The following is a 57,671-nucleotide window of genomic DNA, read 5'->3' as shown; positions in this document are numbered from 1 at the left end:
TGGGCGTCGCCGCCGCCGCGGCCGAGCGCCGCCCGACGATCACCGGCAACGCGGGCCTGTCCACGACCCGCGCGCCCGAGGCGACGCGCAACGTGATCGGCCTGCCCGACGGCGGGTCGCGCCAGGGCACGACCAGCACGCTCAGCGCCGGGGTCGAACTGAACCAGACGCTGTATTCCGGCGGCCGCCTGCCCTCGATCCACCGGCAGGCGATGGCGCGGCGCGACAGCGCCCGCGCGGCGCTGCTGGATGCGGCGCGGCAGGTCGATCTGTCGGTCGGCACGGCCTGGGCCAACATCGACGTGGCGCGGGCGCAGATTTCCGCGACGGACGAGCAGATCTCGGCCGCGCAGCAGGCCTACGAGGGCGTGCGCGAGGAAGCGACGCTGGGCGCGCGCACGACGCTGGACGTGCTGGACGCGGAACAGGACCTGCTGCAGGCGCGGGCCGACCGCATCACCGCAGAGACCAATCTGCAGTTAGCACATTATCAACTTTTGGCCGGTATGGGTTTGTTGACGGTAGAAGACCTCAACCTGGGAATCCCGACCTATGACCCATCGGCCTATTACGGCGCGGTCCGCGACGCGCCCTACACCAGCACCCAGGGCGACAACCTGGACCGGGTGCTGCGCGCGATCGGCAAGTGATGCGCCCACCCCTGCGAAGCCGGCCGCTGCGACGCTGACCGCTGCGGCGGGGGTGCGGCGATGACCGACCTGTCCCCGCGCGCGCCCCAACCTGCCGATGGCTCCAGCGACGTGCTGGCCTCGATCCGCCGTCTGATCGCCCAGGATGGCGGCGGCGCCCGCGTCCGGCACGAGCCGCCCGCACCGCGCCGCGCGGCCGAACTGGTCGCGGCGATGGAACACATGGCGGCGGACGGTGGTGCGGAAATCCCGGCGCGTCCTGCGGCCGACGAGGTGACGCCGCTGCGGCTGCAACACGCTTCGCTGGTGCCACCCGCTTCGCCGCTGTCGCGCGACGCTGCTGCGCCGGAACCTGCCCGGCCCCGGCTGCGCCTTGCTACTTTGGCGGGTGCGTTCCCGGAACCGCCCGACACCGCGTTTGCCGCCGTGGACGCGCCTGTTCTGCCGGTTGCGGCTGATGGGGCGGGCAAGCCTGCGCTGCGCGATGAACCCGCACACGCGCCCGCCTGGCCCGCGCGCCCCGCCGCGAACGTGGCCGACGCCACGCGGCGCGAGACGGCCGCGAAGGCGGAGCCCGTCGGGACCGTCGATTTGGGCAACCCCGCTGCGGACTCCGTTCCCGCGAACCCCGCCCCTGCCCCTGCCCCTGCCCCTGCCCCGACCCGAGCCGAGGACAGCACCGCGCTGCACCTGTTCGCACCCGCGGACGAGGACATCCCGAACGGCAGCCTTCTGCGCAATCTTCTGCGCGAGGCGATCCGGCAAGAGCTTCAGGGCGAGATGGGCGGCCGCTTCAGCCGCAACCTGCGCCGGGTGATCCGCCAGGAGGTCGCCTATGCGGTGGCCGAGGCGATGCAGCCGGCCAAGGGCTGACGGCAACGCGCGGCCTTGACGCGGCGCGCAACCCGCGTGCCGCGCGCGGCCGATGTGCTGCAATCGGTGGATGCCATGCGACGGGCGGTCGTTTTGCGTCTGGGCGACGTACTGCGGCCAGCCAACGCGCTGAGGACTGGCCGAGGTGCCGCGCGCGGTGGTCGGACCCGGGCCAGCGGCGACATCCTGCGCGGCGCTCACCGGCTGACCACTGCGGCGCTGGCACCCTCCGCGCACCGCACTCACGCGCGGCTCGTGCGCCAAACCGAAAGGGCGGCGCCACGACGCCGCCCTCTCCAAATCGCCGGGCCAAACGCCCGCGACTGCGATCCCGTCAGAGATACCCTTCCGGGTCCACGCTCTCGAACCCGCGCCGGACCTCGAAATGGACCCGGCCCGAGGCGCGGGCCTTGCCGATCGCGTCACCCTTCGCGACCTTGTCGCCCTTCGCAACCGCAAGGTCGTCGATCCCGGCATAGACCGTCAGCAGGTCGCCGTCGTGGCGCACCACGACAATCGGCACCCCGTCGGTGTCGCGGGTGATCGCGGCGACCGTGCCGCTGCCCGCGGCCCTCACGGTCGTTCCGGCGGCGGCGGCGATGTCGATGCCTTCGTTCTTGCCCTTGCTGTAGGCCCGCACGATCGAGCCGTTGACCGGCATCGACAGCTTGCCGCTGCCCGACGCGGCGGTGCGGGTCGCGCCCAGGTCCGGCGCGTCGGCGCGCGGCGCGGGGCGGGACGCGGGCGCGGTGCTTTCTTTCGGCAGCGGGCTCGACGCGGATGGCGGGGTGGGCGTGGGGCTGCCCGCGCCGGGCGCGGTGACGGCGACCTGGCGCGTGGCGCCTGCGGCCGGGACCGCCAGCTTCTGGCCCAGCCGCACGGTCATCGTCTCGGGCAGGCCATTCGCGGCGGCCAGCGCCTGGATCGAGACGCCGTACTTGCGCGCGATCGACCACGCGGTCTCGCCCGCGACGACGGTGTGGCTGGCGGCGGCCGCCTGCGCCGTCGGTGCCGTGACGGGCTGCGCGACGGTTGCCACGGGGACGGTCGCGGCCACCCCGGTCGTGGCCGGCGCGACGGTGCCCGACGGCGGCTGGATCGCGGGCTGCCGCACGCCCTGGCCCGCATAGGGGTCGGTCACCTGCGGTTGCGCCCCGGCGGGCGCGCCGGCGGGCGCACCGCCGCCGAGACGGCCGAAGCCCGGCATCCGCAGCTGCGGCATCCGCGCCGCCGAGGGCATCTGCACCCGCGCGGCAGGGCTCGACGAGGCCGGACCAACCCCGATCCCGGCACCCGTGGGCGCGGGCAGCACGGGGCGCTGCACGGTCGCGCGCGGCAGGGTCAGACGGCCGAAGATCGGCGCCCGCGCGCCCGTCTGGCCGCCCACTGTCTGGCCCGGCGCGGCATACGGGCTGCCTACGCCCGCGCCCGGTCCGATCGGCGCGCAGCCCGAAGCCGCCAGCGCCAGCACCGCCGCCGTCAGCGCGCTACGGAATGAATTGCCCATGTTCTGCCCGTCCTCATTCGTTTTCGGGGGTCATGTCTGTCCCAACCCCTCGACCAGCGGCACGAACCGCACCTGCCGTAGCTCGTCATAGCGGAAACCGTTCGCCGTGCGGGTCACCCGGATCAGCGTCTGGACCGCGTCGGACTGCCCGACCGGCACCACCATGATACCGCCGATCTTGAGCTGCGACAACAACGGCCCGGGCGGGTCCTCGGCCGCCGCCGTCACCATGATGCGATCGAAGGGCGCCTGTTCGGGCAGCCCGCGCGACCCGTCGGCGACCCGCGCGGTGATGTTGGACAGGCCGAGCTGGCGGAACAGCGCCTCGGCCTCGACCACCAGCCGGCGGTGGCGGTCCACGGTCAGGACCCGGCGGCAGAGCAGCGACAGGATCGCCGCCTGGTAGCCCGAGCCGGTCCCCACCTCCAGCACGGTGTCGCGGGGGCCGATGTCCAGCGCCTGCGTCATCAACCCCACCACCGAAGGCTGGCTGATCGTCTGGCCGCAGACGATGGGCAGCGGCGTGTCCTCGTAGGCGCGATCCTCGAAATGGCCGCGCACGAAGGCGCCGCGGTCGATCCGTTCCATCGCGTCCAGCACGCGCGGGTCGGTCATCCCGCGCGAGCGCAGCGCGAACAGGAAGCGCATCTTCTGCTCGCCCGCGCCGCCCTGGCCCGCGCCGCGCTCGCCTGCGCCGCCTTGGCCCGCGCCTCCCTCGCCCGCGCCGGGAATGTCGTCGTCGCTGTCGTCGCCGGTGCCCGCGCTCATCCCTCGTCCAGCGCCTCCTGCAAGGTCCTCAGCGTCGCGTGGCAGGTCAGGTCGGCGCGCATCGGGGTGACGGCGACGTAGCCGTCCATCAGCAGCTCGACGTCGCTGCCCGCGTCGGCGCACGCCTGCTGCGAGCCGCCGGTGATCCACAGGAACCGCTTGCCGCCGGGCGAGATGTGGGGCGCCACGCCGAAGCGCACGCCCGCCCGCCGGCCCTGGTGCCCGACGCGGATGCCGCGCACCCGGTCGGCCGGGGCGGCGGGGAAGTTGATGTTGTAAAACAGCCGAAACCCCGGCCCGTCGGACCAGTCGCCAAGATCCAGCAGCCGGCGGATCGCGCGGGGGCCGTGGACGCGGGCGGCCTCGAACGGATCGGCGAGCCCCTGGGTGCCCGGCCCGAGGTATTGCGACAGCGCGATCGCGGGCAGGCCCTGAAGCGCCGCTTCCATCGCGCCGCCGACGGTGCCCGAATACATGACGTTCTCGCCCGCGTTGTTGCCGCGGTTCACGCCCGACAGGACGAGGTCGGGGGGCGCATCCTTCAGGATGTCGGCCACCCCCGCCATCACGCAGTCGGCCGGGCTGCCCTCGGCCGCCCAGCGGCGGGGCCCGAGTTCCGCGATCATCGTGGGGTGGGTGTAGCTGATGCAGTGGGCGACGCCCGACTGCTCGAACGCGGGCGCGACCACCCAGACCTCACCGCCGGGGCCCGCGACCTCGGCCGCGATCGCCTCCATCGCGGCAAGGCCGGGGGCGTTGATGCCGTCGTCGTTGGTGATGAGTATCCGCATCCGCCCGCCCGTTCTCGCCGCCCGTTTCAGCAGCCCGTTTCTGCCGCCCGTTCCCGCAACCCGTTCCGCCCGACCCGGCGCCCGTCCCGGCATCCGACCCGGGACCCGGCCGCCGCCCGTGTGCCGATTTGTCGCGGCGCAGGGAAGGGCCGCTTTCCGCCCGCCCTGCTTAGCCGCAGCGGGCCCGGCGGCGCAACCTGCGCGCGCACGCAAACGAGACCGCCGAAGTGCCCGAAAACCGGCCGATCGAGGTTTGACGCCGCCGCCCCCACCTTGCAAGATGCGCCGGCGCAGCGGATCGATCATGCAGATTTTTCTTCCCATTGCCGAAGTGTCGGTCAACGCCTTCGTCCTGATCGGGCTGGGCGGGATCGTCGGCCTGATGAGCGGGCTGTTCGGCGTGGGCGGCGGGTTCCTGATCACGCCGCTTCTGTTCTTCATCGGGATACCGCCGCCCATCGCGGTGGCGACCGGCGCCAACCAGGTGGTCGCGTCGTCCATGTCGGGGCTGTTCGCGCATCTCAAGCGCGACGCGGTCGATTTGCGGATGGGGTGGGTGCTGCTGGGCGGGGGCGTCGTCGGGTCGTTCCTGGGCGTCGGCGTCTTCAACCTGCTGCAACGGCTGGGCCAGGTCGATCTGGTCGTGCAACTGAGCTACGTCGTGTTCCTTGGCTTCATCGGCCTGACCATGCTGCGCGAAAGCGTGGCGAGCCTGCGCGCGTCGCGGCGCGGAACCGCCAAGCCCCGCAGGCGCGGGCGCAGCTGGATCGACGGGCTGCCCTGGCGGGTCAAGTTCCGCAAGTCGGGGCTGTACATCAGCGTGATCCCGCCGTTCCTCGTGGGCCTTGCCGTGGGGGTTCTTGCCGCCATCATGGGGGTCGGCGGCGGCTTCATCATGGTGCCCGCCATGATCTACCTGCTGGGGATGCCCACCCGCGTGGTCATCGGCACGTCGCTGTTCCAGATCGCGGCGGTCAGCGCGTTCACCACGCTCATGCACGCGATCAGTTCGAACACCGTGGACATCATGCTGGCGGTGCTGCTGATCGTAGGCGGGGTCGTGGGCGCGCAGATCGGAACCCAGATGGGCGCGCGGCTGCGGGCCGAGCAGTTGCGGATCCTGCTTGCGCTTCTGGTGCTGGCGGTGTGCTTCCGGCTCGCGCTTGAGCTGCTGCTGCGGCCCGACGACCTGTATTCGCTGCAATGAGGGCGCGGATGGTTTTCGCCCGGGTCGCCTGCGCCCGCGTCCCCGCCCGTGCCCGCGTCCCCGCGATCGCGGCCGTGGTCGCGCTGCTGCTGGCGGCGCTGCCGCTGGGGCTGCAATCGCAGACCGCATCGCCCGAACCCGTCCGCACCCAGGCCGAGGGATCGACCGAGCAGGTCGTGGCCGGCCTGTCGCAGGACGCCGTGTCGATCACCACCGACTTCACCGGGTCCGAGATCCTGATCTACGGCGCCGTCAAGCGCGAGACGGCGCCCCCGGACGGCGGCCCGCTTGGCGTCATCGTGACGATGCAGGGGCCGTCGCAGGCCGTGAAGGTCCGCAAGAAGGAACGCCGGTTCGGGATCTGGATGAACACCTCGTCCCTGGTCATTGGCGCGGCGCCCGATTTCTACGCCGTGGCGACCAGCGCGCCCCTGGGGGAAATGCTGCTTCCGGCCGAGGACGTGCAGCACCGGATCTCGATCCCGCTTGCGGTGCGCGCGCTGGGGCAGCCGGTGGGGGTGTCGGACGCGACCGATTTCACTTCGGCCTTCCTGCGCCTGCGCGAGGCGAACGGCCGCTACCGGCTGGACGAGGGCAGCGTGCGCCTGATCGAGGATACACTGTTCCGGGCCGACATCGCCCTGCCCGCGGCGCTGGTCGAGGGGCAGTACAAGGCCAGCATCTTCCTGACCCGCAACGGCCACGTCATCAGCGAATACAGCGCCCCGGTCGGCGTGGCCAAGGTGGGGCTGGAACGCTGGCTCTACCGCCTCGCGATGGAACGGCCGTTCTGGTACGGGCTGATGTCGCTGGGCTTCGCCGTGGGGGCGGGCTGGGCCGCATCGGCGGCGTTCCGGCTGGTCCAGCGGAAGTGATCGCCGGCGCGGGCGGCTGCGGGACCCGCGCGCGGGACCGCCGCGTTGCCGTGGCATGGACCGAACCGGAGGCACCGCCATGCCCACACCCCGCACCGCCCGTCTCGCCTGCATCGCGCTGATGCTCGCCACCGCCGCGCAGGCGCAGCAGCCCGCCGCGCACGACCACGCCGGGATGGCCCGCGCGGCGGCAGGGACCCCGACCGGGCCGGCCGCGCAGGACACCCCCGCGACCGCAGCCTACCGCGCGGCGATGGACCGGATGCACGCGGACATGGCGATCGACTATACCGGCGATGCGGATGCCGACTTCGTGCGCGGCATGATCCCCCACCACGAGGGCGCGGTGGCCATGGCGCGGGTCGAACTGGCGCACGGCACCGACCCCGAGCTGCGCAAGCTGGCCCAGGACGTGATCGCCGCGCAGGAAAGCGAGATCGCGTTCATGAAGGCGTGGCTGGCGCGCAAGGACGGCGCAGCGGCGGACCCTGCCCCGAAGCCCTGACGCGGCGGGCCCCGGCCGTTCTTCCGCACCCGCCGCACTCTGGCCCGCGCGCCTCAACCCTTTGTCCGCGCGCCCCTCACGTCAGTCCGCCGCAATCCGGCCCAATCCGCAGCGCCTCAGCCGTTCGTCCGCGCCAGCCGCGCGATCGTCGCGGCGGCGGCGTCCAGCGCGCCCGGCCCGTGCGGGATCGACAGCGCCGTCATCCCCGCCTGCATGACCCCCAGCACGCCCAGCAGCATATGCGCGCTCGCGTGCCCCATATGCGCGATCCGCAGCGCGTTCGCGGGATCCGCCGCCCCCAGGCCAATCCCCAGCGTGACGCCCGCCTGGGTCACGCACCAGTCCCGCAGCCGGTCGGCGCCGGGCAGGTTCACCGTGGTGACGGACCGCGCCCGGTGATCCGGGTCGGCGACGTTGCAGGCGATGCCGGTGGCCGCCCCGTCCGCGCCCCGGCCCCATGCGTCCACGGCCGCCCAGACCGCGCGGGCCAGCCCCTCGTGCCGGGCCCATGCGGCGTCCAGCCCCTCCTCGTCCAGCAGCATCGCCAGCGCCTCGGCAAGTCCAAAGACATGCTGGACCGGGGGCGTGCCGCCCCAGAACCGCCACACCTCCTCGGGCAGCGCGGCCGCGCGCGGGGTCCAGTCCCAATAGGGCGAGGCGGCGGCGCGGCTGGGCCCGACCCGGTCCGAGAACCAGACGAAGGCAAGGCCCGGCGGCACCATCAGCCCCTTCTGGCTGGCCGAGACCAGCACGTCCACGCCCCAGTCGTCCATCCTGAGCTCGTCGCAGCCGAGGCTCGCGATCGCGTCCACCGCCAGCAGCGCCGGATGATCCCCGATCGCGGCCCGCAGCGCCGCGATGTCGGCGCGGACGCCCGACGCGGTATCGACGTGGCAGACCAGCACGGCGCGGAACGGCTGGCCCCCGTCCCGCAGGTCGGCGGCGAGCCGCTCGGCCAGGCGCGCGGGGTCGGGGGCCACGGCGGTGTCGAAATCCATCGTCTCGACGTCGATCCCGCGCGCCCCGGCCGCCGCCGCCCAGCCGCGGCCGAAATGGCCGGTGGTCAGCACCAGCGCCCGGTCACCGGGGGCGAACAGGTTGGCGTTCGCGGCCTCCCACCCGGCATGGCCGTTGCCGATATAGGGCGCGAGGTGGTGCCGGGTGCCCGCAAGCCGCTTAAGGCCCGCAATCGCCGCCGCGTTCATCCCCACCAGCTCGCCCGCATAGATGTCCGGCGCCGGCCGATGCATCGCCCGGAGCACCCGGTCGGGCACCGGCGAGGGGCCGGGAATGGCAATGACGGGACGGCCGGCGGCGAAGCTCATCGAGGACCTCGAAGGGAGAAGGGGGACAAGACGGGCCATCGGTAGGCGGGCGGTGACGCGGCGTCAATCGGGGGTGATTGGGGTGGGATGGGGGCGAGGCAGGCGGCTCGGTAGGGGCCGGATCGTCGCACACCCCGGCGGCGGTCGTCCGGGTTGCCGCAACAGCCCTGTAACGCCTCGGCCCGTCGCTGGAGCGAACTGCCGACGGCCACCCCGCCTGGTGCCGATGTGCACGCCCGCGCTGTCCCGAGGTCTCACACGCCTGTGCCGGCCGGCGCCGGCACCCGCATCCCTGCTTGCCGCCCTTCCGCTCTCGCGCGCCGCCCGCTCGCCCGTCGCTCGGGTCCCCTCCCGCTCGTCCGACTGTACCCCGCCTGCACCGCCCCGCTGGCTCGTCGCCCCTCGCACACTCTGCCATCGCCGCCGGGCATCCAACCTCCGCGCGCATGGGCCCGCCCCCACTGCCGCCAAGCTTCAAGCGCGTCCCCGCCGATGCCTGCACCTGCTTCTGCACCTTTATCCCTGCCTGCCGCCCGGCCACCCGCGCCCTCGCCGCCCACTCGCCCCACTCGCCCGTCCGCTCGTCGGGTTGTGCCCCGCCTGCACCGCCCAGCCGGCCCATCGCCCTCGCACACCCCTCCCTTCCCTCTCAGGGGCACCCCGCCCCCGTACCGATTGCCACGCCCCCGCTGCCTCTGCGCTTCGCGCGTTCCGGCCGACGCCTGCACCTGCATTCCGCCGGGCCGTCCGCGCCTGCGCCGCCCGCTCGCCCGGCGCGCTCGCCTCGTCCCGCTCGCCTCGTCCCGCTCGCTCGGTTGTGCCCCCTCCACCGCTCCGCAGCTTGCCCCCCATACCCCGCCTTTTCCGCGCCCGAGCTCCCTACCCGCGCTCATCGACGCGCCTGCGCCGTCTTTGGGATGCCACGCGCGCACCACCGCCGATGCCTGCATCAGCCTTCGCACCTGCACCCCTGCTTGCCGCCCGGCCCACCCCCTCGCCGCGCGCTCCCGCGCTCGCACCGTCGCGTTTGTCCGGCTGTGCCCATCCGGCACCGCCACTCTGGCCCAACGCCCCCTCACGCACCTTGACTTTGCCGCCCCCCGGACACCCTATCCCGTGCCGATAGACGCGCCCGCTCTGCCTCTCGTCTTTACGCGCACGTTCCGGCCGACGCCTGCCTCTGCATCTTTATCCCCGCCTCCCGCACGGCCGCTCGCGCCCTCGCCGCCCACGCGCCGCGCTCACCCGTCGCGCTTGCCCCTCCCGCTCGCCCGGTTGCGCCTTGCCTGCGCCGCCCCGCTGCCCACAGCCTCATCGCACACGCCGCCCTTGCCGTGTCTGGCCAACCCCCGCGCTCATGGACGCGCCCGCGCTGTCTCTGGGCTTCACGCGCGCGTCCCGGGCGACGCCTGCATCTGAATCCTGCCTGCCGCCCGGCCGCTTGCGTCCTCGCCGACCGCCCGCCCCACTCGCCCGGCGCGCTCGTCCCCTCCCGCTTGCCCGATAGCGCCCCTCCTGCACGCCCCTGCTGGCCCGCAGCCCGCTCTTACACTCCGCCCATGCCCCCCGGGGGATCCCACCTCCGCGCCCACGGACGCGCCCGCTGTCTTTGGCTTCACGCGCCCGTTCTGGCCGGCGCCGGCACCTGCCTCTGCTCCTGCGTCCCTGCCTGCCCCCGGCCGCTCGCTCCGTCGCCGCCCGCTCGCCGCGCTCGCCCCGTACCGTTCGCCCGGTTGTGCACCGCCCAGCCGGCCAATCGCATCGCACACCCCGCCCTGCCGCTCTGGGGCGACCCGCCCTCGCGCCCGTGGACGCGACCCGCTGTCGCCGGGCTTCACGCCCGCGTCGAGGCCGAGGCGTGCACCTGCCTCTGCACCTGCGTCCCTGCCGCCCACCCGTCGCGCTCCCAGCCCCCCCCGCCTGCACCGCGCCGCCGCGCGCAACCCCCTCGCGCACCCCGCCCTTGCCGCCCCCGGGCGCGCCGGGCTATCCCCGGAAGCGAGCGTCACGAAAGGCCGCGAATGACGTCACGCGCCGACCCAGACCGCAGCCTGCCGCGCCGCCTGTGGCGCGACTACCTGCGCTCCTATGCCCCGCGCATGGGCGTGGCGATGGCGCTGATGATCGTCGAGGGATCGACCCTCGCCGTGCTGTCGTGGATGCTGCGGCCGCTGTTCGACCGGGTGTTCGTGGGCGGCGACGGCGGCGCGATCTGGTGGGTCGGCGGGATCATCTTCGGCCTGTTCCTGATCCGCGCGACGACCCTCGTCATCACCCGCGCGCTGCTGACGTCGGTCCAGCAGGGCGTCGCGGTGTCGATGCAGACCGACCTTTTGCGCCACATCCTGACGCTCGACGGCAGCTTCTACCAGAAGAACCCCCCCGGCGCGCTGATCGAGCGGATCCAGGGCGACACCCAGGCGATCCAGGGGATCTGGACCACCTTCATCAGCGGCGCGGGGCGGGACGTGATCTCGCTTGTCAGCCTCTTCGGGGTCGCGATCGCGATCGACCCGCTGTGGACGCTGGCCGCCGCCGTGGGCGCGCCGCTGCTGATCGTGCCGACCTACTTCGTCCAGCGCTACATCCGCCGCCGCACCCGCGAGACGCGGATCGAGGCGTCGCGCCGCGCAACCCGCCTGGACGAGGTGCTGCACGGCATCGCCGCGATCCGCGTGAACGGCATGGAAAGCTACCAGTCCGGCCGCTTCCGCGCGATCGTCGAGGGGCTGCGCCAGCGCGAGACCAAGATGAGCGCGATGAAGGCGCTGATCCCCGCGCTGATCGACATCGTGACCGGGCTGGGGTTCGTAGGCGTCCTCGCGCTCGGCGGCGCGCAGGTCACGCGGGGCGAGCGCAGCGTGGGCGACTTCATGTCGTTCTTCACCGCGCTGTCGCTGGCGTTCCAGCCGCTGCGGCGGCTGGGCGGGCTTGCGGGGGGCTGGCAGGCGGCCATGACCTCGCTCGAACGCATCTACGAGGTGTTCGACACAAGGCCCACCATCGCCTCGGGCCCACGCACCGCGCCGCCCGAGGGCACGACGATCCGGTTTCAGGACGTGCATCTGTCCTATGGCGAGCAGCCGGTCCTGCGCGGGCTCACGTTCACCGCCGAAGCGGGCCGGACCACCGCGCTGGTCGGGCCGTCGGGGGCGGGGAAATCGACGGTGTTCAACCTGCTGTCGCGGATGGTCGATCCCGACGCGGGCCAGGTCACGCTGGGGGGCTTCCCGGTCGCCGATTTCACGCTGCCGGTGCTGCGCGACCAGTTTTCGGTCGTGACGCAGGACAGCGCGCTGTTCGACGAGACGCTGCGTGAAAACATCGACCCCGGCCACCGCGCCGACCCGGCCGCGCTGCGCCGCGCGGTCGTGGCGGCGCATGTGGCGGATTTCACCGATACGCTGCCCGGCGGGCTGGAAACGCCGGCCGGTCCCCGCGGCTCGGCCCTGTCGGGCGGGCAACGCCAGCGGATCGGCATCGCCCGCGCGATCCTGCGCGACCGGCCCGTGCTGCTGCTGGACGAGGCGACGAGCGCGCTGGACGCCGCATCCGAACGGCTGGTGCAGGCCGCGCTGGAGGAGCTGTCGGCGGGGCGCACCACGCTCATCATCGCGCACCGGCTGTCCACGATCCGCGCCGCCGACCTGATCGTGGTGATGGAGGCGGGGCGGGTTGTCGAACAGGGCACGCATGACCAGTTGATGGAACAGGGCGGCGCCTATGCGGCGCTGGTCCGGCTGCAATTTGGGGGCGAGTGATGCGGAGTATCCTGCGCGTGACCGGCGACGACCGGGTGGAGTTCCTGCAGGGGCTGGTGACCAACGACGTGAGCCGCGCGCCGGTCTGGGCGGCGCTGCTGACGGCGCAGGGAAAATACCTCGCGGATTTCTTCGTGGTGCCGCAGGGGGACGCGCTGCTGGTGGACGTTGACGCGCGGCTGGCGGAAGACCTGATGCGGCGGCTGTCGATGTACAGGCTGCGGGCCAAGGTGGGGGTCGAGGATGCCGGCCTGCACATGTCGCGCGGGGTCGGAACGGCGCCCGAGGGCGCGGTCGCCGACCCGCGCCATCCCGACATGGGCTGGCGGCTTTACGGCGACGCCGCGGGCGACGACGGGACCGACTGGGACGCCGTGCGGGTGGCGCACACCATTCCGGAGACGCTGGTCGAGCTGGTCCCGAATGAAACCTTCATTCTGGAAGCCGGGTTCGAGCGGCTCCACGGCGTCGATTTCCGCAAGGGCTGCTATGTCGGGCAGGAAGTGACCGCCCGGATGAAGCACAAGACCGAGCTGCGGAAGGGCCTGATTGCGGTGGCGGTGGACGGCGCGGCGCCTCCGGGCACTCCGATCCTGATGGAGGACGGGCGCGAGGCGGGGACGCTTTACACGCAGTCGGGCGGCCGGGCGATCGCCCACATGCGCTTCGACCGCATGGACGGGCCGCTGACCGCGGGCGACGCGCGGATCAGCGCGGCGGGGTGAGGATGCGCGGCGGGATGGGCGATGCGTATGCGCTCCGGCCCGTTTGCTGCGGTCTTGCTGAAGGAAACGGGTCACGAACCCGTTTCCGTGCGGTCCAGCGAAGCCAGCGCTTCGGAGGGACCCGCACGCCCGGGTGGGTGCGAACGCACCCGCCTGAGGGCGGGCGGGCGCGTCCCGGTCTGCTTTGGGCAAACCGGGGAGTGGGTCGAATGACCCGGGCAAGCCGTTTGCGCCTACCCGGCAAAAGCGGTCCCGCTAAAGGAAACGTGCCACAAGCCCGTTTCCGTGCGGCCCCTCGACGCCAGCACTTCGGAGGGACGCGCACGCCTGGTGGGTGCGAACGCACCCGCCTGGGGCGGGCGGGTGCGTCCCGGTCCGCTTTGGGCGGACCGGCGGGTGGATCGAAGGACCGGGGCAAGACCGAATATTGGCGTCACGCGGCTTATCGACGATACCGTGCCGCTAAAGGAAACGGGCCACGAGCCCGTTTCCGTGCGCCGCGCCGACGCCAGCACGCCGGAGGGACGCGGCCGCCCGGGTGGGTGCGAACGCGCCCGCCAAGGGGCGGGCGGGCGCGTCCCGGTTTGCTTTGCGCAAACCGGGGGGTTCATCGCATGACCGCCCCTGCCCGCCGGCCCGCTCGATGACCGACCCCGCCACCCCCGACCCCGCCCGCATCCGCCGCATCGTCCACGTCGACATGGACGCCTTCTACGCCAGCGTCGAACAACGCGACGACCCGGCCCTTCGCGGCCGCCCCGTCGCCGTCGGGGGGTCGTCGCTGCGCGGGGTCGTCGCCGCCGCCAGCTACGAGGCGCGGCCCTTCGGCGTCCGCTCGGCCATGCCGTCGGTGCGGGCCGCGCGGCTTTGCCCCGACCTCGTCTTCGTCAAGCCCCGGTTCGAGGTCTACAAGGCCGTCAGCCGCCAGATCCGCGACATCTTCGCCCGCTTCACCCCGCAGATCGAACCCCTGTCGCTGGACGAGGCTTACCTGGACCTGACCGACCACCTGCACGGCCGCACCGCGACCCGCATCGCGCAGGAAATCCGGGCGCTGATCCGGGCCGAAACCGGGCTCACCGCCTCGGCCGGGGTCAGTTACAACAAGTTCCTGGCCAAGCTCGCGTCCGACCAGCGCAAGCCCGACGGCCTGTTCGTGATCCCGCCCGAGGCCGGACCCGCCTTTGTCCTGACCCTGCCGATCGGGCGCTTTCACGGGATCGGGCCCGCCACCTCGGCCCGGATGGAACGGCACGGGATCCGCACCGGCGCCGACCTACACCGCCAGAGCCTCGAGTTCCTCAGCGCCACCTTCGGCAAGTCCGGCAGCTATTATTTCAACATCGCCCGCGGCATCGACCACCGCGAGGTGCGCCCCGACCGCGAGCGCAAGTCGGTCGGGGCCGAGAACACCTTCTTCACCGACATCCACGACCTGACCGCCGCCGCCGAGGCGCTTGCCCCCCTTGCCAACAAGGTCTGGCGGCATGCCGAGCCGAACGGGATCAGCGGCCGCACCGTCACGCTCAAGGCGAAATACGCCGACTTCCGGATCGTCACCCGCGCCCGGTCGCTGCCCCGCCCCGTCGCGTCACGCGACGAACTGCTCGCGCTCGCCACCGCGATGCTGCCGCAGGTGCTGCCCGACCCGCGTCCGCATCAGGTGCCGCAGGGGGTGCGGCTGCTGGGGATCACCCTGTCCGCCCTGTGCCCGCCCGAACCGCCCGCCGCGGACGACCAGCTGCCGCTTTTCGGCTGACCTTGCGGGCGCCGGGCGGCCCGTGCAGGGTGCGCGCGCCGCAACGAAAGACCGCGCGCCGCAACGAAAGACTGTGCCCGATGCAACCACGCGACCGCCTGCTGGCCCTGGCCGTTCCGGTGCTGTGGGGGCTGAACTTTCCGGCGACGGCCTATGCTTTGCAGCACTATCCACCGTTTCTTGCCGCCGCGCTCAGGTTCACGCTGCTGGCGATTCCCACGATCCTGCTGGTGCCGCGCCCGCAGGTCCGCACGATCTGGCTGATCGGCACCGGCTTCGGCCTTGGCGTGCTGCAATTCGGCTTTCTGTACGTCGCGATGGAGGCGGGGATGCCGCCCGGCCTCGCCTCGCTGGTGCTGCAGGCGCAGGCGCCCTTCACGATGCTGCTGGCGACGCTGCTGCTGGGCGAGCGGCTGACCGCGCGGCGGGCGGCGGGGGTGGGGATCGCGGTGCTGGGCCTGGCCTTCATCGGCGCCCACCGGGCGCAGGCGGCAAGCTGGGTGCCGGTCGCGCTGACGCTGCTGGCGGCGCTGGGGTGGGCCACGGGCAACATCTGCTCGCGGCTGGCGCGGGCGCCGAAGCCGCTGCAGCTGACGATGTGGATGTCGCTGGTGCCGCCGATCCCGACGTTCCTGATGTCCCTGTGGTTCGAGGGGCCGCGGATCGCGCCCGCGCTTTCGACCGCCCTTACCCGCGAGGCGCTGCCCGCGAACCTGGGCCTGCTTTACATCGTCGTCTGCGCCTCGATCCTTGGTTACGGCATCTGGAACACGCTGATCGCGCGCTATTCGGCCAGCGCGGTTGCGCCGTGGTCGATGCTGGTGCCGGTCGTGGGGGTGCTGTCGTCCTGGGTCGCGTTCGGCGAGGCACCAGCGCTGGTCGAGCTTGCGGCGGGCGTGCTGGTGGTGGGCGGCGTCCTGATCGCCACGTTCGAGCGGCGCCGCAGGCTTTCGCCCGCCGAGCTTCGCTGATCCCCTGACGCTGCCGGGGCCGCCCCGGCGCGGGTCGCCGTCAGGCCCCGCGCATCAGGCCGGGCACCTCGGCCGCAAGCTCGCGCGCAAGAAAGCCTACCGGGCCCATGCGCTCGGCCATTCGGCGGCCCGCCTCGCCGTGCAGCCAGACGCCCCAGCAAGCCGCTTCCCACCCGGGCAGGCCGCGCGCGACCAGCCCCGCGATCAAGCCCGCCAGCACGTCGCCCGACCCGCCGGTGGCAAGGCCCACGCCGCCGCCCGCATAGACCGCGACCTCGCCGTCGGGGCTGGCGATCAGCGTGGTGGACCCCTTGATGGCGATGACGGCGCGCAGGCGCGCGGCCCATTCGACGCCCACCTCGGCGCGCCGCGCCTCGATCTCGTCGGCGTCAAGGCCGGTCAGCCGCGCCATCTCGCCCGCGTGCGGCGTCAGCACCGCGCCGCCCGACAGGGCCGCGACCGCGTCCAGACGCGAGGCCACAGCCTCGATGCAGGCGGCGTCCATCACCACGGGGCCGGAGCCTGCGGCGGGCAGCAGCGCGTCCATCACCCGGCCCCCCGCATCGGCCGACGCCATCGCCGGGCCAAGCACGAGGCAGCCGCAATCGCCGATCTTCGACGCAAGCGGCGCGGCGTCCGCGATCTCGCCCCCCTCGTCGGCCGGCAGGGCCAGCACCCCGGCTTCGGGAACGGCGATGCCGGTGGGGATCGCCAGCGGCTCGGGCAGGGCGACCTGCACCTTGCCCGCGCCCGCCCGAAACGCCGCCGTCGCGGTCAGGATCAGCCCGCCCGGCACCAGGGTCGATCCGCCGACCAGCATCACCCGGCCGCGGCTGTTCTTGTCCGTCCCCTCGGGATGGTCGGGCAGCGGGTGGCATCGCAGCCACGCGGGGTCCAGCGGACGCGCGTCCGTCCCGCCGCTCAACCCCGTGCCCCCATGATCGGGTCGGGCTTGGTGGTGACGGGGGTCTGCTGCGCCTCCATCGGGGCGGTCACGTTGTAGCGGACCAGCCGCATCCGCCCGTCGGTGCCTTCGGCCCCCGGCGCGTGGCGGTATTCGGTGATCGAACAGTTGGCCACGTCGCCGTCGGCGTCGATTTCCAGGATCTCCTGCTCGGTCAGGCCCTCGACGACATAGCGCAGGCACAGCACCACCACCTGATGCGCCACGATCATCACCCGGCAGCCGCTGTGATGCAGGCTGATCGTGTCCATCATCGCCCGCAGGCGGAAGATGACGTCGCACCAGCTCTCCCCCCCCGGGGGTCGGTGGTAGAACTTGCCAAGGCTCGCGCGCAGCTCGGCCTGCTGCGGAAACTCGGCCCGGACGCCGCGCCCGGTCAGCCCGTCGAGGATCCCGAACTCCTTTTCGCGCAGCCGCTCGTCCAGGTGGATGCGGGTATCGGCGGGGCAGCCGCCTGCGTCGCGAAACAGCCGCGCGGTTTCCTGCGCCCGGAGGTAGGGGGAGGCCAAGACGACGTTCGGCCGCCCGTCTTCGCGCCCCTGCGCGAACCACCGCCCCAGCGCCGCCGCCTGCTCGCGCCCAAGGTCGGACAGCGGCACGTCCACGTCGCGCCCGGTTAGGTCGATGCGGGCAAGCCCCTGCTGATAGGCAAAGTCGCGCGCCACGTTCCCGGCGCTTTCGCCATGCCGCACGATCCACAGCGTGTCCGGCCAACCCTTCAGCATCGCGTTCCCCGTCTTCACCCTGGCGCTTGGGCGCGGCAGCGCGCCCGCGGGCAGGCTATCCACAAGCCGGTCCCGCTGTCCATCCGACCCGGCGCCCGTTGCATGGCTGCGAATCCGCCCCGCGCAAGCGCAGGTTGCGCGGGCCGCCATTGACCGCTCGGCGCCGCACCCCATATTGGTGACAAGACCCTGGAACCGGCGTTCGATTATCGGCGTTGTCAAGCGATCAAACCTGCTTGACCCTCGCTGCGCCCGTCATCCTGCCACGACATTCGCCTTTGTTTTCCGCTTTGCGTCTGGTGCATGGCGGCTCTGTGCGGGGGCACATAACGAATCGAGGCCGGACCGGTTATTCCCGGAATGGCAATCCCGAAAAACGATCGACCCGGATCAGCGCGACGCCTGGGTCGGCGCAAACAAAAGAAAAGGAATAATATGCGCGATTTTGTGGATGGATCGGCCTTCAACTTCGAGCAGGGCCAGCGGGCGCGCAAGCTGTTTGCGGCCGTCGTGCTTGCGGCATTGGACGACGCGATTTCCGACGACAAGAAATACGGCAACGGGGCCGAGCAGATCGCCCGCTGGGCACGGTCGCGCGACGGCCGCGAAGTGCTGAGCTGCGCGGGCATCGACCCCAACGAGCGGGTGGTGAAGGGCCTGGTCGAATTCGTGAGCAAGGGCGTGCGGACCTCGGTCGCCCTGTCGCGCGAGGAAAGCGAACGCCGCATGGCTGCGGAAGAGGCGGAAGCCGCCTGATCCCGTCAGGCTGGTCGTTTCGGCAAAAGGGCCGCCCATCGGGCGGCTTTTGCTTTTGGACAAAGCCCGGCGGCCCGATGCCTCATCTGGTACCCGGCCCGACCAACCCCACCAAATGTTGACACACGCACAGCGCCCCGCGATACTCGCGTCACCATTCACACGATCTAGGGGCAGCTCGTGCGTTTCGACCGGCTTCGCCTCAACGGCTTCAAAAGCTTCGTGGACCCGACCGAACTGGTCATCCGCGAAGGGCTGACCGGCGTCGTCGGGCCGAACGGCTGCGGCAAGTCGAACCTTCTGGAAGCGTTGCGCTGGGTCATGGGCGAAAACCGCCCCACCGCCATGCGCGGCGACGGGATGGAGGACGTGATCTTCGCCGGCACCACGCGCCGGCCCGCGCGCGGTCACGCCGAGGTCGTGCTGACGGTGGACAACCGCGCCCGCCTCGCGCCCGCCGGTTTCAACGACGCCGACAGCCTGGACATCTCGCGCCGGATCACCCGCGACGCGGGCAGCGCCTATCGCATCAACGGACGCGAGGTGCGCGCCCGCGACGTGCAGATGCTGTTCGCCGACGCCTCGACCGGGGCGCAAAGCCCCGCGCTGGTGCGGCAGGGGCAGATCAGCGAACTCATCAACGCGCGGCCGAAGGCGCGCCGCCGCATCCTCGAGGAAGCGGCGGGGATCAGCGGCCTTTACCAGCGCCGACACGAGGCCGAGCTGAAGCTGAACGGGGCCGAGGCGAACCTCGCGCGCGTGGACGACACGCTGGAACAGCTGGCGGCGCAGGCGGCGACCCTGACCCGGCAGGCCCGTGCCGCCGCCCGCTACCGCGAGATCGGGGCCGAGCTGCGGTCCGCCGAAGGGGCGCTGCTGCTGTCGCGCTGGTCAGCGGCCGACCTTGCCCGCCGCGCCGCGGCCGACGCGCGCGAACAGGCCCGCGCGCTGGCGTCCCGCGCCGAAACCGCCGCCAGCCGCGCCGCCCGGGACCGGGCCCGGGCCGAAGCCGCGCTGCCGCCGCTGCGCGACGAGGAAACCGTGGCCGCCGCGATCCTGTCGCGGGCGCAGGTAGAACGCGAGGCGCTGGACGAGGCCGAGGCGCGGGCGGCAAAGGCGATCGACACGCTGGCCGCGCGCGTGGCCCAGCTTGACCGCGACATCGAGCGCGAGGCGGTGCTGAACCGCGACGCCACGGACATGATCGAGCGGCTGGAGTGGGAGCGCGCACAGCTTTTGAAGGCGGGCGAGGGCCACGACGACCGCACCCGCGACGCGGCGGCGGCGGCCGACGAGGCGGCGGCCGCCCTGCGCGCCATCGAGGCGCGGCTGGCGGAACTGACCGACGAGGCCGCGCGGCTGGCCGCCCGGCACCAGTCGGCCGAGCGGCTGGTCCACGACCTGCGCGCGATGCTGACGCGGGCCGAGCGCGCGGCGGCCGACGCCGACGCCGCCGCCACGCGCGCGGGCGCGGCGGGCGAGACCGCGCAGTCCGCGCTGGCGCAGGCCGAGGCCGCGCAGACCACCGCCCGCGACCGCGCCGAGGCGGCCGAAGCGGCGCTGACCGCCGCCGAGGGCCGCAGGGCCCGGGCCGAGGCCGCCGAAACGACCGCCCGCACCGCCCGCGCCACGGCCGAGGGCGAGGCCGGGGCGCTTGCCTCTGAAACGGCGGCGCTGGCGCGGCTGGTGGACCGCGCGCGGGCGGGCGGGCGGACGATGCTGGATCTGGTCCAGGTCGCCGCCGGGGCAGAGGCGGCGTTCGGCGCGGCGATGGGCGACGATTTGCGCGCAAGCCCTGCGGCGGCCACGGGGACTGACTCGAAAGGCGCCGTCTGGCGCGACCTGCCCGGCTATGACGACGCGGCTCCCCTGCCCCAAGGGGCCGCGCCGCTGTCCGCCCGCGTGACCGGCCCCGCCGCGCTGGACCGGCGGCTGTCGCAGACCGGGATCGTCCCCGACGCGGCCACCGGCGCCGCGCTGCAGGCGCTTTTGCGTCCGGGGCAGCGGCTGGTGACGGCGGCGGGCGACCTGTTCCGCTGGGACGGGATCGTGGTTCCGGCGGGACAGGCGGCGTCGGCGGCGGCGCTGCATCTGCAGCAGGTGAACCGGCTGGCCGACGTCTCGGCCCGGTCCGATGCGGCATCGGCCGTCGCGCGCGATGCGGCCGCCCTGCACGAGGCGGCGCGCGCGGCGCTGGCCACCGCCGCCCGGGACGAGACCGCCGCCCGCGACGAGCGCCGCACGGCCGAGCGCGCCCTGTCCGATCACGCCCGCGCCGCCACCCGCGCCGAATCCGACCTGTCGCTGGCCGCCGGACGGATCGAATCGGCCCGCGCGGAACTCGCCCGGCACCGCGCCGACGCCGCCGACGCGGGCACCCGGCTGGCCGATGCGGAACGCGCGCGCGCGGCGCTGCCCGACCCCGCCCGCGCCTCGGACGCGCTGGACCACGCGCGCACGGGGGTCGAGGCCGCGCGCATCGCCACCATGGCGCGGCGGGCGGCCGCCGACGAGCTCAGGCGCGACGGGACCGCGCGGGTGAAGCGGTTGCAGGACATCGCGACCGAGGAGTCCGGCTGGCGGCTGCGGCTGGAACAGGCGGGCGGCCGGGCCGCCGAACTGGCCGCGCGGCGCGCGCAGGCGGGGGCGGAACTGGACCACGCGCAGGGCGAACCGGCGCGGCTGGCCGTCATCCGCGACGAACTGGCCGGGCGCGAAGCGGCCGCCCGGGCGCGGGCGGGCCGGGCGCGCGATGCGCTCGCCGCGGCCGACGCGGCGCTGATTGCGGCGGCCGCCGCCGAACGCGACGCCGAGCGCGCCGCCTCGAACGCGCGCGAGGGTCGCGCCGCGCAGGAAGCCCGCGCCGACGCCGCCGCCGCGACCGAGGCCGCCGCCCGCGCCCGCATCGCCGAGGACGCGGGCTGCACCCCCGCCGACCTTTCCGACCGCTTGGCGCTGGACCCGGCCGCCATCCCCGACGCCGCCGCGCTGGACGACCGGATCGCCCGCCTGCGCGTGCAGCGCGACGCGATCGGCCCGGTGAACCTGCGCGCCGACGAGGACAAGCGCGCGCTGGAGGAAGAGCGCGACACCCTCGCCGCCCAGCGTGACGAACTGACCGCCGCGATCGGCAAGCTGCGCGGCGGCATCGCGGGGCTGAACCGCGAGGGGCGCGAGCGGCTGCTGGCCGCCTTCGATACCGTGAACGCGAACTTCGGCACGCTGTTCACCCACCTGTTCGGCGGCGGCGAGGCGAGGCTGGTGATGGTCGAATCCGACGACCCGCTGGACGCTGGCCTGGAAATCATGTGCCAGCCCCCGGGCAAGAAGCTGGCGACCCTGTCGCTGCTGTCGGGGGGCGAGCAGACGCTGACCGCGATGGCGCTGATCTTCGCCGTGTTCCTTGCCAACCCCGCCCCGATCTGCGTGCTGGACGAGGTGGACGCGCCCCTGGACGACGCCAACGTGGGCCGGTTCTGCGACCTTCTGGACGAGATGACGCGGCGCACCGCCACCCGGTTCCTCGTCATCACCCACCACGCCGTGACGATGGGGCGGATGGACCGCCTGTTCGGGGTGACGATGGTCGAGCAGGGGGTGAGCCAGCTGGTCAGCGTGGACCTGAGCCGGGCCGAGGCGCTGGTGGCCTGAGGCGCGGGTGGCCTGAGAATCCGCGCAACGGCCGGGGGCGCTGCCCCCCGCGGTCTGCGACCGCGTCCCCCGGGATATTTGGTCCCGCCCGAAATCCGCCGCATCCCCTCGGGTGACACGCGGCGGTCGCCGGGCTAGGGTCCGCGCGACACAAATCGAAGGAGCCGCCGATGTCGATCGATGCCCGCCTGTCCGAGCTCAACATCACCCTGCCCGACGCGCCCGCGCCGGCCGCCAACTATGTGCCCTACGTGCGGACGGGCAATCTTCTGTTCGTGTCGGGGCAGATCGCTGCGGGGGCCGACGGGCTCATCAAGGGGCGGCTCGGCCACGACATGGACACGGCGGCGGGGGCCGCGGCGGCGCGGGCCTGCGGGCTGTCGCTGTTGGCGCAGGCGCGGGCGGCGCTGGGGTCGCTGGACCGGGTGGCGCGGGTCGTGAAGCTGACGGGCTTCGTCGCCTCGACCCCCGATTTCACCGACCAGCCCGAGGTCATCAACGGCTGTTCGGACCTGATGGTCGAGGTGTTCGGCGATCGCGGCCGCCACGCCCGCGCGGCCGTCAGCGCGCCGTCCCTGCCACGCGGCGTCGCGGTCGAGATTGAGGCGGTGTTCGAGATCGAGGGCTGAGGCGGGTGCCCCTGCGCGACCTGCTTGCCCGCCCGATCGCCCATCGGGGGCTGCACGGGGCCGGGGTGCCGGAAAACTCGATGGCCGCGTTCCGCGCGGCGGTCGCGGCGGGCTATGCCATCGAAATGGACATCCAGCCGGCCGCCGACGGCACGCCGCTGGTGTTTCACGACGACCACCTGTTCCGGCTGACCGGGACCGACGGGCCGATCGCCGGGCTGAGCGTCGCCGACGCGGCGGCGCTGCGGCTGCTGGACAGCGATCAGGGCATCCCGACGCTGGCCGGGGTTCTGGCCGAGGTCGCCGGCCGGGTGCCCTTGCTGATCGAGGTCAAGGACAGCGACGGGGCGCTGGGGCCGGATGTGGGGGCCTTGCCCACGCGGGTAGCCGACGTCCTGTCGGCCTATGCCGGACCGGTGGCGGTGATGTCGTTCAACCCCCATGCGGTCGCGGCCGTCCATGCCGCCGCCCCGGGGCTGACGGTGGGCCTGACGACCTGCGGTTTCGCGCCTGCGGACTGGCCGGGGGTGCCGCATGACCGGCTGGCGGCGCTGACGCGGATCGATGACTTTGCACGCACGGGCGCGTCCTTCGTCTCGCACGACCACCGCGACCTCGGTCGCCCTGCGGTCCTTGCCCTGAAAGCGCAAGGCGCGCCCGTCCTGTGCTGGACGATCCGGTCGCCGCAGGAGGAGCGGGCGGCCCGCGCCGTCGCCGACAACATCACGTTCGAGGGGTATCGCCCGGGCTGAGGCGTCAGCGGTCAGGCGATCAGGCGGTCAGGAGATCAGGCGGCCTGGCTGTCCTGCGCGGCGGCCAGCACCGCGTGCAGCGCCACGGGATCGTCGTTGGCGCGCAGCTTCGCCCGCAGGTCGGCATCACGCAGCGTGCGCGACACCAGCGCCAGCGCCTTGAGGTGATCGACGCCCGAGCTTTGCGGCGCCAGCAGCGCGAACACCAGATCCACCGGCAGCTTGTCCACCGCGTCGAAATCCATCGGCTTTTCCAGCCGGAAGAACAGCGCCACCACCTTGTCCAGCCCGTGCAGCCGCGCATGCGGCAGCGCCACGCCGTTGCCGACGCCGGTCGGCCCAAGGCTTTCGCGTTCCTGCAGCGCGTCGAAGGTGCGGACCGCATCGACGCGATAGACGGTCTGCGCCAGTTCGGCGACGTCCTGGAACAGGCGCTTCTTGCTTGACACCTGGGACACCGATTTCACCGCGGAGGGCAGGAGGATGTCGCTGATCTGCATGGTGTAAAGGTCCCTTGCGCCGCCTGTCCGGCTGCCCGTCGCGGGCGTGAGGCCCACGACGGGCGGATGTCACGGACGCGTGCGGTCCGCCGCTTTCAACTTCATTTCACGTGGCGAGGGTCGATCCAGCCGACATTCCCGTCGTCGCGGCGATGGACCACGTTGACGCCCCCGTGCTTCTCGTTGCGGAACACCAGCATCGGGCTGCCGGACAGTTCCATCTGCATCACCGCGTCGCCCACCGACAGGGTCGGCACGCGGGTTTCCATTTCCGCGATGATGACGGGCTGCAGGCCCTGATCGTCCTGCGTTTCCCACACATCTTCGTCAACGGCCAGCACATAGCTTGACGCCGCGCCGTATTCAACCGGCTGCTCGACGCGGCTTTTCTGGTGGTCCTTCAGCCGGCGCTTGTAGCGGCGCAGCTGCTTGTCCATCTTTTCGCGGCAGTTCTCGAACGCGCCGTAGATCTGGGTGTCGCGGGCCTTTGCCTGCGCGGTCAGGCCGGTGGACAGGTGGACGACGGCCTCGCATTGGAACTCGTGCGCGTCGCGGGAAAAGATCACCGTCGCGTCGGTGGGCCGCTGGGCATACTTGGCGACCGTTTCCCCCAGGCTCGATTTCACGTGGCCCTGAAGCGAGTCACCGATATCGATCTGCTTGCCACTGATCTGATAGCGCATGGTGTTTGCGTCCTTTCTGCGGTTGCCCGCGCCGGACGGAGGTTCCCGCATGGGGCCGCCGACGACGGATCGTCCTTGCGGCGCGCATCCCCGGCCCAACGGGGCGGGATGCCGCCCGCATGACCATTTGGTGACGTCGCGCCGTTCCTGTCAACGGCGAGCCCGGCCGGTTGTTCCCCCGGCCCGCCGCTCAGATCATGCGGAAGCTTTCGCCCAGATAGACCTCGCGCACCTGCGGGTCGGCGACGATTTCCTCGGTGCTGCCGGACTTGAGCACCACGCCGTCGTGCAGGATATAGGCGCGATCCACGATCCCCAGCGTTTCCCGGACGTTGTGATCGGTGATGAGAACGCCGATGCCGCGCGACTTGAGGTCGTGGACCAGCGAACGGATCTCGCCCACGGCGATCGGATCGACGCCCGCGAAGGGCTCGTCCAGCAGAAGATAGCGCGGGTCCGAGGCGAGGCAGCGCGCGATTTCCACCCGCCGCCGTTCACCCCCCGACAGGGCCAGCGCGGGCGCGTGGCGCAGGTGGCCGATCGAGAAATCGCCCAGCAGTTCCTCCAGCAGGTCGCGGCGGCGGTGCTGGGATTTATGCGACACCTCCAGCACGGCCATGATGTTCTGTTCCACCGTGAGGCCGCGGAAGATCGACATCTCCTGCGGCAGGTAGCCGATCCCCATCCGCGCGCGGCGGTACATCGGCAGGCGGGTGGCGTCGCGGCCTTCGATCACGACCCGGCCTGCATCGGGCAGGATCAGTCCGGCGATGCAGTAAAAGCAGGTGGTCTTGCCCGATCCGTTCGGACCCAGCAGCGCCACGACCTCGCCCCGGTCCAGCCGCAGCGAGACGTCGCGGATGACCGGGCGGTTGCGATAGGATTTCCGCAGGCTGTCGATCCGCAGCCCTTCGACGCGGCTTGCCGGGGGGGCGGGGCGTGCCTGCGTTGAACCGAATTGATCGGGCGCGGCATCGGCCTGCACCGGGGCGGACGCGCCGCGCGGCCGGCCGGGATCGGACGGGCTGTCCATCAGTTCGTGCCGGGTTGCAGCACGGTGCGGACCCGGCCCGCCACGGTCGCGGCGCCGCTGTTCAGGTCGATGCTGGCCTGCTGGCCCGACAGAACGTTCTGCCCCTGCGTCAGCACCACGTCGCCCGACAGCGCGACGGTGCCGGCTTCCACGTCGTAGGCGGCTTCGCTGGCTTCGGCCGCGTCCGGGCCGTTGACCAGGGTCACGCCGCCGGTCGCGCGCAGGCTGCTGATGCGCTGGTTCCCCTCGCCCGCATAGACGACCGTGACCTCGCCCGCCGACAGGCGCATCTCGCCTTGGCCGATCACCACGTTGCCGGTGAAGGTCGCCTCGCCGGTGGTCTGGTTGACCTTGAGGCTGTCGGCCTCGACCTGGACCGGCGCGTCGGTGTCGGCGGACTGGCCGAACGCCACCGACTGGGCGGCGGCGGGCGTGGCCAGCGGGACCCCGGCGGCGAGGGCCGCGGCCAGCAGCAGAAACAGGCTCGAGGCGCGGAATGTCTGCAGCGGCACGGCGGCCATCCTTCTTGCGCGGGGGTCGGGTCGGATACGGGTCGGGAACGGGTGAGGCTCGGGTCGGCGACAGGGGTCGGGCGCGGGGTCAGGCCCCGGTCAGGGGCGATATAGCAGACGCACCCGGCCCTTCAAATCAAGAACGTGATCGCCGTTTTCGGCGCGGGCAAGGTCCATGCCGCCCGCGTCGAGCGTGCCGAAAGGCGCGGTCACGCGCACCGCGCCGGGCGAGGTGATGCGGCCCGCCGCGGTGTCGGCGGCGAACCCCGGCGCGCTCAGCGTCCACCCGGTCGAGGTGGTCATCTCGGCCCCGCCGTCCAGCCGGATCAGCCCGCCTTCGACCGCGCCCGACCCGGCGCGGACGCGCGCGGTCACGCCGTCGGCCTGCCATTCCAGCGCCAGATCCTCGGCCCGGCCGTCAGTGCCGGCGGGATCGGCGCGCGCGGCGCTCAGCGTGACGCGCGCGCCGTCGGCGCTGACGCCCGCGAAGCGCGGCGCGGTCATCCCGGTGCGGCGCGCAAGGTCGGCGCCGTCCCCTTCGACATACGGGATCGCCGTCTCGGGCGAGGGGCTGCGCGCCAGCAGGAACAGCATCGACAGGACGCCCAGCGCCGCCAGCGGCAGCAGGACCCGCAGCGCGCGGACGACCCGGCTGCGCAGGCGGCCCGCGCTGCGCATCAGGCGATCCCGGCGCGCAGGCAGTCGTGGATGTGCAGGATGCCGACCGGCCGCCCCTCGCGCACGGCGAAAAGCGTGGTGATCTTGCTGTCCTGCATCTGCGCCAGCGCCGCCTCGGCCAGCGCGTCGGGCGAGATGGTGCGCGGGTCGCGGGTCATCACCTCGGCCGCGGAATGACCCAACAGCCCGTCCATGTGCCGGCGCAGGTCGCCGTCGGTGATGATGCCGGCCAGGCGGCCATCGGCGTCCGCGACGCCGGTGACGCCGAAGCCGGTGCGGCTGATGGTCAGCAGCGCCTCGGTCATGGGGGTCGCCTCGGCGACCAGCGGCATCTCGGCGTGCATCAGGTCGGCCACGGTCGCCAGCCGCGCCCCCAGCTTGCCGCCGGGGTGGAAGGTGCGGAAATGTTCGGGCGTGAAGCGGCGATGTTCCATCAGCGCCACGGCCAGCGCGTCGCCAAGCGCCAGCGTCATGGTGGTGGAACTGGTGGGCACGATGCCGGTGCCGCACGCCTCGGGCGCCTGCGGCAGCAGCAGCGCCACGTCGGACTGGCGCAGCAGGGTGGACCCCTCGCGCCCCGCGACGCCGATCAGGGGGATCGCGAAGCGGCGGGTGTGGGCCACGATATCGGCGATTTCAGGCGTCTCGCCGCTGTTGGACAGGACCAGCGCCACGTCGCCGCGGGTCACCATGCCAAGGTCGCCGTGCGACGCCTCGGCCGGGTGGACGAACTGCGCGGGCGTGCCGGTGCTGGCCAGCGTCGCCGCGATCTTGCGCCCGACATGGCCCGACTTGCCCATGCCCGACACGACCACGCGCCCGGTGGCGGCAAGGATCACGCCCACCGCCGCCTCGAACGGGGCGCCGAGCGACTGTTCCAGAAGGGCGAGCGCATCGGCTTCGGTGCGGATCACCCGGCGGGCGGTGTCGAGGTAACTGGTCATCCGCCTGACCTAGTGGCGGAAGATGTCGTTGTCATCCCCCCAGCCCATCAGGTCCAGCCGGGCGCGCGTGGGCAGAAAGTCGAAGCACGCTTGCGCCAGCGCCAGCCGCCCCTCGCGCACGAGCCGCAGTTCCAGCTGCGCCTTGAGCGCGTGGAGGTGAAGCACGTCCGAGGCCGCGTATTCCCGCTGCGCGTCGGTCAGCACCTCGGCCCCCCAGTCGCTGGTCTGCTGCTGCTTGGACACGTCCACGCCGACGAGGTCGTTCAGCAGGTATTTCAGCCCGTGCCGGTCGGTGAAGGTGCGGATCATCTTGGACGCGATCTTGGTGCACCAGACCGGCGCGGTCAGCACCCCGAACGCCTGATACATGGCCGCGATGTCGAAGCGGCCAAAGTGGAACAGCTTTTCGACGGCCGGGTCGGCCAGCAGGCGGGTCAGGTTCGGCGCCGCGCGCTGGCCCTGCCCGATCTGGACCAGATGCGCGTTCCCGTCGCCTGACGACAACTGCACGAGGCACAGCCGGTCGCGGCGCGGATCGAGGCCCATCGTCTCGGTGTCTATGGCAACGACCGGGCCGAGGTCCAGGCCGTCGGGCAGGTCGTGCTGGTAAAGTTGGATGGTCATGGCGGCGGCCCCTGGTCCTTGCGCGGTCCTGTTCGCGGTTCGCGACGGGTGTGCGCCCGCGGGCGCCGGGCGTCAATGCGGCGCGGCTTGGGATTTGGGGTGGGGCATGGCGCGGGGGCCTCGGGCGGTCACGCCCCGATCCAGAACCGCAGCACCGCCGCCACCACCGTGATCGTCCCCAGCCCCGCCAGGTACAGCGCCACGAACCAGGCCAGCTTGCGCCCCATCAGTGATAGCCCGCGTCCGCGCCGACCTTGCCGCGGAACACCCAGTAGGAATAGCCGGTATAGACCAGGATCACCGGGATCAGCAGCACCACGCCCACGATGAAGAACGCCTGGCTCTTTTCGGGCGCGGCGGCCTGCCAGATGGTCAGCGATCCGGGCACGATGTAGGGATAGACCGACACCCCCAGCCCCAGGAAGCACAGCGCGAACAGCGCCAGCGCCAGCGGGAACGGCCAGTAGTCGCGCCGCGCCGCCAGCGTGCGGACCAGCGCCAGCGCGACCAGCGCGACGAGGACCGGCACCGGCGCGGTCAAGGCCATCGTCGGCCACGCGAACCAGCGGTCCCAGTAGGTGCCCAGCAGGAACGGCGTGGCCAGGCTGACCAGCACGATCGCGGCCAGCACCGCCACCAGCAGCAGCCGCGCCCAGCGATAAGCGCCGTCGCGCAGGTGCCCTTCGGTCTTCATGATGAGCCAGCACGCGCCCAGCAGCATGTAGGCCACGATCACGCTGACCCCGCACAGGACCGAGAACGGGGTCAGCCACTCGAACCAGCCGCCCGCGTACTGGCGGTCGACCACCGTCACGCCCTGCAGGACCGCGCCCAGCGCCACGCCCTGCATGAACGACGCCGCGACCGACCCGCCGACGAAGCCCGCGTCCCAAAGCCGCGCCCGGCGCGCGCTGCGGAACCGGAACTCGAACGCGACGCCCCGGAACACCAGGCCCAGCAGCATGATCATGATCGGCGCGTAAAGCGCGGGCAGCAGGATCGCGTACGCGGTCGGGAACGCCGCCATCACCGCCCCGCCGCCCAGGACGAGCCACGTCTCGTTCCCGTCCCAGACCGGGGCGATGGTGTTGATCATGGTGTTGCGGTCGTCCCGGCGCGCCAGGGGAAACAGCATCGCAAGGCCAAGGTCGAAGCCGTCCATGACGACATAGAGGAAGATCGAGAACACGACGATGAAGCCCATCACCGTGGTCATGTCCATCGGCATCAGCCCGTTCATCGGCGGCCCCCTTTCGCGTCGCCTGGCGCGCCCGTCGCGGCCATCGCCCCGCCGGGCGTGATCCCGGCGGCGCGCTGCGGCACGTCGCGCGACGGACCCGGCTCGTGGTCGTGGGGCGGGCGGGCCATGATCCGCAGCATGTAAAGCGTGCCGGCCATGAACACCGCCGTATAGACGGCGATGAAGGCCAGCAGCGACGCGCCGACGGCGGGCGCCGCGACCGGCGACACCGCGTCCGCCGTGCGCAGAACGCCGTAGACGACGAAGGGCTGTCGCCCGACCTCGGTCGTGACCCAGCCGGCAAGGACCGCCACGAACCCGGCCGGGCCCATCACGAACGCCGCGCGGTGCAGCCAGCGCCAGTCGTAAAGCCTGCCTTTCAGCCGCGCGAGGCCGCTGAAGAGCCCCAGTGCCAGCATCGCAAGCCCGATCCCGACCATCAGCCGGAACGACCAGAACACCACCGGCACCGGCGGCCACATCTCGCGCGGCACGCTGTCCAGCCCCGCCATCGGCGCGTTCATGTCGTGCTTGAGGATCAGCGAGCCGAGCCTGGGGATGCCGATCGCGTGGTCCAGCGTCCCGGTTTCCATGTTGGGCAGGCCGAACAGGTACAGCGGCGCGCCGTCGGGATGGCTTTCGAAATGCCCCTCCATCGCCATGACCTTGCCCGGCTGGTGTTCCAGCGTGTTCAGCCCGTGCTGGTCGCCCGCGAAGATCTGGATCGGCGCGACCAGCAGCAGCATCCACATCGCCATCGAGAACATGACGCGGCTTTCGTCCTGCGCGCGGCGGCGCAGCATGTGCCACGCGGCGCAGGCCCCCACCACCAGCGCGGTGGTGAGATAGGCGGCCAGCACCATGTGGACCAGCCGGTAGGGCAGCGAGGGGTTGAAGATGATCGCCCACCAGTCGCCCGGCAGGATCCGGCCCGTCTCGTCCACGATGTGGCCTTGCGGGGTCTGCATCCAGCTGTTGACCGACAGGATCCAGAACGCCGAGATCAGCGTGCCCACCGCGACCGCGTAGGTGGCGAATGCGTGCAGGCCGCGCCCGACGCGGTCGGTCCCGAACAGCATGACGCCCAGGAACCCGGCCTCAAGGAAGAACGCCGTCATCACCTCGTATGCCATCAGCGGCCCGACCACCGGCCCCGCAAGCTCGCTGAACCGCGACCAGTTGGTGCCGAACTGGTAGGACATGACGATGCCCGACACGACGCCCATCCCGAAGGCGATGGCGAACACCCGCATCCAGTATTTCAGCAGGTTGTGGTAAACCTCGCGGTTGGTGATGAGCCACAGCGTCTCGAGCACCGCGATGAAGCTTGCAAGGCCGATGGTGAAGGACGGGAACACGATGTGGAATGACATCGTGAAGGCGAACTGCAGGCGAGCCAGCAGCACGGCGTCAAGCTGTTCAAGCATCGTCCTCGCACCTTTTCCGGTCGGGAAAAGAGTGCGGTTGCGGGGCCCCGTTGTCCAGCCCGGAGGCCCGCGTCATATCGCCGCCCGCGGGGGTAGAAGGGGGGGGCGAGCGCGCCTGGACGCCGGGCGCGCTCGCGTGGCCTGCGCCGGGCGGCAATGCCCGGGCGACCGGCTGCGCGGCTCAGGTGCCGCTGCCGCCCGTCGCGGCATAGACCTCGCCGGTGATGTAGCTCGCCTCGTCGCTCGCCAGCAGGACATAGACGGGCGCGATCTCGACCGGCTGGCCCGCGCGGCCCATCGGGCTGTCGGACCCGAACTCGGGCAGTTTCTTCTTGGGCTGCCCGCCTGACACCTGCAGCGCAGTCCAGAACGGCCCGGGCGCCACGGCGTTCACGCGGATGCCCTTGGGGGCCAGCTGCTTGGCCAGCGCCTGCGCGAAGGCACGGTCGGCCGCCTTGGTCATCGCATAGTCGAGCAGGTGCGCCGAGGGCGAGAACGCCTGCACCGACGAGGTGACGATGATCGACGCGCCCTTCTTCATCGACGGCAACGCCTGTTGCGTCATCCAGAACGGGGCGTAGATGTTGGTCTTCATCGTGGCGTCGAACGCGTCCGACGTGATGTCGGCGATGGAGTCCTGGGTTTGCTGGCGGCCGGCGTTCAGGACCAGCACCTCGATCCCGCCAAGCTGGGCCACGGCGTCGTCGACGACCTTGCGCGCCGCCGCCTCGTCGCGAAGGTCGGCGGGCAGGGACACGGCGCGCCGGCCCTCGGCCTCGATCAGCTCGATCACGGCGCGGGCGTCGGGTTCCTCGTCGGGGTGAAAGCAGATCGCCACGTCGGCGCCTTCACGGGCAAAGGCGATGGCCGCCGCGCGGCCGATGCCACTGTCGCCGCCGGTGACCAGCGCGCGCTTGCCCGCGAGCCGGTCGTGGCCCTTGTAGCTCGTCTCGCCATGGTCGGGCTGCGGGTCCATCTTGCCCGCCAGCCCCGGCCAGGGCTGCTCGTCGTCGGAATAGGGGTTCAGCGGCAGCCGCGGGTCCTTGATCGCGCCGGAACGGTAGGGCGGGGCGACGGGATCGGTCTTATCGTCTGCGGGCATGGACAGGGCCTTTCGGTCAGCGTTTCGCTGTCGAACGCCGTGCGGCCGCGCCCGTTCCGGGGAACGGACCAACAAGATGACGTGTACCGCGGAACGATCGGGTCAGCCGGGTGACCGCCCCATCAGCGCCGCCGCCGCGTCCGCCGCTTCAGCGGCGACTGCCACACGGCCCCGCCGTCGGCCGCAGCGTCCGCCCCGGCGGCGGCCCCGGCCTCGCCCCGCTCGCGCGCCTCGCGGCGCAGCTTGACCAGGTACAGCGCATCGACATAGCGCACGATCACCCCTAGCGACGCCGCCACCGGCACGGCGAGCAGCAGCCCCGCGAACCCGAACAGCGCCCCGCCGCTGGCCAGCGCCAGCAGCATCCACACCGGATGCAGCTTGACGGAATCGCCCACGATCCGGGGGGTGACGATGTTGCCCTCGATGATCTGGCCGGCGACGAAGATGACGCCCACCAGCGCGACCCGGCCCCAGTCGCCCCAGAACTGCACCAGCGCCACCCCGGTCGCCAGGATGAAGCCCGAGAACGAGCCCAGGTAGGGGATGAAGTTCAGGATCCCCGCCGCCAGCCCGATCAGCAGCCCGTAGTTGAGGCCGATGGCCATCAGGATCGTGGAATAGAACGTGGCGAGCAACGCGCCGACGATCACCTGCCCGCGCACGAACCCGGTCAGCACGTCGTCGATGTCGCCCGCGACCCGCCGGACCATCGGCGCGTGGCGGTGCGGCAGCCGCCGGTCCACGCCCCGCACCAGCCGGTCCCAGTCGTAAAGCAGGTAGATCGTGACGGTGATCGTCGCCACGAACAGGAACCCCGCCGTCACCGCGCTGATGACGGTGCTGAGCGTGCCTCCCAGCATCGCGAGCGCGCTTTGGCGGATGCGCTCGGTCACCTCGGACAGGATCTGGCGCAGGAAGCCGCCGTCTTCCATCATCTCGGGAAAGCGCGCCATCAGCAGGTCGAAGCCGTTGCGGACCGCGTTCGGCAGCGCCTCGACCGCCTGCCGGATCTGGCCCAGGAGCGTCGGCAGAAGCAGCAGCACCGCCGCCGCGATCAGCGACATCATCGCAAGCACGATGATCCCGACCGCGCCCGCGCGCGACAGCCGCATCCGTTCCAGCCGGTCGGCCAGCGGGTCGAGGAAATAGGCCAGCGCCGCGCCCAGCACGAACGGCAGCAGCACCGGGCCAAGATGGCGCGCATACAGGACCGCGACGACGGCAAGCGCCGCCGCCACCAGGATCCGACGGTTCAGGACGACCAGCATGGCAAGGATTCCGGCGTTGACCGCCGGCATGTTGCCCCGGCCCCCGCGGCGGCGCAAGCTTGGCGCGGGCGGGGCGGCCGAAAGGACCATGCGGATGACCGAGACGACGACGAGCCAGCACGACCGGCAGGATGGCCGGCAGGATGACCGCCAGCACGACCGGCAGTACGACCGGATGATCGCGGGCCTCGACTACGACGCGAGCGACCCGGAACTGGTCGCGATGCGCGCCCGCGCCCAGCGGCTGGCACAGCAACTCGCCGGGTCGGTGGACGGGCCGGTGGACGACGCGCGGCGGGCGGTGCTGACCGAACTGCTGGGCACTTGGAACGGCGCGGTGATCCGGCCGCCGTTCTTCGTCGATTTCGGCCGCCACATCCATTTCGAGCCGGGGTGCTTCCTGAACTACAACTGCGTGTTTCTGGACGTGGCCGAGATCCGGGTCGGCGCGCGCACGCAGATCGGACCGGCGGTGCAGGTGCTGACCGCCGACCACCCGCGCGACCCGGCCCGCCGCGCGGCGGGCGTCGAATCCGGGCGCCCGATCAGGATCGGCGCGGATGTCTGGATCGGCGCGGCGGCGATCGTCCTGCCCGGCGTCACGGTGGGGGACGGCGCGATCATTGGCGCGGGCGCTGTCGTGACCCGCGACGTGGCCCCCGGCGCGACGGTCGCGGGCAACCCCGCGCGCCCGGTGCAACGGCGCGCCTGACCCGGCGTCTTTATCCCCCGCGGCCTCAGCCCGCGCGCAGATGCGCGAGCGTCAGGTCAAGAACGCGCGCCGGCTCCTCGTGCTGCACCCAGTGGGTCGCGCCCTCGATCACCTCAAGCCGGCCCGCGTCGCACTGCCCGAGACTCGCGCGGGCGACGTGGACCGCCAGCGCGCTGTCGCGGCTGCCCCACAGGATCAGCGTCGGCACCGCGATCCGGTCCGGGCGGCCCGGGTGCCGTTCCCGCAGCGCGCGGTAATAGTTCAGCATCGCCGTGAACCGGCCCGGCCGCTCCCACGCCTCGACATAGTGGTCCATGTCGGCGCGGCTGAAGACGCCGGGACGCGCGGTGCCCGTCATCATCCGGCGCAGCCCGGCGAAGTCAAAGGCCGACAGCGCCGCCTCGGGCAGCCACGGCAGCTGGAAGAACATCGCGTAGGTGCTGCGAAGCGCCTGCCCCGGATGGCGCAGGATCTGCCCGGCGAAGATGTCGGGATGGGGCGCGTCCATCACCACCAGCCGACGCACGCGGTGGGGATCGCGGGCCGCGACTCGCCACGCGACGACCCCGCCCCAGTCGTGGGCCACGAGGTCGAAGCGGTCGAGCCCCATTGCCGAGCCGAGCGCCGTCACGTCGCAGGCCAGCGTGTCGAGGTGATAGTCGCGCAGCGCGCCCGGCGCCTCGCTGAGGTTGTAGCCGCGCATGTCCGGCACGATGACGCGAAAGCCCGCATCCGCCAGCGGCTGGATCTGCCTGCGCCACGCCCACCAGAACTCGGGGAACCCGTGCAGCAGGATCACCGGGCGACCGGTGGTCGGACCCGCCTCGACCACGTGCAGGTTGACGCCGTTCACCGTCTGGAAACGACTGCTCCACCCCGGTTGCAGAAGGTCGGACTGTGTCATCACGGGCAACCGCCGCCGCCGGGTGCGGGTTCCGCCGCGCGGGGGCCGGTCGGCTGGGTTCGGCCGCCAGATTCCTGTTGCGTGAACGACGGCGCAGGCGGATCGTGGCGTCAATTGCGCCCGATACGACTGCCATCCACGACTGCTATCCACGACGCTGCGCCCCCTATCGTCCGCGAGGGTTCCATGCGGTCCGTTCTGCCGATCGCGTTCCTGTCCGCGCTTGCGACCGCGTTCCTCGGCCTCGCCGCGCCAGTCGCGGCTGGCCCGGTCGAGGCCAGCCCGGTCGAAGATTGCGACCGCCTTGCCGCCGACCCGACCGTCTCCCTTGCCGCGATCCAGCCGCAGGCGCGGGACGCCTGTGCCGCCGCACTCGACCTTGACGACAGCGTGGCCCGGCTGCTGCACCAGTATGCCCGCACGCTGGAACGGGCGGGTGAGATGGCGGCGGCCGAGCGGTATTACGGCTGGGCCGCCGATGACGGCTATCCCCCGGCACGGCTGGCGCTGGAGCGGCTGGGGCGGCCCGCGGGTGCCGGGGTCGCGGGCGGCGATGCGGGCACGGGTGCGGGCGCCCCCGGCGACCCGCTGCAAGCCTATGCGGCGGATGCGGCAGGCGGCGCGACCGGCCTGGATGCCGCGCGCGCCATCGCGGCGGCGGTGGCCCGCGACATCGCCCCCCTGCCCCACGGCGCGGCGCTGCGCGATCCGCAGGCGACGCTCGCCGCCCGGCGCGGCAGCGCGCCCGACATGGCGCGGCTTCTGGCGGCGCTGATCGTGGCGGGCGACCCCGTGGCGCAGACCCGCTTCGGCATCTGCGCGCCCGATGCGGCCACGGCGCGGGCGGCGGGCGCGGCGATGGACCGGCCCGATCCCCGGCCCGCGCAGACGATGTCGCAGGCGATCGCCGCCGCCTCGGCCCTGCCCGACCTGCCCGACGACGGGCGCGCGGTTCTGGATCGCCTGGCCACGGTCTGGTCCGCAGCCGTGACCGAGGGACGGGCCGAGGCAGATGCGCTGGCCGCCGACATCCGCGCCGCCTCGCCTGATTTCGGCACCGCGCCCCTGGCCCTATCAGCCACCCCCTTCGTCACCGTCGAGGTGCGGGACGGCGAGGCGTGGACCCCGCTCGATCCCTTGCGCGGCGGCGGGTTCGATATCGCCGCCTGCACCGCCTACGAGACCGGCCACGACCTGCCCGCTACGCTGACGCCGATGCTGCACCTGACCCTGCTCGCGACCGAAGGCGACGGCGCGGGCGGCACCCTGCCGCCGCGCCGGCTTCTGGCGGCCGACGTGCCGCTGGTGTCCGACGCGGTGCTGGCCTTTGCCGAAGGCTGGGGGATGACGCCCCCCGATGCGGGGGCCGCGCCGGGCGCACAGGATTATACGCCGGTCCTGATCGCGGGGGCGGAAACCGCGTGGGGCGACAGCCTGCGCCTGCCCCGCCCGCCCTCGGCCGGGCCCGAGATCGCCGACACGATCACCGGATCGCTGGGCGAGGCGGCGGCCGCGCTGAGCGCCGATCCGTCGCTGGAACCCGCGGCCGGCACGGGTTCCGCGCCCGCGATCCCCGACACCCTGCGCCGTCTCGACCTGACCGTGCGGCTGGACGGCCCGGCCGGACCCGGCCCCAGCCAAAGCTTCGCGCTGATCGACCGCGACCCGGCCGCCGGACCGCTTGCCGACGCGAACGGCATCCACACCGATTTCCTGCAGATCGTGACCTTCGTGCCGCTGGACGGCACCATGGCCGACCCGGCTTCCTCCAACCCGGCTTCCTTCGACGCGGCCCCTGCCGAGTTCGTCCTGTCCTCGGGCGGGATCGAGGCGGCGTTACGCCAGTCGGGCGGCGCGATGGCGGGCTTCGACGGGCTGCGCCGGGCGCTCTTCGCCGAACTGTCGGGGACGGCCGTGCCGAAGCCCCGGACGCTGGGCCTTCTGTCCACCTTCTGGACCGCGACAATGCCGGTCGGGCAAGGCGGCGCGGACGCAGCGGACGCGACCCCCGGCCTCGCGCTGCGGACCCAGATGCTGCGCGGCGTCGAACCTGCGACCGGCACCGAGGACCCGGCATCCGCTGCGGCGGCATGGGCGGTCGCCTCGGTCCTGGCCGAACGGCTGTCGTTGCAGCTGGGCGCCGACGATTTCGCCGCTGCCGCCCCCCGCCCCGACGCCGTCGCCGTGTGGTCCGCCGCCCGCGCCCGCGGCCCCGCCCGCGTCATCGACGACGCCGCCACCACCGGCCCCCTGTCGCCCGATGCCCACGCGCGCGCCACCGCCGAACTGTCGCGGGGCCGCATCCTGCTGGCCCCCGACGCCCCGACCGAACGCGACCTCGCCTGGTGGAGCGTCGATCCCCGCCACGCGGTCGTCGAGGACCTGTTCGCCGACGGCGGCCGCCAGGCGATGGCCGAGGAAGCCAAGCTGGACCAGGAGGCGTGCCGCAACGCCGGTTACTTCGCCAGCATCCACGGCAAGGTCGCCCGCCTGCTTGCGCCGGTGGCGCTTGCGCTGGCCCTGTCGGGATCGGGCGGCGAGGTCGCCACCGCGATCGTCAAGTACACCCGCGCCGTGATCGAAGCCGAGGACGCGGCCGAGAAGAAGCGGCGCGAGCTGGAGCTTGCGACCAAGGCCTGCTCGCTGGACAAGACCTGAAACGTGATGCGAGGGCTCATCCCCATCGCGGTCGGACTTGCGTTGTCTTTCGCGGCGGAACCGGCGGCGGCGGCTTGCATCGCCGAGGCCGAGCCGAACCAGACGCCGGAACTGGCCACCCGCGCAGGCACAGGCGACATCTGCGCGCGCGGCAACGCCACCGCCGACGACCAGGACATGATCGGCTGGGACGTGGACCGGGCAGGCCTGTGGACCATCCGGCTCGAGACGTTGCCGGGCGCGGTGGGGAACGTGCAGCTGGTCCGCACCCTGCCCGACGCCAGCGCCGAGATCGCGTGGAAGGGCGATGCCGACCCCGCGACCGGGCTTGCCGTCAGCCCGCACTTGCTGCTGGGGCCGGGGCGCTGGTTTCTCGGCGTGGCGGCGGCGGGCGAGCCGATGCGCTGGCGCGCCTATGCCGAAGGCGGCGCGCCGCTGCCGCCCGCGCCGGACCCTGCGGCCGCCACCTCCAGCGCAACCGCTACCGCCACCGACGCCTTTCGCACCCGGCTGGACGGCACCGGCGACACGGTCGGGTTCGCGTGGACCCTGACACCTGACGCCGCGGCTGCGCTTTGGGACCTGGGGTTGCAGGCGGCGATCGGCGAGAACGTCTCGGCCGAGGTCTACGGCCCGGACGGGACCTATCTGCTGACCCTCGCCGGGGCGCCCGCCGACGGGGTCGCCACCAGCGCCGACCTGCGGCTTGCGCCCGGCGACTACCGCGTGAACCTGCGCGGGCTGTCGGCCGGCGCGCCGGTGATCCTGTCGGCCCAAGCGGCGGACGGCGGCGGCGACGAGGTCGTGGCCGAGCCCGACTTCGACCTTGCCCGGGCGCACGACCTGACGACCGGGCAAAGCCTTGGCGGGCGGCTGGTCGCGCCGGGCAGCGACTGGGACATCGACAGCTTCGCCTTTGACGTGGCGCCTGGCGACGGGCAGGTCGTCATCGCGGTGGACAGCCGCTCGCCCCGCCCGATCGACCTGACGATCACCGACGCGGACGGCGTGGCGCTGGCAGACACGGTGACGGGCACCGGCTCGCTGCGGCTAGGCCCCTATGCGCTGCCGCCGGGCCGCTACGGGGTCGCGCTGCGCGGCAACCTGGGGCCGGCCGACCGCTACACCGTGACGCTGGACCCCGCCCCGCCGTTGCCGGCGGGGACCGAGGCCGAGCCCAACGACCGCGACGGTCACCCCAGCCCGGTCGCACCCGGACAACCGCTGCGCGGCACGCTGTCGCCGGGGGACCGCGATTACGTCGCGCTGGACCTGCCCGCCGACGCCACCGGCGCGATCGGCTGGTGGACGATCCGCGCGACCGGGCCGGGGCAGATCGACATGGACCTGCTGGACGCCACCGGCGCCAGCGTCGCCGCGGCGACGGGCGCGCCGGGTGCGCCGGGCGCGGAACTGCCGCGGCTGGCCCTCGCGCCGGGGCGGCACCTGCTGGAACTGCAGGGCGCGGGGCCGTGGACGGTCGACATCGTCCCCGCCACCCCGCCCGGCCCCGACGAGGAGCGAGAGCCGAACGACGCCGCGCTCGACGCGACGGAGCTTGCCGCCATGACCCAAGCCGACGGCACGCTGGCCATGCGGTTCCGGCTGGATCACGGCGGCGATCTCGACCGCTTCGGGCTGGACCTGGCGGCGCCCCACCGCGTCGCGCTGACCGTCGATGCGCCCGCCGCCACAGCGCCCGTGGGCGAGATCGCGCAGGCGACCGGGGCGGGCGGCGCGACGCTGGACTTCGCGCCCGACCCCGTCGATCCGGCGCGGGTGGTGGCCCGGTGGGACGGCGTGGTGGCGGCCGGGCGGCTGGACCTGACCTTGCAGGGGTTCGGCCTGTCGGCGGACGAGGGCCGCGTGACGCTGGCCCTGTCGCCCCCGTTCGACGGCGGCGCGGTGCGGATCGACGGCGACCCGGCGCTGGCCGTGGTCGCCGCGAACGACCCGCGCGTGCAGGGCCTGCGCGTCACGGCGGCGCTGCCCGACCAGCGGGACGGAACGCTTGAGCCGTGGGTGTCCGACGCGGATTGGCGGATCGCGCCCGCGCCCGGCTCGCCCGGCTCGTTCAGGCTTGAGGCGCCGCCCTACCTCGCGCCGGGGGCCGCGATCACCTGGGCGGTCGCACGGACCCGCGCCGGGGGCGCGGCCGTCGCTGTGGCGCAAGGCCGGGTCGAGGCGCGGGACGGGGCAGCCGCCGTCGATCCCGCGCCCGCAGCCGCCCTGCCAGCGCCGCTGCTGGGCGCGATCGACGCGGCGCGGACGGCGTTCGGGGCCGTCGTCCCCGACCCGGCGGCGGCGCTGTTTGACGGGCAGATCGACGGGACGGCGGTGGACCTGACGCTGGCCGAGCCGGTGGCCATCGACCTTGCGGGCGACGCGCCGCTGCCCGTCCTGGGGCTGGTCGCCACGCAGTCCGCGCTGGCCCCGCCCGGCAGCCGCCTGCGCCGCCTTCGGATCGAGGTTGCAGACACCGGCGGCTTCGTCCCGGTCTGGACCGGCGAGCTGGCCCGGCATACGAACCCCCAGCCGGTCGTGTTCGACGCCTCCGTGCCCGGCCCCGTGCCCGCCCGCGCCGTCCGGCTGGTGCCGCTGGACCGCTGGGACGGCGGCGCGGAACCCGCGACCCTGTCCGGGCTGTCGGTCCTGACCCCGCCCGCCGCCCTGCCCGAGGCGCGCGATCTCGCCCTGCCCGACCTCGGCGGGCATGTCGTCCGCGCGTCCGAAACCGACTATGCGCTCGTCGGCGAAGGCACCGCCTGGCCGGGCACCACGGTCGTGTTCCAGACCGCGTCCGGCGCGCCCGAATGGGTCATGCAGTTCCACGACAGCCGCGCCGCCCCCCTGTCGCGGATCGTGGTGACCGCCGATCCCGCCGCCCCGCCCGCGCAGCGGATCGCCCGGCTGGCGGTCGAGGCGAGCCTGGCCGGGCCGCTGGGCCCGTGGCGGCCGCTGGGCGAAATGGCCTTCGACCCGGCGAACGGCGCGGGCGCGCTGGCGGTGGACCCGCCGGTCTGGGCCCGAGCGCTCAGGTTCGCCGCCGACCGGGGCGACGGCAGGGTCGCGATGCCCGGATCGGTCTCGGTGATCGAGGATCGCGGCGCGGCGAACGGCGGCACGATCCTTGGCGAATGGGGCGCGCTGTCGCCGCGGGCCGTCCGCGAGCAGATGCACCCCGACGAGGACCCCCGGGGGCATGCGGGCGGCGACAACGCCGTCGCGGCCGAGGCCATCGCGGCGGGCGCGGTGGCGACCGGCTGGGTCTCGCAGGCGCGGCCGTCGGCGTGGTTCCTGATCGACCCGCCGCCCGATGCCCGGCGGCTGGTGCTGGCCGCGACCGGCGACGGCGCCCGCGTCGCGCTGACGGACCGCACCGGCGCATCGGTGCCGCTGACGCCCGATGCAGGCGGGCAGGCCGCCCCGATCGCGCCGGGGCAAGGGCCGTTCCGGCTGGAAATCTCGCGCCCCGCCGATGCCATCGTGGTCGCGTGGGACACGAGCCTCAGCGTCTCGACCTATACGCCCGCGATCCTGTCGGCGGTCCGCGACATGGCCGGGAACCTGTCGCCCGGCGTGCAGGCGATGAACTTCGTCCCCTTCCGCGCCTCGAACGCGGGCGACGACGGCCGGCCCCTGATGGACCGCTTCGCCACCACCCCCGCCGAGGCGTGGGGCGCGCTGCAAGCCTATCCCAACCGCGATTCCGACAGCGATGCCGAGGCGGCGCTGATCGTCGCCTCGCGCGCGCTTGCGGCCGAGGACGGGCGGCACGCGATCGTGCTGATCACCGACGCCTCGTCGCCGTCGGCCCGGTCGGCCGCGCTGTGGGCGGCGCTGGATGCCGCGCGGCCGCGCGTCTTTGCGCTGCGGATCCCGACCGGCACCCGCGACCGCGCGGCGCTGGCGCAGGCGCAGCAGATGCAGGACTGGGCGGCGCTGAACGGCGGCTTCCACCGCATCCTCGCCAGCACCGACGACGCCGCCACGGCGTTCCGCGACCTGACCGCGATCCTGCGCCGGCCGGTGCCGTTCCGGGTGTCGTGGCGGTCGGAAACGACGCTTCCCGGTCCGGGGCTGCTGCAGGTGGTGGCGCCGCAGGGGACGGCCGGCGCGACCGGCCTGTCCGGCGACCGCGCGACGCTGGTGATCCTGGACGCGTCGGGCAGCATGCTGCAACGCATCGACGGCACGCCCCGGATCGAGATCGCAAAGTCGATCCTGCGCGACCTCGTCGCCGACAGGCTGCCCGCGGGCGCGCCCTTTGCGCTGCGGGTGTTCGGGACCGGCGGGCGGGGATCCTGCGCCAGCACGGCGGCGCTGCCGCTGGGGCCGCTGGACGCGGACGGCGCGCGCGCCGCGATCGACACGGTCCGGGCCGAGGACGGGGCAAAGACCGCCATCGCCGCCAGCCTGCGCGAGGTCGCGGGCGATCTGGCGGGCGCAGCGGCGGGAACGAGCGCGGGCGCGGGGCAGCTCGTGATCCTGATTACCGACGGCGAAGAAACCTGCGGCGGCGACCCCGAGGCCGAGATCGCGGCGCTTCGCGCGGCGGGCGTGGACGTGCGGCTGAACATCGTGGGCTTCGACCTGGACGGATCGAAGCTTGCGGGGGATTTCGCCCGCTGGGCGGCGGCGGGCGGCGGCGCGTTCTTCGACGCGGGCGACGCCGCGTCGCTTGACGCGGCGGTGGCGGCGGCGCTCGCGCCCGGCTTTCGCGTGATCGGCGCGGACGGGGCCGACGTCGCGCGCGGCACGGTGGGCGCGCCCGCGATCCCGGTCCCGGCGGGGCTTTACGACATCCGGATCGACGGCGGCGGTGCGGTGGACGGTCCCCTGCTGCGGATCGAAGTCCACCCCGGCGAAACCGCCGTCATGACCCTGCCGAAAGCCGGTCGGGACCCCTGAAAAGCAAAACCCCCCGGAGGCCGAAGCTTCCGAGGGGGTTTCATCGTCGCAATGGTGCCCAGAAGAGGACTCGAACCTCCACGCCTTGCGGCACACGGACCTGAACCGTGCGCGTCTACCAATTCCGCCACCTGGGCCGGTTGCGTGAGCGGGGGATTTAGAGACCGGGGCGGGGGGTGTCAACGGGGGTCGGCGGCGATCGTCACAGAAAATACGTCACGGACAGATCGCGCCGTGCGGCGGGCCCGTCTGCCTGCCCGCGCGACCCCGGGCCGCGCCCGCCCCGCCGCGAGCGGGCGCCCGCGCTTGCTGACGGCGCGGGGCTTCGCTATCAGCAAGGCCAGCACGCATCGGGGCAACGCAAGGGGCTTACCCATGTCGAAACTGGTCACCATCTTCGGCGGATCGGGGTTCCTTGGTCGGCAGATCGCCCGGATCATGGCGGCCGAAGGCTGGCGCGTCCGCGTCGCCGTGCGCCGCCCGAACGAGGCGGGGTTCGTCCGCGCCATGGGCGCCGTGGGCCAGGTCGAGCCGGTCACCTGCAACGTCCGCAACGACCTGTCGGTGACCGCCGCCATGACCGACGCCGACGCGGTCATCAACTGCGTGGGCATCCTTGTCCGCGAGGGCAAGAACAGCTTCGACATGATCCACGACGAGGCGGCGATGCGGGTGGCCCGCATCTCGGCCGAACTGGGGATCCCGAAGCTGGTCCACATCTCGGCCGCGGGCGCCGACGAGGACAGCCCCAGCAACTACGCCGCGACCAAGGGCCGGGGCGAGATCTCGGTCCTGATGCACCGGCCCGACGCGGCGGTGCTGCGCCCGTCGGTGATGTTCGGGCAGGGCGACGGGCTTTACAACAAGATCGCGGGCATGACCCGGCTGAAACTGTTCCTGTTCGTGCCCGGCGCGTCCAGCCGGGTGCAGCCGGTGTTTGTGAACGACGTGGCGCGGGTGGCGGCGATGTGCGCCGCAGGCCAGGCGCCGGGCGGGATCTACGAGCTGGGCGGGCCCGACGTGATGACGATGCGCGAGGTGGCGCGGCAGGTGCTGGACGTGACCGGCCGGCGCCGCGCGATCATCGGCCTGCCGGGCGTGGTCGCCGCGACCTTCGGATCGGCGCTGGACGCCGCGCAGTGGATGACCGGCGGGCTGGTCACGAACCGGGTCATCACCCGCGACCAGGCGGTGACGCTGCGCCGCGACAACCTGGCCACCCCCCGCGCGGGCGAGATCCTGGGCTTCGACGACGTGGGCATCGTGCCAACGGCCGCGGCGGCGGTGATCCCCAGCTATCTGTGGCGGTTCCGGCCGTCGGGGCAGTACGACGCCATCAAGCAGTCCGCGAAGTCGCTGCGCGACAACTGACATGGAACACTCGACGATCGTCGCCGCGCTTCTCGGCGTGCTCGAGGGGCTGACCGAGTTCATCCCCGTATCCTCGACCGGGCACGTCCTGCTGGCGGGCCACTTTCTGGGGTTCGATTCGCCCGGCCGCGCGTTCGAGGTGCTGATCCAGCTTGGCGCGATCCTCGCGATCCTGGGCGTCTATGCCGGGCGGCTGTGGCGCATCTTCTCGACCGCGCCGCGCGATCCGCGCGCGCGCCGGTTCATCCTGTCGGTGCTGGTCGCGTTCCTGCCCGCGGTGGTGGTGGGCGTGATCGCCCACGACTTCATCAAGACCGTCCTGTTCGAAACCCCGGCGCTGATCGCGGTGATGCTGATCCTGGGCGGGATCGTCCTTCTGTTCGTTGACCGGATGGCCACCACCCCCCGCTTCGCCGAGGCCGAGGACATCCCCCTGCCCCGCGCGCTGGGGATCGGCGCGATCCAGTGCCTTGCGATGGTCCCCGGCGTGTCGCGGTCGGGGGCGACCATCGTCGGCGCGCTGCTGATGGGCGCGAGCAAGCGGGCCGCGGCCGAGTTCAGCTTTTTCCTGTCGATGCCGACGATGGCGGGCGCGTTCGCCTATGACCTTTACAAGAACCGCGACATCCTTGACGCGGCGGCGCTGGGGAACGTGGCGGTGGGCTTTGTCTGCGCCTTTGTCAGCGCCGTGTTCGTGGTGCGCTGGCTGCTGGGCTACGTGTCGGCGCGCGGCTACGGCCTGTTCGCCTGGTGGCGGATCATCGTGGGCGGGGTCGTCCTGGTCGCGCTGGCGGCGGGCGGCTGAGGCGCCCGGGCAGATTTTCCAACTGTTAACCGCTAATTGATAAATGATCTTCGCAAGCCGCGCGGGCCGTGCTAACGGCAACGGCTGAAGCCCGCCGCGCGTGAGCGCCGCGCCGCGGGCATGTCGTTGCGCGCTTTGGAACGGGTAGTCCGCCGTGGGCGACGAAGTGGTCAGGCTGGCCGCACATCAGGCCGCAGATACGAACCGGGCCGTGGATTCGGTCCATTGGGATGCGATCGTGATCGGGACGGGCCTGGGCGGCGCCCATGCCGGGGCGCGGCTCGTCGATGCGGGCATGAAGGTCCTGTTCGTCGATCGCGGGGTCGCACCCGTGTCCGGCCAGCCCGCGCCCATGGAACAGCTGGAAGCCGAGGTCACGCTGAACGGCAGGTCCGCGCGCCGGGTGCCGACAACCGTCGCGGCGGTGGGCGGCACCTCGGTCATCTACGCGGCCTCGCTGGAACAGCCCGAACGCCACGACCTGGACGACCTGCCCGGCATGCCCCACCCCACGCAGGGCTGGGTCGTGGGCTATGACGCGTTCGCCCCCTATTTCGACCTTGCCCGCAAGACCGCGCATGTCTGCGGCACCCGCGACCCGCTGTCGGGGCCAGGCGCCGGCGCCATGCTGCCGCCGCCGCCCCTGTGCCCCGGCGATGCGCTGATCGAGGCCGGGCTGACCCGGCGGGGCTTTCACCCCTATCGCGCCCATCTGGGGATCAACTTCGACCGCGACTGCACCGAATGCATCGGCCGCGAATGCTTCCGCGAATGCAAGGCCGACGCGCGGCAGCCGCTGAACAGGGCGCTCGCATCGGGCCGGGCCGCGCTGCTGTCGGGCTGGACCGCCCACCGGATCGAGGTTGACGGCCCGCTCGCCGCCCGCGTCATCGTCCGCCGCGACGGGCAGGAAATGACGCTGACCGGCGACCGCATGGTGCTGGCGGCGGGATCGCTGTCGTCGGCGCAGCTTCTGCTCGCCTCGCGGTCCGAGGACTGGGCGGACGGGCTTGGCAACCGCAACGGGCTGGTCGGGCGCGGGCTGATGTTCCACCTGTCCGAGCGGCTGGCGGTCTGGCCCGACGGGCGCGCCGAGCTGGGCTTTCCGGCCAAGTCGCTGGCCTTGCGCGATCTTTACATGCAGGACGGGCAGCGGCTGGGGCTGGTCCAGTCGATGGGGCTGCAGGCCGATTACGGCAACGTGCTGATGCACCTGCGGTCCAAGTTCGACGGCGGCTGGATGCGGCGCGCGCGGCCGGTGCGCCCGTTCCTGCGCCTGCCAGCCAAGGCCGCTGCGATGGTCCTGGGCAGCGCGCGGGTGTTCGTGGGCATCCTTGAAGACCTGCCCTACGACAGCAACCGGGTCCTGCCCGGCGACGACGCGGCCGCCACCCCTCGCATCGACTATGCCATCGCGCCCGAGCTTGCGGCGCGCCGCCGGCAGTTCCGCGACGCGATCCGGCGGATGCTCAAGGGGCAGCGGTTCTTCTTTCTCAACGACGATGTCGAGCTGAACTTCGGCCACGCCTGCGGCACCGCCCGCTTCGGCGCCGACGCGCGGACCAGCGTGCTGGACGCGGACTGCCGGGTCCACGGGCTGCGAAACCTGTATCTCGCCGACGCGTCGTTCATGCCGACCTCGACCGGGGTGAACCCCGGCCTCGTCATCCTGGCCAACAGCCTGCGCGTGGCCGACCGGATCGTGGACGACCGCGCACGGGCCGCCGCATGACCGCTGAGCCCCGCCCCCGGATGCTGCTTGTGGCCGAGGCCGCGAACCCGGAATGGGCGTCGGTGCCGCTGGTGGGGTGGTCGCTCGCCTCGGCCATCGCGGCGCGGACCGACGCCCATATCGTGACGCAGGTCCGCAACCGCGACGCGTTCCTGCGCGCGGGCAAGGTCGAGGGGCGCGACTTTACCGCGATCGACACCGAGCGGCTGGAAAAACCTCTTTGGGCCGTCGCGCAGCGGATGAGCCTGGGGTCCAAGGGCGGCTGGACCACGCTCGCCGCGATGACCGCGCTGACCTATCCGTATTTCGAGCGGCTGGTCTGGAAGGCGTTCGGCAGCCGCATCCGGTCGGGCGAATTCGACGCCGTCCACCGCATCACGCCGGTATCGCCGACGGCGGTCGGATCGCTCGCGGCCCGCGTCCACCGCGCGGGCGTGCCGTTCATCCTGGGGCCGATCAACGGCGGCGTCCCTTGGCCCGAAGGGTTCGAGGCAACGCGGCGGCGCGAGCGCGAGTGGCTGTCGTCCCTGCGCGGCATCCACCGCTTCCGCCCCGGACGGCGCGGGATGCTGGCCGCGTCCGACGTGATCCTGTGCGGATCGAACTTCGCCCTGAAAGAGATCCCGGCCGACCTGCGCCACAAGGCCCGCCATTTTCCCGAAAACGGGATCGACCCGGCGCGCTTTCAGGCGATCGCGCAGCAGCCGGGGACGCTTCCCGTCCGCGCCTGCTTCATCGGCCGGCTGGTGCCGCTGAAGGGCGTGGCGATGGCGATCGAGGCGGCGGCGCCGCTTCTGGCCGACGGGCGCATGACCTTCGACATCATCGGCGACGGCAGCGAGCGCGCGGCGCTGGAAGCGCAGGTCGCGGCCGCCGGCCTTGGGGCGGCGGTCACGTTTCACGGCTGGCTCGAACACCGGCAGGTGCAGGACGTGGCGGCCGGGTGCCACCTGCTTCTGTTCCCCTCGATCCGCGAATTCGGCGGCGGCGCGGTGCTGGAGGCGATGGCGCTGGGGCTGGTCCCGGTCGTCGTCGATTACGCCGGACCGGGCGAGCTTGTGGACGACGAGGTGGGCTTCAAGGTGCCGATCGGCCAGCGTGATGCGATCGTCACGGCGCTTGCCGCGCTTCTGGAACGGATCGCCGCCGACCCCTCGGTCCTGCCCGCGCGGGGGGCCGCGGCGCGCGCCCGGGTGCAGCGCGATTTCCTGTGGGACGCAAAGGCCGCACAGCTGGTCAATCTTGCATCAAAGGTTGCCTCGGACCGGACTCGCACCTTAGTTTGAGCGACGTAACGCCCGGCTTTACCGCCGGTGGTTGATTCAAACGGGTCGTTTAGCTGCGTCTGGAAGCGAATTGATTGAAGCCTGTTCCGGTTACGCCGCAACCCGCACAGGGATGCACGCGATCATCGCGGCGATCGTCGCCTGTTCGCGGTGGCTGGGCGAGGCCGAGGTTTCGATCGAGCTGCGCGCGGGCGACGCCGTCCACGCGCTGACGGCGCGGATCGCGACCAACATGACCGCCTGCGGGGTCGCGGCGCAGCTGGCCGACATGCCGGTGCCCGCATCGGGCCCGGTCGAGATCCGGGCGACCGAGGCGGCGGACCTGCCCCCGCTTTCGCTGCGCCTGGGTGGTGACGCGGCCCGGTTCGACGGGGGCGCGGGCCATCCGCTGACTGCCCTCGCCTCGGCCATCCTGCGCGACCTGGACGCGCGCCCCGACGCCGGTCTGGCAACCCTTGCCCCGGCCGCGTTCGCCCCGATCGACGGCACGATGCCCCCCGACCTGCCCGGGCGCGGCGCGCCCCTGACCGGCGGCTGCGTGGACATGACCAGCGGTGAAAGCCTGTCCGGCCCGGCGTTCGAGGGACGCGTCGCGGGCATCATGCGCACGCTGCTGGCGCACGGGATCGGCCCCGGCGCGGTCGTGGGCGTGGCGCTGCCGCGCGGCAACGCCACCGTCGCGGCCTGGGTCGCGGTGCTGCGGACCGGGGCCGCGTTCCTGCAGCTTGAACCCGACCTCGCGCCCGAACGCCGCGCGCGCATGATCGACGAGGCCGCGCCCGCGCTCGTCCTGATCCCCTCGCCCGCCGACGCCGCCCTGTTCGACGACGCGGTCGCGACCGCCGTGGTCGAGAACGCGGCCGCGCCGAGGGTGGACCTGAACACGCTGGCCGCGCCCGGCGACGACGATCCGGCCTATCTCATCTTCACCTCGGGCAGCACCGGGACGCCCAAGGCGGTGGTGATCGGGCGCGGCGCGCTGGACCACCACACCCGCGCCGCCGCCGACGCCTTTGGGCTGACCGCGCGCGACCGGGTGCTGTCCTTCGCCGCGCTCGGCTTCGACGTCGCGGTCGAGGAAATCCTGCCCACGCTGCGCGCCGGGGCCACGGTCGTGCTGCGCAGCGACGAGATGCTGGACACGCTCGACCGCTTCGTGGACGAACTTCACGCGCAGCGGATCACGGTCCTGAACATCCCCACCGCGTTCTGGCGGCTGCTGACCGCGAACCTGCACGGCTCGCTTCGCAAGCTGCCGGCCGACCTGCGGCTGGTGATCGTGGGCGGCGAACGGGTGCCCGCGGCCAGCCTTGAGAAGTGGCGGCAGGTCGCGCCGAACGTCACCTTCATGAACGGCTACGGCCCGACCGAGACGACCGCGACCGCCACCATCCACGTCGACCGGGGCGATCCGCTCGACTGGGACAGCGTGCCGATCGGCGGCCCGCTTGGCGCGGCGCGGCTTGCGGTTCTGGCCCCCGACGGGTCGCCCGCGCCGCAAGGGCGGCCGGGGGAGCTGTGGATCGGCGGGCCGGGGGTGGGGCTTGGCTATCTCAAGCGGCCCGACCAGACGGCCGAGCGGTTCCGCGCGCTGCCGGGCGCGATCGACAGGCCCGACGGACAGCGCTGGTTCCGCACCGGGGACCGGGTGCAGCAGGCGGGCGGGGGCGAACTCGTCTATCTCGACCGCATCGACCGGCAGCTGAAGCTGAGCGGCTACCGGATCGAGCCCGCGGGGATCGAGGCGTCGCTGTCGCGCCTGCCCGGCGTGACCGAGGCGCATGTAGCCGCTCACGCCGACGTGCTGGTGGCCTGGGTCGCGGGCACCGCCGACGAACAGGCGGTTCGCGCGGTCCTGCGCGCCGAACTGCCGCCGGCGATGTCGCCTCGCGTCGTGCTGCTGCCCGACATGCCGCGCAACGAACGCGGCAAGCTCGACACCGCCGCGCTGCGCAAGCTGGCCGCCGCCGGAACGCGCGCGGCCGAGGTTGCCGCCCGCCCGACCGATCCGGCGGTAGAGACGGTGGCGCGGATCATGGGCGACCTGTTGCAGCAAAAGCCGCTCCATCCCGACCAGTCGTTCTTCGATCAGGGCGGCAACTCGCTGCTGGCGATCGAACTGTCCGAGCGGCTGGCGGGACTGTTCGGCCGCCGCCCCACCCTGCCCGCGATCTACAACCAGCCGACGCCGTCGGCGCTTGCGCGCATCCTGCAGGCGGGCGACGCGGCGTCGGACGAGCGGCTGGTGGCGATCCAGCCGCATGGCGACGGGATCCCGCTGCTGGCGCTGCACGTGCTGGGGACGAACGCCAACTATTACCGCCCGCTCGCCCAGGCGCTGGGGACCGGGCACCCGGTCTGGGGGCTGACCGTCGGGCTGTTGACCGCCGAGACGCCGACCGAGGTGACCGACCTCGCCGATCTGTACCTGCGCCAGATTCAGCAGTTCCGCCCGACCGGGCCGGTGGCGATCGCGGGCATTTCGCTTGGCGGGCACGTCGCCTACGAGGTCGCGGTGCGGCTGCGCCGCGCGGGCCGAGACGTGCGGATGCTGGCGCTTCTGGATACCGAGGGGCCGGGCCTGCAGCGCCGCGCGTCGCTGGACGAGCGGGTGCGGCGGCTGGTGAACCGGTTCCGCGACAATACGCGCGGGGCGCTGCGCCACTATGCCGTGGCGGCCCGGGACGAGGCGCAGCTGGGCGTGGGGCTGCTGCGGATCCACCTGCGTCGCCTGACGGGTCGGCGGCTGGAGCGGCCCTTGCTGGCGGATTTCGTCGCGGCCAACGTCGCCTCGGTCGCGGCCTACCGGCCGCCTGTCTATCCCGGCCGCGTGGTCGTGTTCGCCGCGAACGATGAACTGGGCGAGGCCGAGCGGGCGGGTCTGTCGGCGCTAGGCTGGAAGCCGGTCTGCCCCGACCTGCGCTTCACCGCGGTGCCGGGCGACCATCTGGGGATCATGGAACAGCCGGGCGTCGCGCATATCGCCCGCGTGATCGTCGAGGAACTGCGCGAGCCGCGCCCGGTCCCGGCCGCTGCGGGACCCGCCGCCGCGAAGGTCGCGGAGATCGGCCAGTCCCTCAGCGCTGCGCGGTGACGACCGCGGTTTCGCCGTCCTCGCCTTTCTCACGGCTCAGGTAGATCTGCGTGCCTGCCACCGCCGCCACGGCGAGAATGGCGACCGCGATGCCGTAGCGCACCGACTGCCGGGCGCGGGTGGCGGCCGACTGGATCTGCGGCACCGCCGCGATCGGGACGACGCCGAGCTTGCGTTCCACCGCGGCGGCGGTCCGCAATACAGGCCGCCGCGCCTCGAGCAGGAAGATGACGGCGAAGGCGACCGCCAGGCTGACCGCCACGCCCAGCACCAGCACGCGCTTGCGGCTTGAGCTGAGCGCGAAGGACGGGGCCCGCGCTTCCTCCAGCACGACCATGTTGCCCTGCGTGCGGTTGTCCTGCAGCGACTGCCGGCTTTGCGCCTGGGCAAGTTGCAGCGCCACGTCGGACAGCTGCTGGACCAGCTGGCCCTGGCGCCGCTGGAAGCCCGCGAGTTCCTGTTCGACCAGCGGCGCGCGTTCCAGCGCCGAGTCGATTTCCTGCTGCCGGGTCGCGATCGTCTGTTTCTGTTCTTCCAGCGCGCTGCGCTGCGATTCGATCAGCGCCACCTCGCGGCCCGACTGCGACACCGGCAAGGCCGTGCCGCTGGCGCGGATCGACGCGATCTCGTTTTCGATCCGCGTGATCTCGGGGTGGCCTTCGGGCAGAAGGCGCTTGGTCCGCGTCAGATCCGAGCTGAGGCGGGCAAGCCGCGACGCGACGGTCAAGTCGGCATCGTCGGGGTCCGGTTCCTCGGCCCGCACCTGCGCGGCCAGCTGGTCGCGTTCCAGTTCCAGCGCCTGGCGGTCGAGTTCAAGCTGAAGCTCGCGCAGCTGCGCCTGTTCGCTTCGCAGCGCCTCGGCCGCCTCCGGCAGCGATTCCTCATTGGCGTTCTTGACCTCGCCGATCTGGGAATCGATCCGTTCCAGCTCTTCGCTCAGCCGCCGGGATTCGCCGTTGAGGAACGTCAGCGCCTCTTGCGTGCCGCGGGTGCGTTCCTCGCGGTCCTGCGCCATCAGGCTGGCGGCAAGGTCGTTGGCCACCTGCGCCGCCTGCTGCGGATTGCCGGCCTTGCTGGAAATCAGCAGCGCCGAAACCTCGCGCCCGCCGTCGCCTGCCGCGCCGCCGCCCGCCGAATCGATCAGGCTGATGCGGTTGCTGTCGCGGAACGCGAACAGGCGGTCGTCGTCCGACATGCCGGGGCTGTCGGCGAACAACCCGTGTTTCTGGATCAGCGCGAACACGTTGTCGCGCCGCATCAGCTGCTGTTCGATCACCTGCAGGCGCTGCGCCTGCGCGGCGGGGTTGTCGCCCGCAAGGCCGGTGTTGCGAAGCTGGATCAGCGTCGCCGCCTCGAACACCGCGGGCTGCGACAGGGCGTTCACGAGCGCCAGAAGCGAGCCCACGGCCAGGATCAGCGCGAACGGCACGATCCGCCGCCTGAGCATCGAGATGACGTCGCGCAGGGAACCGATCGGGCCCATTCAGACCTCCGCCTCGACCATGACGACGCCGAGGATCGGCGGCCCGTCCTCGTTCAGGCGATCGCAGGTTTTCAGATCGCCCGGCACGGTCGTCGTTCCATCGGCCACCATCAGCAGCGTGTGGGCCAGCGGCAGCCCCGCAAGGCCCGCATCCCCTTCCAGCATCGGCGGCAACAGCAGCAGCGTCACGTCGGGCGCGAGCCCCGCGATCAGCGCCGACAGGGCGGACGCGGCGCGCGGTTCCTGCAGCGTTTCGCCCGCCAGCGCGTCGGGCACGGCATTGCCGAGAAAGGCGAGGTTGCCGCCGAAGCGCGTGACCGCGGGCAGCAGGTCCAGGCCACCGCGCAGCGCCGCGCCGAGTTCGGGCGCGCGGCCGACGCCCAGCGCCAGCGCCAGCCGGGGCATGTGCAGGTCAAGGTCCACGAGCAGCACCCGCAGGCTGGGCCGCCGCGCCAGGCTGAAGGCGAGGTTCGCGGCCGCGAAGGCGGCGGCGGGGCGGTTGCGGGGCTGGGTCAGGCCGATCCGGGACCAGCCGCGTTCCTCGGTCGTGGCGAGCATCCGCGTGCGCAGCACGTCGAACTGCTGGCCGGCCACGGACTGCGGCGCGGAAACGGCAGGCAGCCGCCTGAGCAGCGCGGGCACAGCCGGCAGGCTGCGGGCCGGGACGGCGGACCAGTCGGCGGCACGATGCAGATCGCGGGGCACGTCATGGGGCCGATCGCCGCGCGCCGGGACGGGTGCAGCGGAAAACGGCACGGGCGGAGAAAGCTCGGGCAAGGTCGCGGTTCTGGCCATGGGAAATGAACGGGGTGCGCGGGCCTGCGGGACCGCGGTGACGGGCTGACTTTGGCATGATACGATCATCGCCGGACCCAACACAACACCGGCTCGCAACGCAGTTTATGCAGATTTCCGACGAACCCGACGGCGCCGCCCCGGCCGCTTCCGTCCTTGGCGCCGTCGCCATCGGCCGGAACGAGGGCGCGCGCCTGCTGGCCTGCCTCAGCTCCCTTCGCGGCCGCGTGGACCGGCTTGTCTATGTCGATTCCGGCTCGTCCGACGGCAGCGTCGAGGCGGCGCGCGCGCTTGGGGCCGAGGTCGTGCAGCTTGACCTTGCACGCCCCTTCACCGCCGCCCGCGCCCGCAACGCCGGTTTCGCCGCGCTGATGGAAACGGGCGCGCGGCGGCCCGACCTCGTGCAGTTCGTCGATGGCGATTGCGAGGTCGTCGAAGGCTGGATCGAACACGCGGCCGCGCGGCTGGACGCCGACCCGGGCCTTGCGGCGGTCGCCGGCCGCAGGCGCGAACGGTACCCCGACGCCAGCCGCTACAACCGCCTGATCGACGCCGAATGGGCGACCCCGGTCGGACCCGCGCGCGCCATCGGCGGCGACGGGATGCTGCGCGCCGACGCGCTTGCGGCGATCGGTGGCTACCGCGAGGACCTGATCGCCGGCGAAGAACCCGAAATGTGCCTGCGCCTGATCCGCAAGGGCTGGCGGATCGAGCGGCTGGACGCCGAGATGACGCGCCACGACGCGGCCCTGATGCGGTTCGGCCAGTGGTGGACGCGCGCCCGCCGCGCGGGTCACGCCTTTGCCGAAGGGGCGGCGCTGCACGGGCGCGGGCCGGAACGCCATTGGGTCGCCGAAACCCGCCGCGCGCTGCTGTGGGGCGCGGCCCTGCCCGCGGGCGCGGTCGCAGGCGCGTTCCTGACGCCTGCGGCGGCGGCGCTGCTGCTGGCCTATCCCCTGCAGATCGCGCGGCTGTCGCGGCGGATGGGGGTCGAACGGGCCGCCTTCACCACGCTCGGCAAGCTGCCCGAGGCGATGGGCGCGATCGAATACCATCTGCGGCGCACGCGCCTTGGCCGCCCGCGCGGGCTGATCGAATACAAATGACCGCACCCCGCCTCAGCATCATCATCCCCGCCTGCAACGAGGAAGCGCGTATCGGCGGCTGCCTGCGGTCGATCCTTGACCAGGGCGGCGTCGCCGACGGGGCGTTGCAGGTGGTCGCGGTGCCGAACGGCTGCCGCGACGATACCGCCGGCGTCGCGCGCGGGTTCGCCGCCGACTTCGCGCGCCGGGGCTGGTCGATCGACGTGGTGGAGCTTGCGACCGGCGGCAAGCTTGCCGCGCTGAACGCGGGCGACGACCGGGCGCGCGCCTCCGCGCGGCTGTATCTGGACGCCGACATCGTGCTGGGGCCCTACCTGATCGCGCGGCTGCTTACGGCGCTGGACCGCCCCGGCGCCGTCTATGCCGGTGCCCGTCTGCAGGTCGCGCCGACCGCGTCGGGCGTGTCGCGCCGCTATGCCCGGTTCTGGCAGTCGCTTCCCTTTATTACGCGTGGCGTTTCGGGGGCGGGGCTGTTTGCCGTCAACGCCGCGGGCCGCGCGCGCTGGGGCCGGTTCCCGGCGATCATCGCCGACGACGCCTTTGTGCGCGGCCAGTTCGCCCCGTCCGAACGGGTGCTGGTCGATGCGACCTATAGCTGGCCGATCAGCGAGGGGTTCGGCGCCCTGGTGCGCGTGCGCGGGCGGCAGGACGACGGGATGCGAGAGCTTGCGCGCCTGCACCCCGAGCTGATGGGCAACTTTACGGACCGTCCCGACCGGGCCGAGATCCGCAGGCTTGCGGCGGCGGACCCGCTGGGGTTCGCCACCTATGCGGGCGTGAACCTCGCGACCCGGCTGCGGCGGCAGCGCGGCGGCTGGGTCCGCAACCGCTAGGCGAATTACAGCCGTTATTGCGGAGCCGGTGCAATGCCGTTTTCAACTGCTTCTCGTGCGATCGTTTGCAACTTTAAGGCGAGTTCCGGCGGCGGCGCAACAAAAGGCTGCTCATATTGCTTGTAGAGCTGATGCGGCAGTCCGGCCGGATCATTTCCCGTCAATGCCGCATATTGGACCATCGCGATGAAATAGAACCCCAGGTCGTTGGGGTGAATGTCGTCGCTGAAGAGCTGGTGGATGTCGGTGATTCCCGGCACCTCGCCCGCCGCGATCGCGTCCGACAGCCGCGCCATCGCCGCACCGCCCGGAATGATTCGCACCTCGACGCCCGCGCGGCGGGAAGCTGATTCGGCCGCCTCTTCCCACATCGCGCGTTCGGACACGAGGCGCTCGCGCCAGGGCAGCGCGCCGTCGGTGTCGTAGGGGATTTCCTTGCCGCTGCCGCTGTCGATGTTCGGCCAGGTCTCGTAAAGCCAGACCTGCTCGACCCCGTTTTCCTTGGCGAGTTTGGCCCAATTCCCCAAGTATCGCGCGGTATCGTGCCAGCGGACCGCGTTTTTCAGCGGGATCTGCTCCGTCAGGATGACGGCATCAACCCCTCCGTCGGCGATGAAGGCGCGGCCGTCGACGCCCTCGGCGGTTTCATGATCCTTCCAGTTCAGTTCCAGCGGAGAGCCGCCGATGATCTGGTACTCGACTTGCGAATCAGGGGGCAAAACTGATTCGACCATCTGCGGCATGTCCTGTCCGACGAGGCTGTGACCGACGAACAGCACCTTCAGCGAATCAGTCAGCACACTTGAGAGAAGCATTTCAGCACCTTCTACTATCGTAAAAGTTGAAAGGTGCGAATCGCACCTATCTAAAAGGGCAACACCTTCACCCTATTTCTTCGTTCACCGGCCTCGACGGTAATATTTTACTTCACCAAGGGGAATGTCCGGGCGTAATACGACCGCACCGCCACGTTGGGTATTTTAGTAAACTTGCGGTTAAAGAGGTCCGCCCATCATGATGAGTCAACTAGACCTGCATCCTTCCTCGGCCGCGCAAAACCGTGCTGGCGTGATGGAAAGCAGTCCGCTGTCAGGTCTTTACCGGCGCTCGGGCAAGCGCGCTCTGGACGTGGCACTCGTCCTCGCCGCGGCGCCCTTCGTGCTGCTGGTCGTCGCCATTCTGGCGGCGATCGTTAGCTGCGACGGCTCCAACCCGTTCTACACGCAGAAGCGCGTGGGCATGGGTGGCCGCATCTTCCGCTTGTGGAAGCTTCGCAGCATGGTTCCCGACGCGGATGCGCGCCTTGCCAGCCACCTGGCACGGAACGAGGAAGCGCGGATCGAATGGGCGGAAACCCAGAAGCTGCGGAACGACCCCCGGATTACCCCGTTCGGTCGCTTCCTGCGCCGCAGCTCGATGGACGAACTGCCCCAACTGTTCAACGTCCTGAATGGCGACATGAGCCTTGTCGGCCCGCGTCCCATGATGGTCGAGCAGCAGTCACTGTACTCCGGTACCGACTACTTCCTGCTGAAACCGGGCCTGACGGGGCTGTGGCAGGTGTCCGAGCGTAACGGCACCACCTTCGCCGCCCGCGCCGGCTATGACGCGGAATACAACCGCGTCCTTTCGCTCGCCACCGACCTTCAGACGATCCGCCAGACGGCTGCGGTGGTCATGCGAGGAACGGGCGTTTGATCGCCTGACAGGACCGTCAGACCCATCACGCCCGGGGCCGTTCGTTGAGGATGGCCCCGGGTTTCCGCTTTTCTCGGGGATAAGCGCGCGCACCACCCCCATCCCGACCAGAACAACAGCGCCGACGGCCACATAGGCGGCCGCGCCCCAAAGGGCGCCCGCATGCCAGCCGACCGCCGCCGCCGCGATGGCCGCGGCACCGACGGGTAGAAGTAGCCATGGTGCAGTCACGGTGGTGGATCCCAACAGCACTTGTCCTTTGGGACAGATTATGCGTGTCCAATAGTTAATGATATATTAACGATCGCCGGATCTTCGGCATGGGCGAACCACCGCCTATGGCGGCGGACGCGCGCCGACGTCGAAAACTTTTCCGTCATCTCAGGCGAGTGCCCAGGCCACCGCCACAACCACAAGGCCAGCCGCCGTGAGGATCAGGTCGGTCTTCGGCGACCAGGACCTGTAGTGGCGGGCGACGGCGACGGTGACCGGGTACAGAATCACCCCGGCCGCCGCCTGACCGGCCAGCGCGCCGTACAGCCCCTGATAATGCGCCCCTATCAGCAGGCAGGCGATGTACACCGCCGCGCGGACGGTCTGCACGACGAACAGCCGGCGTGAATCGCCATGCGCCAGCGGCACCGCCTCGTACCCCAGCGTCACCAGCGCCGGGATCTGGATCAGCGCGATCAGCATCACGAGATGCCCGGCCATCTCGTAACGCGGATCGTACAGCACCCCGACCAGCCAGTTGCCGCCAAGCGCCAGCATCGCCACGCAGGCGATCAGGAACAGGTTCAGGCGCAGCCGCACGCGGGCGATCTGGCGCGCGTTCGCGGGCGACTCGCCCGGCGGCACGTCGCGGTACAGCGGGATGAACAGCCGCCCCGCGATCGCCTGCCCCAGAAGCGACGGCACGCTGCCCAGGAAATACGCGATGTTGTAGATGCCAAGCTCGTCGAGCGTCAGATAGGCGCCCAGCACCAGCCGGTCGCCCTGAAAGATCAGGAACCCCGCGATGGTGCTGAGGAATATCCAGCGGCCAAAGCTCATCAGCTCGGCCATCGGCCCCTTG

General features: G+C 72.3%; 47 protein-coding genes and 1 tRNA gene (2 of these 48 cut by a window edge). 24 read left to right on the top strand and 24 right to left on the bottom strand.

Going from position 1 to position 57,671, the window contains the following annotated elements; all coding sequences use genetic code 11:
- Both FNF32_RS11145 and FNF32_RS11140 read left to right on the top strand, forming a co-directional pair.
- On the top strand, positions 1-650 hold the 3' portion of the coding sequence (locus FNF32_RS11145; protein WP_246087796.1) for a TolC family outer membrane protein. 757 nt of this gene lie to the left of the window's left edge; 650 of the gene's 1,407 nt are visible here — the last part of the coding sequence; the start codon falls outside the window, past its left edge; its stop codon occupies positions 648-650.
- Positions 651-710: 60 nt separating this feature from the next.
- On the top strand, positions 711-1,523 hold the full coding sequence (locus FNF32_RS11140; protein ID WP_131673698.1) for a hypothetical protein: 813 nt from the start codon (positions 711-713) through the stop codon (positions 1,521-1,523).
- 334 nt (positions 1,524-1,857) lie between these two features.
- Here the strand turns inward: FNF32_RS11140 and FNF32_RS11135 are convergent, their stop codons facing one another.
- The 3 genes from FNF32_RS11135 to surE all read right to left on the bottom strand — a co-directional run bounded on the left by FNF32_RS11135 (position 1,858) and on the right by surE (position 4,589).
- Positions 1,858-3,030: a M23 family metallopeptidase gene (locus FNF32_RS11135; protein WP_221930703.1), complete on the bottom strand. Its 1,173-nt coding sequence runs from the start codon at positions 3,028-3,030 to the stop codon at positions 1,858-1,860.
- Positions 3,031-3,060: 30 nt separating this feature from the next.
- Positions 3,061-3,678, bottom strand: a complete 618-nt coding sequence (locus FNF32_RS11130) for a protein-L-isoaspartate(D-aspartate) O-methyltransferase (protein WP_131673718.1) — start codon at positions 3,676-3,678, stop codon at positions 3,061-3,063.
- Between the two features lie 116 nt (positions 3,679-3,794).
- A complete protein-coding gene (surE, locus tag FNF32_RS11125) occupies positions 3,795-4,589 on the bottom strand; it encodes a 5'/3'-nucleotidase SurE (RefSeq protein WP_131673699.1) in 795 nt (264 codons plus the stop codon).
- A 304-nt stretch (positions 4,590-4,893) separates the two neighbouring features.
- On the opposite strand from surE, the gene FNF32_RS11120 reads away from it, so the two are divergent.
- From FNF32_RS11120 to copM, 3 genes are all read left to right on the top strand, one after another.
- Positions 4,894-5,796 (top strand): sulfite exporter TauE/SafE family protein, encoded by a 903-nt coding sequence (locus FNF32_RS11120; RefSeq protein ID WP_131673700.1) that lies wholly within the window; start codon positions 4,894-4,896, stop codon positions 5,794-5,796.
- An 8-nt stretch (positions 5,797-5,804) separates the two neighbouring features.
- On the top strand, positions 5,805-6,671 hold the full coding sequence (locus FNF32_RS11115; protein ID WP_131673701.1) for a TIGR02186 family protein: 867 nt from the start codon (positions 5,805-5,807) through the stop codon (positions 6,669-6,671).
- A 79-nt stretch (positions 6,672-6,750) separates the two neighbouring features.
- On the top strand, positions 6,751-7,176 hold the full coding sequence (gene copM / locus FNF32_RS11110) for a CopM family metallochaperone (protein ID WP_246087795.1): 426 nt from the start codon (positions 6,751-6,753) through the stop codon (positions 7,174-7,176).
- A gap of 116 nt (positions 7,177-7,292) precedes the next feature.
- Here copM and FNF32_RS11105 read toward each other — a convergent pair whose 3' ends face one another.
- On the bottom strand, positions 7,293-8,501 hold the full coding sequence (locus tag FNF32_RS11105; protein ID WP_131673702.1) for a pyridoxal-phosphate-dependent aminotransferase family protein: 1,209 nt from the start codon (positions 8,499-8,501) through the stop codon (positions 7,293-7,295).
- Positions 8,502-10,522: 2,021 nt separating this feature from the next.
- On the opposite strand from FNF32_RS11105, the gene FNF32_RS11100 reads away from it, so the two are divergent.
- The 4 genes from FNF32_RS11100 (at position 10,523) to FNF32_RS11085 (ending at position 15,717) form a co-directional block, all read left to right on the top strand.
- Positions 10,523-12,262 carry an ABC transporter ATP-binding protein gene (locus FNF32_RS11100; RefSeq protein WP_131673703.1) on the top strand — a complete coding sequence of 580 codons (1,740 nt, stop codon included), beginning with the start codon at positions 10,523-10,525 and terminating at the stop codon, positions 12,260-12,262.
- On the top strand, positions 12,262-12,987 hold the full coding sequence (ygfZ, locus tag FNF32_RS11095) for a CAF17-like 4Fe-4S cluster assembly/insertion protein YgfZ (RefSeq protein ID WP_131673704.1): 726 nt from the start codon (positions 12,262-12,264) through the stop codon (positions 12,985-12,987). Before FNF32_RS11100 ends, ygfZ begins: the two co-directional genes overlap by 1 nt.
- A gap of 643 nt (positions 12,988-13,630) precedes the next feature.
- Complete coding sequence (dinB, locus tag FNF32_RS11090; protein ID WP_131673705.1) at positions 13,631-14,746, top strand: DNA polymerase IV; 1,116 nt, start codon at positions 13,631-13,633, stop codon at positions 14,744-14,746.
- Between the two features lie 80 nt (positions 14,747-14,826).
- Complete coding sequence (locus FNF32_RS11085) at positions 14,827-15,717, top strand: EamA family transporter (protein WP_131673706.1); 891 nt, start codon at positions 14,827-14,829, stop codon at positions 15,715-15,717.
- Positions 15,718-15,757: 40 nt separating this feature from the next.
- On the opposite strand, the gene FNF32_RS11080 is transcribed toward FNF32_RS11085, so the two are convergent.
- Entirely contained in the window at positions 15,758-16,642 is an 885-nt protein-coding gene (locus FNF32_RS11080; protein ID WP_131673707.1) for an NAD(P)H-hydrate dehydratase, read from the bottom strand.
- A complete protein-coding gene (locus FNF32_RS11075; protein ID WP_221930702.1) occupies positions 16,639-17,424 on the bottom strand; it encodes a histidine phosphatase family protein in 786 nt (261 codons plus the stop codon). The genes FNF32_RS11080 and FNF32_RS11075 overlap by 4 nt, the downstream gene beginning before the upstream one ends.
- 417 nt (positions 17,425-17,841) lie before the next feature.
- Here FNF32_RS11075 and FNF32_RS11070 point away from each other — a divergent pair, with 417 nt between their 5' ends.
- From FNF32_RS11070 to FNF32_RS11055, 4 genes are all read left to right on the top strand, one after another.
- A complete protein-coding gene (locus FNF32_RS11070) occupies positions 17,842-18,162 on the top strand; it encodes a DUF6280 family protein (RefSeq protein WP_131673708.1) in 321 nt (106 codons plus the stop codon).
- 180 nt (positions 18,163-18,342) lie between these two features.
- Positions 18,343-21,813: a chromosome segregation SMC family protein gene (locus FNF32_RS11065; RefSeq protein ID WP_143796636.1), complete on the top strand. Its 3,471-nt coding sequence runs from the start codon at positions 18,343-18,345 to the stop codon at positions 21,811-21,813.
- A gap of 170 nt (positions 21,814-21,983) precedes the next feature.
- Positions 21,984-22,442 carry a RidA family protein gene (locus FNF32_RS11060; protein WP_131675259.1) on the top strand — a complete coding sequence of 153 codons (459 nt, stop codon included), beginning with the start codon at positions 21,984-21,986 and terminating at the stop codon, positions 22,440-22,442.
- The gene (locus tag FNF32_RS11055; protein WP_425467906.1) at positions 22,439-23,194 is read left to right on the top strand and encodes a glycerophosphodiester phosphodiesterase family protein; all 756 of its coding nucleotides are present in this window, start codon (positions 22,439-22,441) and stop codon (positions 23,192-23,194) included. Before FNF32_RS11060 ends, FNF32_RS11055 begins: the two co-directional genes overlap by 4 nt.
- Positions 23,195-23,229: 35 nt before the next feature.
- Here FNF32_RS11055 and FNF32_RS11050 read toward each other — a convergent pair whose 3' ends face one another.
- The 12 genes from FNF32_RS11050 to FNF32_RS11000 form a co-directional block, all read right to left on the bottom strand.
- The gene (locus FNF32_RS11050; protein ID WP_131675260.1) at positions 23,230-23,694 is read right to left on the bottom strand and encodes a PTS sugar transporter subunit IIA; all 465 of its coding nucleotides are present in this window, start codon (positions 23,692-23,694) and stop codon (positions 23,230-23,232) included.
- A gap of 101 nt (positions 23,695-23,795) precedes the next feature.
- Complete coding sequence (hpf, locus tag FNF32_RS11045) at positions 23,796-24,377, bottom strand: ribosome hibernation-promoting factor, HPF/YfiA family (protein WP_131675261.1); 582 nt, start codon at positions 24,375-24,377, stop codon at positions 23,796-23,798.
- Between the two features lie 190 nt (positions 24,378-24,567).
- The gene (gene lptB / locus FNF32_RS11040; RefSeq protein ID WP_131675262.1) at positions 24,568-25,410 is read right to left on the bottom strand and encodes an LPS export ABC transporter ATP-binding protein; all 843 of its coding nucleotides are present in this window, start codon (positions 25,408-25,410) and stop codon (positions 24,568-24,570) included.
- Positions 25,410-25,922: a lipopolysaccharide transport periplasmic protein LptA gene (lptA, locus tag FNF32_RS11035; protein ID WP_246087793.1), complete on the bottom strand. Its 513-nt coding sequence runs from the start codon at positions 25,920-25,922 to the stop codon at positions 25,410-25,412. The genes lptB and lptA overlap by 1 nt, the downstream gene beginning before the upstream one ends.
- A 99-nt stretch (positions 25,923-26,021) precedes the next feature.
- A complete protein-coding gene (locus tag FNF32_RS11030; protein WP_131675264.1) occupies positions 26,022-26,600 on the bottom strand; it encodes a hypothetical protein in 579 nt (192 codons plus the stop codon).
- Positions 26,600-27,544, bottom strand: a complete 945-nt coding sequence (locus FNF32_RS11025) for a KpsF/GutQ family sugar-phosphate isomerase (protein WP_131675265.1) — start codon at positions 27,542-27,544, stop codon at positions 26,600-26,602. The genes FNF32_RS11030 and FNF32_RS11025 overlap by 1 nt, the downstream gene beginning before the upstream one ends.
- 9 nt (positions 27,545-27,553) lie before the next feature.
- Positions 27,554-28,168 carry a ribonuclease D gene (locus FNF32_RS11020; RefSeq protein WP_131675266.1) on the bottom strand — a complete coding sequence of 205 codons (615 nt, stop codon included), beginning with the start codon at positions 28,166-28,168 and terminating at the stop codon, positions 27,554-27,556.
- A 128-nt stretch (positions 28,169-28,296) separates the two neighbouring features.
- Positions 28,297-28,395 (bottom strand): DUF2474 domain-containing protein, encoded by a 99-nt coding sequence (locus FNF32_RS15455; protein ID WP_221930701.1) that lies wholly within the window; start codon positions 28,393-28,395, stop codon positions 28,297-28,299.
- A complete protein-coding gene (gene cydB / locus FNF32_RS11015) occupies positions 28,395-29,399 on the bottom strand; it encodes a cytochrome d ubiquinol oxidase subunit II (RefSeq protein WP_281285673.1) in 1,005 nt (334 codons plus the stop codon). The genes FNF32_RS15455 and cydB overlap by 1 nt, the downstream gene beginning before the upstream one ends.
- A 5-nt stretch (positions 29,400-29,404) precedes the next feature.
- Positions 29,405-30,835 carry a cytochrome ubiquinol oxidase subunit I gene (locus FNF32_RS11010; protein WP_131675268.1) on the bottom strand — a complete coding sequence of 477 codons (1,431 nt, stop codon included), beginning with the start codon at positions 30,833-30,835 and terminating at the stop codon, positions 29,405-29,407.
- A 181-nt stretch (positions 30,836-31,016) separates the two neighbouring features.
- On the bottom strand, positions 31,017-31,937 hold the full coding sequence (locus FNF32_RS11005; RefSeq protein WP_131675269.1) for an SDR family oxidoreductase: 921 nt from the start codon (positions 31,935-31,937) through the stop codon (positions 31,017-31,019).
- 122 nt (positions 31,938-32,059) lie between these two features.
- Positions 32,060-33,238, bottom strand: a complete 1,179-nt coding sequence (locus tag FNF32_RS11000) for an AI-2E family transporter (RefSeq protein WP_185961935.1) — start codon at positions 33,236-33,238, stop codon at positions 32,060-32,062.
- Positions 33,239-33,383: 145 nt separating this feature from the next.
- Here FNF32_RS11000 and FNF32_RS10995 point away from each other — a divergent pair, with 145 nt between their 5' ends.
- Complete coding sequence (locus tag FNF32_RS10995) at positions 33,384-33,920, top strand: sugar O-acetyltransferase (protein WP_131675273.1); 537 nt, start codon at positions 33,384-33,386, stop codon at positions 33,918-33,920.
- Between the two features lie 25 nt (positions 33,921-33,945).
- Here the strand turns inward: FNF32_RS10995 and FNF32_RS10990 are convergent, their stop codons facing one another.
- Complete coding sequence (locus tag FNF32_RS10990) at positions 33,946-34,824, bottom strand: alpha/beta fold hydrolase (protein ID WP_131675271.1); 879 nt, start codon at positions 34,822-34,824, stop codon at positions 33,946-33,948.
- Positions 34,825-35,010: 186 nt separating this feature from the next.
- On the opposite strand from FNF32_RS10990, the gene FNF32_RS10985 reads away from it, so the two are divergent.
- Both FNF32_RS10985 and FNF32_RS10980 read left to right on the top strand, forming a co-directional pair.
- The gene (locus FNF32_RS10985) at positions 35,011-37,482 is read left to right on the top strand and encodes a hypothetical protein (protein WP_143796635.1); all 2,472 of its coding nucleotides are present in this window, start codon (positions 35,011-35,013) and stop codon (positions 37,480-37,482) included.
- A 6-nt stretch (positions 37,483-37,488) separates the two neighbouring features.
- Positions 37,489-42,393 (top strand): VWA domain-containing protein, encoded by a 4,905-nt coding sequence (locus tag FNF32_RS10980; RefSeq protein ID WP_131675049.1) that lies wholly within the window; start codon positions 37,489-37,491, stop codon positions 42,391-42,393.
- Positions 42,394-42,445: 52 nt separating this feature from the next.
- Here the strand turns inward: FNF32_RS10980 and FNF32_RS10975 are convergent.
- Positions 42,446-42,530 (bottom strand) — tRNA-Leu (locus tag FNF32_RS10975).
- A gap of 238 nt (positions 42,531-42,768) precedes the next feature.
- Here FNF32_RS10975 and FNF32_RS10970 point away from each other — a divergent pair.
- From FNF32_RS10970 to FNF32_RS10950, 5 genes are all read left to right on the top strand, one after another.
- Positions 42,769-43,764, top strand: coding sequence for a complex I NDUFA9 subunit family protein (locus tag FNF32_RS10970; protein WP_131675050.1), 996 nt, complete (start codon positions 42,769-42,771; stop codon positions 43,762-43,764).
- A gap of 1 nt (position 43,765) precedes the next feature.
- A complete protein-coding gene (locus FNF32_RS10965) occupies positions 43,766-44,569 on the top strand; it encodes an undecaprenyl-diphosphate phosphatase (protein WP_131675051.1) in 804 nt (267 codons plus the stop codon).
- Between the two features lie 154 nt (positions 44,570-44,723).
- On the top strand, positions 44,724-46,301 hold the full coding sequence (locus FNF32_RS10960) for a GMC oxidoreductase (RefSeq protein ID WP_246087792.1): 1,578 nt from the start codon (positions 44,724-44,726) through the stop codon (positions 46,299-46,301).
- Entirely contained in the window at positions 46,298-47,587 is a 1,290-nt protein-coding gene (locus FNF32_RS10955) for a glycosyltransferase family 4 protein (RefSeq protein ID WP_246087791.1), read from the top strand. The genes FNF32_RS10960 and FNF32_RS10955 overlap by 4 nt, the downstream gene beginning before the upstream one ends.
- A gap of 112 nt (positions 47,588-47,699) precedes the next feature.
- The gene (locus FNF32_RS10950) at positions 47,700-50,681 is read left to right on the top strand and encodes an amino acid adenylation domain-containing protein (RefSeq protein ID WP_131675052.1); all 2,982 of its coding nucleotides are present in this window, start codon (positions 47,700-47,702) and stop codon (positions 50,679-50,681) included.
- Here FNF32_RS10950 and FNF32_RS10945 read toward each other — a convergent pair.
- The gene (locus FNF32_RS10945) at positions 50,665-52,164 is read right to left on the bottom strand and encodes a GumC family protein (protein ID WP_131675053.1); all 1,500 of its coding nucleotides are present in this window, start codon (positions 52,162-52,164) and stop codon (positions 50,665-50,667) included. The two genes, FNF32_RS10950 and FNF32_RS10945, sit on opposite strands and share 17 nt — an antisense overlap.
- Entirely contained in the window at positions 52,165-52,959 is a 795-nt protein-coding gene (locus tag FNF32_RS10940) for a hypothetical protein (protein WP_143796634.1), read from the bottom strand. It abuts the gene before it with no gap.
- 107 nt (positions 52,960-53,066) lie between these two features.
- Between FNF32_RS10940 and FNF32_RS10935 the strand changes: the two genes are divergently transcribed.
- A complete protein-coding gene (locus tag FNF32_RS10935; RefSeq protein WP_131675055.1) occupies positions 53,067-54,065 on the top strand; it encodes a glycosyltransferase family 2 protein in 999 nt (332 codons plus the stop codon).
- On the top strand, positions 54,062-54,898 hold the full coding sequence (locus FNF32_RS10930) for a glycosyltransferase family 2 protein (RefSeq protein WP_131675056.1): 837 nt from the start codon (positions 54,062-54,064) through the stop codon (positions 54,896-54,898). Before FNF32_RS10935 ends, FNF32_RS10930 begins: the two co-directional genes overlap by 4 nt.
- Before the next feature lie 14 nt (positions 54,899-54,912).
- Here FNF32_RS10930 and FNF32_RS10925 read toward each other — a convergent pair whose 3' ends face one another.
- Positions 54,913-55,713 carry a hypothetical protein gene (locus FNF32_RS10925; protein WP_131675057.1) on the bottom strand — a complete coding sequence of 267 codons (801 nt, stop codon included), beginning with the start codon at positions 55,711-55,713 and terminating at the stop codon, positions 54,913-54,915.
- A gap of 256 nt (positions 55,714-55,969) precedes the next feature.
- Here FNF32_RS10925 and FNF32_RS10920 point away from each other — a divergent pair, with 256 nt between their 5' ends.
- Positions 55,970-56,596: a sugar transferase gene (locus tag FNF32_RS10920; RefSeq protein WP_246087790.1), complete on the top strand. Its 627-nt coding sequence runs from the start codon at positions 55,970-55,972 to the stop codon at positions 56,594-56,596.
- Between the two features lie 381 nt (positions 56,597-56,977).
- Here the strand turns inward: FNF32_RS10920 and FNF32_RS10915 are convergent, their stop codons facing one another.
- Positions 56,978-57,671, bottom strand: the 3' portion of a protein-coding gene (locus tag FNF32_RS10915; protein WP_246087789.1) for an oligosaccharide flippase family protein. 638 nt of this gene lie beyond the right edge of the window; 694 of the gene's 1,332 nt are visible here — the last part of the coding sequence; the start codon falls outside the window, past its right edge — the gene reads right to left on this strand; it ends in the stop codon at positions 56,978-56,980.

It is taken from the genome of Paracoccus marinus, from assembly GCF_007018965.1.
In the GTDB taxonomy this organism is placed as follows: Bacteria; Pseudomonadota; Alphaproteobacteria; order Rhodobacterales; family Rhodobacteraceae; genus Paracoccus; species Paracoccus marinus.
The sequence above is the reverse complement of the archived record's forward strand: the minus strand, read 5'-3'. Positions and strand labels throughout refer to the sequence as shown.

Bases quoted from the DNA above. Each gene is read 5' to 3' on its own strand.
- FNF32_RS11140 (WP_131673698.1), top strand. From the start codon at position 711: ATGACCGACCTGTCCCCGCGCGCGCCCCAACCTGCCGATGGCTCCAGC.
- FNF32_RS11135 (WP_221930703.1), bottom strand. From the start codon at position 3,030: ATGGGCAATTCATTCCGTAGCGCGCTGACGGCGGCGGTGCTGGCGCTG.
- FNF32_RS11130 (WP_131673718.1), bottom strand. From the start codon at position 3,678: ATGCGCTTCCTGTTCGCGCTGCGCTCGCGCGGGATGACCGACCCGCGC.
- surE (WP_131673699.1), bottom strand. From the start codon at position 4,589: ATGCGGATACTCATCACCAACGACGACGGCATCAACGCCCCCGGCCTT.
- FNF32_RS11120 (WP_131673700.1), top strand. From the start codon at position 4,894: ATGCAGATTTTTCTTCCCATTGCCGAAGTGTCGGTCAACGCCTTCGTC.
- FNF32_RS11115 (WP_131673701.1), top strand. From the start codon at position 5,805: ATGGTTTTCGCCCGGGTCGCCTGCGCCCGCGTCCCCGCCCGTGCCCGC.
- copM (WP_246087795.1), top strand. From the start codon at position 6,751: ATGCCCACACCCCGCACCGCCCGTCTCGCCTGCATCGCGCTGATGCTC.
- FNF32_RS11105 (WP_131673702.1), bottom strand. From the start codon at position 8,501: ATGAGCTTCGCCGCCGGCCGTCCCGTCATTGCCATTCCCGGCCCCTCG.
- FNF32_RS11100 (WP_131673703.1), top strand. From the start codon at position 10,523: ATGACGTCACGCGCCGACCCAGACCGCAGCCTGCCGCGCCGCCTGTGG.
- ygfZ (WP_131673704.1), top strand. From the start codon at position 12,262: ATGCGGAGTATCCTGCGCGTGACCGGCGACGACCGGGTGGAGTTCCTG.
- dinB (WP_131673705.1), top strand. From the start codon at position 13,631: ATGACCGACCCCGCCACCCCCGACCCCGCCCGCATCCGCCGCATCGTC.
- FNF32_RS11085 (WP_131673706.1), top strand. From the start codon at position 14,827: ATGCAACCACGCGACCGCCTGCTGGCCCTGGCCGTTCCGGTGCTGTGG.
- FNF32_RS11070 (WP_131673708.1), top strand. From the start codon at position 17,842: ATGCGCGATTTTGTGGATGGATCGGCCTTCAACTTCGAGCAGGGCCAG.
- FNF32_RS11060 (WP_131675259.1), top strand. From the start codon at position 21,984: ATGTCGATCGATGCCCGCCTGTCCGAGCTCAACATCACCCTGCCCGAC.
- FNF32_RS11050 (WP_131675260.1), bottom strand. From the start codon at position 23,694: ATGCAGATCAGCGACATCCTCCTGCCCTCCGCGGTGAAATCGGTGTCC.
- hpf (WP_131675261.1), bottom strand. From the start codon at position 24,377: ATGCGCTATCAGATCAGTGGCAAGCAGATCGATATCGGTGACTCGCTT.
- lptB (WP_131675262.1), bottom strand. From the start codon at position 25,410: ATGGACAGCCCGTCCGATCCCGGCCGGCCGCGCGGCGCGTCCGCCCCG.
- FNF32_RS11030 (WP_131675264.1), bottom strand. From the start codon at position 26,600: ATGCGCAGCGCGGGCCGCCTGCGCAGCCGGGTCGTCCGCGCGCTGCGG.
- FNF32_RS11025 (WP_131675265.1), bottom strand. From the start codon at position 27,544: ATGACCAGTTACCTCGACACCGCCCGCCGGGTGATCCGCACCGAAGCC.
- FNF32_RS11020 (WP_131675266.1), bottom strand. From the start codon at position 28,168: ATGACCATCCAACTTTACCAGCACGACCTGCCCGACGGCCTGGACCTC.
- FNF32_RS15455 (WP_221930701.1), bottom strand. From the start codon at position 28,395: ATGGGGCGCAAGCTGGCCTGGTTCGTGGCGCTGTACCTGGCGGGGCTG.
- FNF32_RS11010 (WP_131675268.1), bottom strand. From the start codon at position 30,835: ATGCTTGAACAGCTTGACGCCGTGCTGCTGGCTCGCCTGCAGTTCGCC.
- FNF32_RS11005 (WP_131675269.1), bottom strand. From the start codon at position 31,937: ATGCCCGCAGACGATAAGACCGATCCCGTCGCCCCGCCCTACCGTTCC.
- FNF32_RS11000 (WP_185961935.1), bottom strand. From the start codon at position 33,238: ATGCCGGCGGTCAACGCCGGAATCCTTGCCATGCTGGTCGTCCTGAAC.
- FNF32_RS10995 (WP_131675273.1), top strand. From the start codon at position 33,384: ATGATCGCGGGCCTCGACTACGACGCGAGCGACCCGGAACTGGTCGCG.
- FNF32_RS10990 (WP_131675271.1), bottom strand. From the start codon at position 34,824: ATGACACAGTCCGACCTTCTGCAACCGGGGTGGAGCAGTCGTTTCCAG.
- FNF32_RS10985 (WP_143796635.1), top strand. From the start codon at position 35,011: ATGCGGTCCGTTCTGCCGATCGCGTTCCTGTCCGCGCTTGCGACCGCG.
- FNF32_RS10980 (WP_131675049.1), top strand. From the start codon at position 37,489: ATGCGAGGGCTCATCCCCATCGCGGTCGGACTTGCGTTGTCTTTCGCG.
- FNF32_RS10970 (WP_131675050.1), top strand. From the start codon at position 42,769: ATGTCGAAACTGGTCACCATCTTCGGCGGATCGGGGTTCCTTGGTCGG.
- FNF32_RS10965 (WP_131675051.1), top strand. From the start codon at position 43,766: ATGGAACACTCGACGATCGTCGCCGCGCTTCTCGGCGTGCTCGAGGGG.
- FNF32_RS10955 (WP_246087791.1), top strand. From the start codon at position 46,298: ATGACCGCTGAGCCCCGCCCCCGGATGCTGCTTGTGGCCGAGGCCGCG.
- FNF32_RS10950 (WP_131675052.1), top strand. From the start codon at position 47,700: ATGCACGCGATCATCGCGGCGATCGTCGCCTGTTCGCGGTGGCTGGGC.
- FNF32_RS10945 (WP_131675053.1), bottom strand. From the start codon at position 52,164: ATGGGCCCGATCGGTTCCCTGCGCGACGTCATCTCGATGCTCAGGCGG.
- FNF32_RS10940 (WP_143796634.1), bottom strand. From the start codon at position 52,959: ATGGCCAGAACCGCGACCTTGCCCGAGCTTTCTCCGCCCGTGCCGTTT.
- FNF32_RS10935 (WP_131675055.1), top strand. From the start codon at position 53,067: ATGCAGATTTCCGACGAACCCGACGGCGCCGCCCCGGCCGCTTCCGTC.
- FNF32_RS10930 (WP_131675056.1), top strand. From the start codon at position 54,062: ATGACCGCACCCCGCCTCAGCATCATCATCCCCGCCTGCAACGAGGAA.
- FNF32_RS10925 (WP_131675057.1), bottom strand. From the start codon at position 55,713: ATGCTTCTCTCAAGTGTGCTGACTGATTCGCTGAAGGTGCTGTTCGTC.
- FNF32_RS10920 (WP_246087790.1), top strand. From the start codon at position 55,970: ATGGAAAGCAGTCCGCTGTCAGGTCTTTACCGGCGCTCGGGCAAGCGC.